Source organism: Klebsiella sp. JN_Kp126, from assembly GCF_033843325.1.
Classification (GTDB): domain Bacteria; phylum Pseudomonadota; class Gammaproteobacteria; order Enterobacterales; family Enterobacteriaceae; genus Klebsiella; species Klebsiella michiganensis.
The window spans coordinates 1-55,788 of sequence record NZ_JAWXQV010000073.1 but is presented as its reverse complement, the minus strand read 5'-3'; the positions used below and the strand labels follow the sequence as shown (position 1 = coordinate 55,788).

The following is a 55,788-nucleotide window of genomic DNA, read 5'->3' as shown; positions in this document are numbered from 1 at the left end:
TATCATTAGCTGTATTGTTTCAGTGATGATTCCGGCATTCTGTAACACCGACTTTTTCCCCGCTGGGTTGAAAATCTCACTCATACGGCCAGTTACAGGGCTGTTTAGCGAATTTTTGCTATTAATCAAACCTGTCGCGCCTCTGTATGAACTTACAACGTGACAGGGATACACTGTGAGTGAACAGGGGAATTATCTTGATGCTTTGAGTTACGAGTGGTGCTAACCGGAAGATTACTCCCTGCTTTTCAGTAAGACGTTACTTTTCTGTGATGTGAATCTAAAGTGTTTTTAACAGATATCCTTTTCCGTAGTCTTTTCAGGATAAACGCATGAAAAATGTACTTGTTTTCTTTAACTCTCAGCCCGCTGAATTAGTAAAAACCCTGAGGGAAGTCAATATCATCAGGCGTGTATACCCGAACGGAGAAGAGGCTCATCTCAAAATCATGCTTTCCGGCATGCACTCGGTTGGACGAAAGAAATGTGAGATTTTCATAGCTGCAGACAGAGATCTGAGGCATGACGAAATTATAACTGCTGCGAATGCTCTGCTGTGAACCTGAACCTTTATTGTATCAGGGGATTTACAGCTACGGATACGATGAACTTTCGACGGGGTTCAGGTATCCGAAAATTCCGGATGTCTCTCACACTGCAAACGTTGAACTCTTATGGCAGCACTTTAAATTGAGTCTCATACAGTATCTGTTTTCTTTCTCTTCATCTCTCATGACCTGCTGCCCACTTACAGACTCCAGGGTAAAGCAAAAAATTCTCCACCGGTGAGCAGAGTATATTGCATATGCCAGTTTATGAGTGTATATATAGCATATGCTAATAAGGAGCCTTCATGCCAAGACCCAGAATTCCCCGTAACATCTGTGGCCGCCCTGCGGATACCTGTTTTAAGCCCAATGCGCGACCGATGAGCCAGCTTGAACATGTTCATTTAAAAGAAGATGAGTTTGAAGCGTTACGGCTGGTCGATTTACTGGGCATGCAACAGCAGGAAGCGGCTGTTGCAATGGGGGTTTCAAGGCAGACACTGGCCAATGTCCTGAAAGCAGCCCGTTTTAAGGTTGTGGACTGTCTCACTCAGGGCAAGGCCTTAATAATGCACTCTGAAAGGGAAGGAGTTACACAAGATGATCACAGCCATTCCAGTGAATGACGACCGGGTAGCAAATCATTTTACCAAAGCGAGTCACCTTGTCCTGGTGGATGAGCGCGGTGTGGAGCTCAGCCGGACAGAAAATCCCGCGCTGGGCGCAGATTGTTCAGGTAAACGGAAGCTGGTTGACCTGCTGGTTCAACAGCAAGTCAGCCGCGTTGTGGTCCGTAACATCGGGGAACGGATGCTGGGTAAATTACTGGGGCATCAGATCGCGGTGTACCAGACTGACTGCGGTCGTCGTTTGTTCACTGAACTGTGTGATCCGGATACCCGTGTTCTGACTGAACTGAATAAGCCGGAGCAGGGACGCCAGTCCTTTCATCATGAGGCGAAAGGGAAAAAATGCTGTCACTCTGACGGGAACACAGCAGAAAATGCGTGCCAGGGTGGGCGTCAGCATCATCACGGAAACGGGCGCTGTTGCCATTCATGAGTTTATTTCATCACGGGCGGTGATTTTTATCAGACCCGTATTGTGTATAAACCAGGAGCCGGAATGTGTGGAGGAGGCAGTAATGATGCCGGGGGAGCCCCTCAGCTGACTGAATTCCGGATGCCTCCCGTCAGTACAACCGGACGCTGAGCAGAAACAGATGAATTGTTATCTTGATGCCAGAAAGGCCCATACCTGTTGTATGGTCTGTAGTTCCCGCGACAACAACCCTGATACGGTGAACTTAATGTTTTCAGAGCACCCGGATGGCTCTGTATGTGCGGACTACACGGCCAATCACAGGCATCAGGGGTATACGGGTCTTTTACATGGCGGAATGACGAGTACCCTGCTGGATGCAGCAATGACTCATTGTTTGTTCATGCAGGGTGTGCAGGCCCTGACGGCTGAACTGACGGTAAGATTCATTTCACCCGTTTGTACCGGAGACAAACTGATGGTATGTGCCAGACTGCTTGGGCAACGCAGGGGGATTTACCTGCTTGAAGCATGGCTGACAAAAGGACAGCAGACAGTGGCACGTGCCACGGCGAAATTCATTGTTCCGTCGCAGGATATTGCTCTGGCGCATCGCTAGTGTGACAGACGACAGGTGTACCTGGTTATTATAAAAATTTGAGGCGTGTTTTGCTCAGACCGGAAAGAATAATCGCATATCGTATATTCCACTGAAACCGTGTAAGAGGTAGTTATGAGTAAACAAATCATTGATATTGGTATTGCTGAATCATCCCGGGTGGAGATTGCAGACGGCCTGTCCCGGCTTCTTGCTGACACCTATACCCTGTATATAAAAACACATTACTATCACTGGAATGTAACTGGCCCCATGTTTAACAGCTTACATTTAATGTTTGAAAATCAATACAATGAGCTGGCCACTGCCGTTGATGATATCGCTGAACGTATACGCTCGCTCGGATGCTTCGCGCCCGGCACATATCATGAATTTTCACGTTTAACAGCGGTTAATGAAGATAAGGATATTCCGGCAGCAAAAAACATGATTGAAAATCTTGTCCAGGGTCAGGAGACCGTGGTTAAAACTGCACGCTCCCTGTTCCCGCTCGTTAATAATGCGAATGATGAAGCCACAGCAGATCTGCTTACACAACGTATCCAGTTACATGAGAAAACTGCCTGGATGTTGCGTAGCCTGCTTGAATAATGTCACCCCGTGGCAGCAGAAAAAACGGTTTGTCAGCCACAGGCTATTACTGACAGTGCAGAATCATCCGTGTTCCTGTGGCTGTTTTTTCTGACCGTCACAGTATTAAACACCATTGAATCAGTGGGTTAATCAGTGAATGCGTGAACGAGAAATACAGTCCGTGACGGGCATCATCGGCTGGTATATCCGGACCACTGTTGTTTTCCCGTTAAGGTATCGCAGGTTCCGGTCTGGCATTTCACAGCCTGAACAGGGTTAATGATGCACGGATAAAACGGTTTACGGGAAAAGCAGGATCATATTATTCGTTGTTATGGCTTCCTTTACCGGTGCCTGCCTGCGGGCAGTAGAGATCATATAAGGTATTTAACAACGTCATGATACGGTTATCCTCAATACGGTAATATACCATTTTACCTGCCCGTCGGGTCTCGACCAGCTTCAGGCGGCGCATTACACCCAGCTGCTGGGACAGGGTCGGCTGAGTGATACCGACCGCCGCTTCCAGCCCGGCCACATTCGCTTCCCCCAGGCTTAACTGACACATCAACAGCAACCGGTCGCTGTTGGCCAGTCCCCGTAAGACATCTGCTGCCCTCAGGGCCGCATTCTTCATATCTGTCTGACGTTTTGTGTCTTCATTCATGAGCATTGCTGATTTCTCATACTATGTGTTTTTATATAATATAATTTAGTATACTGACGGTATCGTAATTTTGCCATCGTGTTCGTCAGGTCTGCAGCGTCCTGCCGGCCCGGGGAAACGATTATATCTGGCAGGCATTTTTGCCCCGGGTGAACAGAGAGGATGTAATGAAAATAGTGATTGTTGGTGGTGTTGCCGGCGGGGCATCCGCTGCAGCCAGAGCTCGTCGGTTATCAGAGGATGTCAGTATTGTTGTGTTTGAACGGGGAAGCGATGTCTCTTTCGCCAACTGTGGATTACCTTATCATATAGGCGGAAAAATTCCTTTAAGGCAGTCACTGATTCTGAAAACCCCGGAGGATTTTAAATCCCGCTTTAACATAGACGTCCGTATCTGTCATGAAGTGACGTCAGTGGATCCGGTTAATAAAACGGTGACGGTTAAAAATCTGACCTCAGGGGAGGTCTATAGCGAAGAATGGGATCGTCTGCTCCTCAGTACCGGCGCCGCTCCGGTTGTCCCTCCTTTGCCCGGGCTACAGGAAGAGGGTGTCTTTACGCTGCGAAATCTTACTGACATGGATGCTATCCTGGGGTGGATTGAGCAACATCACGTAGCTCACACCACGCTTGTCGGGGGGGGATTTATCGGACTTGAAGTGATGGAGGCTCTGAGCGAACGGGGGATCAGTGTGACCCTGCTGGAGATGGGGGAACAGGTTATGGCTCCGGTTGATCCTGAAATGGCATCTGCCCTGCATCAGGAAATCCGGAGTCATGGCGTGGATCTGCGTCTCAGAACGGCGCTCACCGAGGTACTGCGGACAGAGACGGGATTCCGCGTTGCACTGTCTGAGGGTGGGTTTCTGCAGACCGACATGGTTATTCTCGCCATCGGGGTAAAACCTGAGAACAGCCTTGCCACAGGAGCCGGGCTCGCAGTGGGTAAACGGGGAGGCATAAGCGTCAATGCCTGTATGCAGACCAGTATCCCTGACATCTACGCCGTGGGGGATGCCGTTGAAACCCCAGACTTTGTCTTTCAGGAACCCGCTAATTTTCCTCTGGCAGGGCCCGCCAACCGCCAGGGACGCATTGCTGCTGATAACATGCTAGATCGTCACAGCCTTTACCATGGCAGTCAGGGGACATCCATTTGTAAGGTATTTTCGCTGAGTATTGGCAGCGTCGGTGCGAATGAAAAGCAGCTGAAAGTTCATGGCACCCGATACGAGAAGGTTTACGTCCATGCCGCTGATCATGCCGGTTACTACCCGGGGGCAACGATGATCAGTCTGAAACTGCTGTTCAGCCCCGATACCGGTAAAATTCTCGGGGCTCAGGCATCAGGGAAAAAAGGGGTTGATAAACGCATCGATGTCCTGTCTGTCGCACAGCGCGCGGGGCTTACCGTCAACGATCTCGAACATCTTGAGCTGACTTATGCTCCACCTTTTAACAGTGCAAGGGACGTCGTTAACCAGGCTGGTATGGTGGCGACAAATGTAATGAAAGGAGATACGGTCATATGTCATGTCAGCGATGTGTTACAACGGGAACCGGGCAGTTATTGTTTACTTGATATCCGCTCTCCTGCCGAACTGAAACAATTTGGTGAATATCCTGACGCGCTATCCATCCCTCTTGATTCCCTGCGGGAAAACCTTGGAAAATTGCCTAAAGATAAAGAAATTTTTATAGGATGTCAGAGTGGCCTGCGCGGGCATGTGGCATACCGTATTCTGCAGGCTCACGGCTTCCGGACATATAATCTGAGTGGTGGTTTCATAACCTGGCAGACGGTAACGGAGTCAATGAGTAAATAAGAGATGAAGTGCCATACACACATGGCACTTCATTTCTCCAGATTCGTTGAAAACATATTATATGGAATAGAAAATCTACAAAAATTATTAACGCCTTGAATGGCAGCTATAAGCGCACACCCTGAATCACTTTAAAGTGATTCAGGGTGTGAATGACTATTTTTGGATTTGGCACACAGCGTACTTCCAGGCTGCTAGTCATTAACAAGCCCTAACTATGACGCCTATGCAATGATCGCAATAAACACCGTTATTCCAGCCTTTCAGGAAAATTCATTATTTTTATACAGCGCTTGTATCCGACATACCTGCGAAGCACTGTAACCTGTTGCATCTGCGGTTTCACGAATACTCAATTTCTTAACCTGCCGATAATACAGTACTTTCTGGTGACGCTCCCGATCAGCTTGCTTACCTTGGTATTTACCTAGTGTATGAGCCCGTTCAATCCCCTGTTTTTGCCGCTGGCGGCGGCTCAGCCAGTCCTTATGCGACATCGCGGCCATCAGGTCGATTAGCATGTTATTGATGGCGGTTATTACTGCGCGAGTAATCGGGTCCGCCTGCGAAGGATCTTTATCTGACAGCGCCTGCCATGAGGTGGGCACATCAAGACTGACAATCCGCAGCTCATGTTTTTCTATCTGCTTTTTCAGCGTCATCCAGTCGCTGTTGCTCAGACGGGTCAGACGGTCTATCTGTTCGACCAGCAAGATATCATTGTGGTGACTGTCCATCAGTAAGCGCCCCAGCTCAGGGCGATCAAGTTTTGTGCCGCTGATATTCTCCAGGTAGTAGCTGGCGATTTTATGTCCCCGCTGCTGAACGAACTGCTCCAGCATCTCTTTTGCCCGGTCAGCGAACTGATCTTCCGTCGATGCCCTTAAATAAGCTCTGATGAACATTTTTCCGCCATAATATCGCATTTAAGTTATTGCATTTAATCTATCGCATATAGGTTATGGCATAAATCGTGTGATGTCACGTTTTGGTTATACCGTCAGGGTGTACCCTTATGCGATACCATTTTTGTTAAAAATTCCGCATCAAATAATTTATGAGGGAAACTATATGGCAAGGAGGCAGATTCTTTCTCTGTCGGAAAGAGAATCATTACTGGCATTACCGGACGATGAGTTAACGCTGACACGAATGGCGTATTTTAGTGAGCATGATCTGGCGCTTATCAGTGCTCACCGTAAACCCGCCAGTCGTTTTGGTTTTGCCGTCCTTCTTTGCTATCTGAAAAATGTCGGCTTTGCACCGGATAAAAAAATCCCACCCTCTGATGCGCTGCTGAAGCATATCGCCAGCAGGCTAAAACTTACCGGGGATCTCTGGCCTGCTTACCTTTCCGGCAGGGAAACCACGCGACGCGAACATTTAACCGAACTGTACCGCTATCTTGGCGTAAAAGCGTTTACCGGAAAAATACAGCAGGACTGTATTACACACCTGCTGCCGATGGCGACGCGCACCGATAAAGGTATTTTCCTGGCCGAAGAACTGCTGGTCTGGCTCCGGAAGAACAACGTGATAATTCCCGCGATTGATGTCGTGGAGCGTACCTGTGCGGAGGCCATGGCTGGCGGCGATAAAATCGTATTTCAGACCCTGAATGCCCCGTTAACTCCGGCTCACAGGGATGCCCTGGATCGTTTACTTGAGTCCTCAGATAATCAGCCTTCCAGGCTGACATGGCTTCTGCAACCGCCGGGTAAAATCAATGGTAAGAACGTGCTGCAACACCTTGATCGGCTCAGTAGCATTGAATCGCTGGCATTACCTGAAGGTATAGATCGTACCATTCACCAGAACCGGTTGCTGAAACTGGCGCGGGAAGGCCGAAAGATGAGTAGCCGGGATTTGACCCGATTTTCAGCAGCCCGCCGTCATGCGATCCTGGTGTGCGTGCTGGAAGAAGCCAGAGCCACACTGACAGATGAAGTGATTGAGCTGCATGAACGCATGCTGAACAGCCTGTTCAGCAAAGCCAAAAGAACACAGGCTGAGCGCCTTCAACAGACCGGAAAGCTAATCCAGTCAAAACTGAGGCAGTACATAGATGTCGGCCAGGCACTGTCTGAAGCTCGTGATTCCGGTGGCGATCCATGGCTCGCAATAGAAAACATACTCCCATGGCCTGAATTTGTCGCCAGTCTGGAGGAAACACGCCATCTTGCCAGAAAAAATAATTTTGACCCGTTACATATTATTACCGAGAAATACAGCACATTACGGAAATATGCCCCGCGCATGTTGTCCGCTTTACAGTTAATCGCAACACCGGCAGCGCAACCTCTGGCTGATGCGCTGGTTGTGATCAAGGATATGTACCGGAAGCAGTCGCGTAAAGTTCCGGCGACAGCGCCGCTTGAGTTTGTCCCTGAAAGCTGGCGCAAAGTGGTGATTACACCTGCGGGTATTGACCGGCAGTACTATGAATTTTGTGCGCTCAGCGAGCTTAAGGGTGCATTGCGCTCCGGGGACATCTGGGTTAAAGGCTCACGCCGCTACAAAAACTTTGATGATTACCTCATTCCCGAAAAGGACTTTGACAAACTCACACCGGCGCTGCCCCTGCCCGTATCTGCTGATTATCATGAGTACATTACCAGCCGTAAGACTCTGCTTCAGTCCAGACTTGAAGAGGTCAATGCCATGGCTGCCCTTGGTGAGCTGCCCGATGTCGAAATATCTGACAGGGGAGTAAAAGTCTCTCCGCTGGATAACTGCGTCCCGGTACAGGTTTCACCGCTGGCAGAGCTGGTTTACAGCATGCTACCGCGCCCTAAAATCACGGAAATTCTCGATGAGGTAAACAGCTGGACGGCGTTTACCCGACATTTTTCGCATATAAAAAATGACATTACCCGTCCTGATACCCGCCAGCTCCTCACCACCATCCTTGCGGATGGCATCAATCTTGGCCCGACCAAAATGGCGGAAGCCTGCCCCGGAAGCACCAAATCATCACTGGAAGATATCCAGGCATGGTACATCCGCGACGAAACCTATTCAGCCGCCCTCGCAGAGCTGGTAAACGCGCAGGGGAAAAGACCACTGGCGGCATTCTGGGGAGACGGGACAACGTCATCATCAGATGGACAGAATTTCAGAACAGGCAGCTCAGGCCGCTACGCAGGGCAGGTTAACCCGAAATATGGGCAAGAGCCTGGACGTCAGTTTTATACCCATATTTCGGATCAATACAGCCCGTTTTACACCTGCATAATCAGCCGGGTCAGGGATTCAACCCATGTGCTCGATGGCTTGCTGTACCACGAAAGCGACCTGGAAATCAGGGAGCATTACACCGATACCGCTGGTTTCACCGATCATGTCTTTGCCCTGATGCATCTGCTGGGATTTGCGTTCTGTCCGCGGATCAGGGATCTCCACGACAAAAAGCTGTTTATCAAAGGGAAAGTAGACCAATACCCGGCGCTTCAGTCACTGATATCAACGACCAGCCTGAATCTGAAAGAGATCGAAATTCACTGGCGTGAAGTACTTCGTCTGGCCACTTCAATAAAGCAGGGAACCGTGACGGCATCCCTGATGTTGAAAAAGCTTGCCAGCTACCCCAAACAAAACGGACTTGCCAAAGCACTGAGGGAAATTGGTCGTATTGAACGAACTCTGTTTATGCTCGACTGGTTCCGCGATCCGGCACTTCGTCGGCGGGTACAGGCGGGACTGAATAAAGGAGAAGCCCGTAACGCGCTGGCGCGTGCGGTATTCCTACACCGGCTGGGTGAAATCAGGGACAGAAAACCGGAAAATCAGAGCTATCGCGCCAGTGGACTGACGCTGCTGACGGCTGCCATATCCCTGTGGAATACCGTCTATATGGAAAGAGCGGTCGATGCCCTGAAGCGCAAAGGGGTGAAGATCAACGAGCAACTGCTGTCGCATTTGTCCCCGTTAGGCTGGGAACACATCAATCTGACAGGCGATTATATATGGAAAAGCAACCGGATACCGGCTTCCGGTAAGTTTCGTCGGCTGAGACCAGCTAAAGTCGAAAGGTCAAAAAATAGCCTTAACGTACAATAATTTTCGATATCCAAACTGACCCCGAAAAGCACGGCTGGTGATGTAACCCCGGCTGATGTACCAGTCAGAAATCTCATTAGTGAGCCGGGTGATACGCGCCATATCGAGGCATTGATTCTGCAAGGGGGCCAGTAATTTTTGCTGCTGACGGGACGTCATCAGCGTGACACCGTCCAGGACGATGGTATGAATGGTAAAACAGGGGCCTTTCACCGGGGCCGGCTCTCCCGGACGGGAGACATCCGGGAACGGGATGGCGCGCTCCAGCGCGTCACGCTGCTGTTGGTTCTGGCGCAGTAACTGCTGCTGCTGTTGTTCGATGCTGTCGCGATCGGCGGGTGATAAAAAAGCAGCAGGGGCAGACGGGCTCAGCGCCAGTAGCACCAGGGCCGGGTACAGAGATTTCATCCATGCTCTCGTTATAATGAATTTTGTTGTGTAAATGTAAATATTACTGACGTTATTTTTGTGGATTTAAACATGCGAAGAGCAAAATGTGAACATTTTATGACGATGAGTGGTATTTTCAGATTATTCTTGTTCAAAAATAGAGTGGAAGAATATAAGGCGGAGTGGTTTTATCGTGGTTTGTTCTGGGGTTGCTTCGGCGCATCGTGAGGGAGAGCAGGGCGGCAAGCAAACCTTGTGGGTTATACCGCCTCCCCGACCTGGACGTTAACGTGTCGCTATCAGCGCTTCAGGTGATTTCACTCACCGGATATGTCTGCTGATGGCAACAGTGACAGCAAACACCCGTCTTCGTGTTGTTCCCGAATGACGTAACGCAGTTCCCGCACAGACAGGATATCGCCGACAACGCGACTGTCACCAGCCACGATAAAATCCACGGGTGCGGACTGCCGGCCCTGTTCGGTAAAATGGCGCTGCAGTTCAGATTTTCTCACCAGCAGCGCAGATACGTCGGCATATTCGGCGTACAACGACTCGGGTTCCCATTCTTCATCAGAGACCACCGCGTTCACCCAGCCCTGTGCCCTGAGGTATTCAATCGCATGTGTCAACCGGAACAAATCCGATTGCTGTGCCAGCGGCTCCGTACAGGACTGGTGAAGGTATTCCAGCCGCTTTAGTAACCCGGCGGCGGGACCTTGCTGGCGTCCGAGTCGTAGCAGGGTATCGATATCCGGTGCCACAGAGCGCGGGAAGCGCCGCTGTTTTTGCGCATCAGCGAGCCAGCGGACTAAAAACGTGTGAATGGTCAAAGGCGTCAGTGCCTGACCGTCCTGCTGTACCAGACGTAAGCCCACCAGCGCACACCACGAAAAGTGGGCAAGATCGGCGAGGGATCCTTCTGGAGGTAATGCTGAGGAAGTCTTTTTCATGCAGGAAATTATAACGAGGACACTGCTGGCTGAAAAGGTGGGGAGTTATCTCTTCGGGGACTGCAGATGCCGGGCAGCCAGGTCTCCTTCAGTGAGTGGCTTTCCCGACAACGCCACCGGCTCATGCGTTAACGTGTTACACTGGTTCGTGCTATCGTTACGGGTGTTATCATTGCATTAACCCGCGAGGTAAGCTGGTTAAATGGCGTAGTGAAATCGCCCCTGCCAGTGCGGTTGATGATAATCGGCGTGATGTTCGTAACACCACTGCGTTCCATGCAAGTAACCGTCAGCCATGCATCCCTGAGTATCTCGCTTATCGCCAGCCGGGCACTTTCAATAAGTTGTACGTCGCGTATAGTCCCCAGAGTATCAAGATTCAGCAGCAACACCATCCTGCACTGTGGTGGCACTGGTTGAAGCCCATATCCAGCGTAACAGCGTCGGTGGTGAACTCTGATGAGCCTGCTGGCATTGCCACGAATATTCGCCAATACGCTGCCAGACTTCAGTGTGAAAACGCAGAATAAGCGCACGATAATCAGCCATGTTGTCACGGTACGGTAGCACCAGCGTAAAACTGAATGCCGCCAGCCGTGGATAATGGTCAACAGCCTGTTGTAAAAACATACGAATAGTGGCAGGTGTGCTGCTGCTAGCATCAGCAATATCAGAACAAGAATGATTCACGATGAAGGTTCTCTTTTGTTGATTCAGGTTGCGCGGTAACTATCTGATACAGAAGGTGAGCACAGGGTTTATTCCCGGGAGTGTGTTGCCGCAGTAATTCATCCGCCAGTTCGCCTCTTCGATGCTGTAAATACCGGTCAGGCAGTTGGCGCAATACTTCACACCCTGATAATGGCTGCCACACCACGCGCAGTACCAGGCAAGCGATACCACCGGCACCTCCAGCCCACCAATGAGGTGGCGCAGTCTCCGGCGTCGGGCTTCGGCTTTGACCTCCGGGTCCTGGTGAACGCAGTTCATCAGCACATGTTCAGCGACCGTCTGCTTGTCGTGCTCAAACCATGGGGGCTCACCGAACCCCGTCAGCAGGTACAGGACACAGCTACAGGATGCACAGGTCCATACGCCGTCCGGCGCTCTTGCGGCATTATCCGCCGTGACGAAGCGACCAGAAGCATCATTTGCCAGGTAGCATTTCAGTATGTGCATGTCACCACCTCCCGGTGTGCTGCCAGTCAGGTCAGCATATTGCTGGCTGTATTCGCCGGTTCTGCAGGTCAGGCAATAACGTTCACCGTGGTAATCGCTGTCGCAGCCAGTACAGTGCCAGTTGCTCCGGTAAACCAGCGGACATGCCTCTGGTACATACCATTGCAGTTGCCGGATACGCCGGGTCTCTTTCGCTTCCGGTTTGACGTACGGGCAGTGCTCCGTCAGCAAATCTCGCCGGTGTTCAAACCACGGGCGTTCAGTCTGGTATTCCGGGTGGTACTGCAGGGCGCTGCCGCAGAGATGACAGTGATAGCGGTCGTACGGTGCGGTCTGCGCGGTTCTGGAACCGGTCTGGCGACCATTACCGTCGAGGGCGATAGTCGAGGGCGATAAAAGATTTTGTATACATCATTCAGGTCCTTACCGCCAGACGACACGCAGGTGTCAGCCGTCCCGTTACGGGCAGTGTGGTCAGAGTGCGAATGGCGGGTCAGTTAAGTATTAACAGGTTGTATTGATGGGGGATTCGTCGGTAAAGTTCTCAGTTTTTCAGTCTGTTATGGCGTTTCTGGGTGCTGGCGTGCAAAGGGGGCGGTAACAGTAAGTACAGGGTTTCTCGCCACAGTACTGTCGATGGCAGTCCGGGCATGCCCAGCGAACGGGGATATCCACCGGCTTTTTACGGCTTCGTTGCGTCATGCTGCTTTCCCGCCCCAGCTTCAGGTTCCGCGTGAGGCCGCAATACGCTGCTGCATCCAGGTTTCCACATCGCTTTTGTACCAGCGGGAACTACGCCCTAATTTAATCGGTTTTGGGAATTTTCCGTCGCTAATCAGCTGGTAGAACCACTTGTCGGTCATGCCGGTGTACGTCGTGATGAAAGCCATATCGATAAGCGGGTCTTCTGCCGATAGCAGTACAGTGGTGCTGGAATGAGTGTTATTCGTCGTCGATGTCATCATGGTATTTATCTCCCTGGTATCCTCGTCAAAATTGTCGGGAGGCGTCCGGTCATGGCGTTATGTGGTGAACCGGTACTTCCTCAGAGGATAAGGTGCTGCTGTTAAAAATTACCAGGCCGTATCGCCGGACCTGCTGAATGGACGCTCAGCCCCGGCTGCAGCCGAAGTTACGCTCACCGTCACTGGTCACCTTGGTTTCGCGTTTGACAAGATAGGCGGCCTGCGCCAGTGCCTGTTGCAGCTGCGCGTTGTTTCCACGCTCCAGCCAGGATGCCGGGCTTTTCGGAAAGCGGGCTAGGACCGCGTGAGCCTCAGCATCTACCTGCAGGGCGCTGCACCAGGCCTGTTTAATCATCCCGGCAAACGTTTCCGGGTCGTTGTAGTCACCCGGGCCGCACCATGTATCACGGTTCACCAGCAGCACTACGTGGTAATGTTTTTTCCCTTTGATTTCACCGAACTCCCGCGCCCAGATAAAACGCAGCGTGGTCGGCCAGATACGTTTTTCTTCACGACGCTGGCGGTGAAAATACGTGTTAATACGGGCTTTCAGGGAATCGGTAAAACGGGATATCACGGCGGCGTCAGTGGCGGCTGGTGCATCCGGCAGCCGGAGGTCAACGCGCAGGGCCAGTACGCGGGTATAGGCGTTCAGTGCACAATTGAAGGTATCGGCGATACGTTGTTGCCAGTAAGGGTCGTAGGTATAACTCATTGAAATGGACTCCGGTTGATGAGTGTTCATAACCATTACCGGCGTCGTTAAAAATGACTTTTCGGGAACCTGACATCGCAGTGCTGGACCAGATTGCCGTGTACCACATGAAAATATCATCACCCTTCACGGTGCTGTTCGCTTAAATCAGGCGATAAATCAAACTACCGTCAACAAAAATGTTCGCCTGCCCGGTAAAATACCAGGCAGCTCAACCGGGCTGTTTCATCAAAAGGGAAAAGACATGCGACTGAAAAGTGTGGCAGTTAAAAATTTTCGCTGTTATGCACAAGAAGTAAGCGTTGAGTTTGATGACCTGACAACCTTTGTTGGACGCAACGACATTGGCAAATCTACTATCCTTGAAGCGCTGGAAATCTTCTTCAACAACAGCGTGGTATCGATCGAAAAAGGCGATGCCTGTATCCACAGCGGTCAGGACAATGTGGAGATCACCTGTGAGTTTATCGATCTTCCCCCTTCCCTGACGCTCGATTCTGGCGCAGAAACAACGCTCCAGGAAGAATTCCTGCTGACGGTGAACGGCTCACTGAAAATCCGGAAAATCTTTAACTGCAGCAACAAAAAACCGACCGCCGAGATTTTTGTCATTGCAAACCATCCTGCTGCTGCCGGTTTTGACAATCTCCTGGAACTGAAGGAAAAAGAACTTCAGGCCAGGGTGAAAGCGCTGGAACTCGAGGTTTCGCTTAAAGGGAATCCCGGGATGCGAAAAGCGATATGGGCAGCTTCAACAGATCTGCAACTGACGGAAAGGTTACTGAACGTCAGCAAAGCCAAAGAAGACACAAAACGCATCTGGGAACAGATCGAAAGCTGGCTGCCCATGTTTGCACTTTTCCAGAGCGACAGAAGCAGCCGGGACTCCGACGATGAAGTCCAAAGTCCGATGAAAGCCGCCATTACCGCTGCACTGGCTGAAGTCCAGGACGACATTGCCAGGATCCAGTTGAGAGTCCAGCAAAAGGCAGAAGAGATTGCCCGCAACACACATGAAGCGCTGAAGACCATTGAACCCGGCCTGGCGAGAGAGCTTACCCCCGAATTTACGCCTCCCACGCAGGCAAAATGGCAGGGTCTGTTCTCCGTCGGTCTCAACACTGACGGCGGGATCCCGCTGAATAAACGTGGCAGTGGCGTTCGTCGTCTGGTGCTGGTGAGCTTTTTTAAGGCCGAAGCGGAACGACGCCTGAAATCCAGCAATCGTCGCAGTATTATCTACGCTATTGAAGAGCCCGAAACCTCACAGCATCCCAATTACCAGCGGATCCTGATTGAGTCGTTTAAATCACTGTCTCTGGAAGCCGGCTGTCAGGTTATCCTCACCACGCACAGTCCTGGTTTTGCTGCAGAGCTCCCGGGTGACAGCATTCGCTTTGTTTCCCGTGATGCTGGTACCGGACAACCTGTCATCCAGGCCGGCGCAGATATTTTCGGCATCGTTACCGATACGCTGGGCGTCACACCAGACAACCGGGTCAGGCTGCTGTTCTGCGTGGAAGGACCGACCGATGTCGCCGCCTTTAAGGCTCTCAGTAAAGCACTGCATGCAGAAGACAATACGCTTCCTGACCTGGGGAGTGATGAACGTGTGGCGTTTATCGTTCTGGGTGGCGGAACGCTCAAGCACTGGGTCAATGAAAATTATCTACGCGCCCTGAACCGCAGGGAAATTCATCTCTACGATCGTGATGTTCCTGCCTATGCAGAAGCGGTGAATGCCGTCAACGCACGTGGCAACGGATGCTGGGCGGCTCAGACACTAAAACATGAAGTCGAAAGTTATCTTCATCCCGATGCCATTTATGAAGCCTTTGGAGTGACAATCGCGGTTACCGACCATCCCGTCGGAGGTAAGGCAACACCAAAAGTGTTTGCAGAAGCCTATTCGCTGGCTCAGCGCTTTGACGGTGTGATGAAAGATAACGCCGCCAAGGCCCGACTGGCGGAAAGGGCTTTCCCGCTGATGACTGCGGCCCTGATCCATGAGCGCGATCCTGAGGGTGAAGTCCTCGGCTGGATGCGCAGGATACGTGACATGATCCAGTGACGAAGAGCAGCCAAGCTCCCCCCTAAATGTCTCTTCGAAGGTTCGCGGGTGGCGATAACCCTGACACCCGCTCTCCTCTGGATCAACGGTGTGCCACCAGAAACGATGGATAATGACCCGGTCACTGTTTTGTGGTATTCGTCATCCATCGTTATTTTCACCCCCGTGCATTACTGGATTTCGGTACAGACTCCCCTGCCCGGATGCAGCACGTGTCCACAACTCCTCATCGGTAAGCGTGGTTTCAATCAGTTCAACCGGCACACCACAGTCATCAATCACCGCCACCCGGTAATCGTCGATGGGTTCATAAGGCCCCAGGATAACCGTCTCACCTGCTATCGCCTCAGCCAGACTGCTGACCTTAAAGGCCACATGTGGAACGGTTTTCAGTAACGGGTGGAGTGGCGAATCTGCGGTAAAACGATGCCACTGAACACGAAAATTGTAAGCGTACAGCGAGGGCCGTATCGACGGGGATGTGTTATTCAGTTGGCAGTGTGATGCGCCAGGGTAGCAGTTCGCTGACGCGGTTAACCGGCCAGTCGGCAATGACGTCAAGCACATAGCGGAGGTAACCTTCTGGCTCCACGCTGTTCAGTTTGCACGTTCCGATCAGGCTGTACAGCAGCGCGCCTCGCTCACCACCATGGTCAGAGCCGAAGAACAGGAAGTTTTTACGACCCAGACTGACCGTCCGCAGGGCATTTTCAGCGATGTTGTTGTCTGCTTCGGCCCAGCCATCGTCCGCATAGTACGTCTGTGCCGGCCACTGGTTAAGTGCGTACGCGAACGCCTTCGCCGTATCTGAGTGTCGCGACAGGGTCTTCATCTTTTCACGCAACCAGCTGTCCATGGATCTCAACAGCGGTTTCGTTTTTCGCTGACGTTCAGCAAGCCGATGCTCCGCCGGCATTCCCCTTATATCCGCCTCTATGGCGTACAACTGACCGATCTGCCTCAGGGCTTCTTCCGTCAGGGCTGACGGGGTGCGGACGTGCACATCGTGGATCTTTCGGCGGGCATGAGCCCAGCAGGCGGCTTCCGTTATCCGGCCATTGCGGTAAAGCTCGTTGAACCCGGCGTACGCATCCGCCTGCAGCACACCGCTGAAGCCTGCAAGATGGGTCTGCGGATGGATGCCTTTTCTGTCCGGGCTGTAAGCGAACCACACGGCAGGTGCCAGCTCTGACCCGGCATTGCGGTCATCACGAACATACGTCCACAACCGCCCGGTCTTCGTCTTCTTATTTCCTGGCAACAGCACCGGGACGGGCGTGTCATCGGCGTGAAGCTTGCCATCAGTCAGCACATAGTTCCGAAGCGCCTCTTCCAGCGGTGACAGTAGCCGGCAACATGCATCCACCCAGCCTGACAGCAGTGAGCGACTCAGCTCCACACCCTGCCGGCCGTATATTTCAGACTGCCGATACAGCGGGGTGTGCTCTGCATACTTAGAGGTCAGTACGCGGGCCAACAGACCCGGTCCTGCTATACCCCGCTCGATGGGCCGCGAAGGCGCGGGGGCCTGCACGATGGCATCACACTGACTACAGGCGTGTTTTTCGCGTACGGTCCGGATAACCTGGAAGGCACTGCGCATCAGCTCCAGCTGTTCGGCGGCATCCTCACCCAGATAACTCAGCAAGCCACCACACTCCGGGCAGCAGGGTTCTGCGGGTAATAACCGTTTTTCATCGCGGGGAAGTGATTCGGGGAACGGTCTGCGGGTGCGGGTCAGACGCAGCGGGCGCTGCACGGCCGGATCATCCACCCGACCCGTCAGCGTATCGCTTTCTTTCTGAAGCGCCTTCAGGTCAGCTTCCATCTGTGCGATACGGCGGGATACCTTTTCGGAACGACTGCCGAAGTTCATTCGGCGGAGTTTATCCAGCTGCGCCTGCAGATGGTCTATTTCACGCTCCCGGTTGCTCAGCTTTTCCTGCAGGGCGTGGATCAACGCTTCCTGTTCGGCCAGGCGCTGTTTTAGCAGAAGGATATCGTCAGAAGAGGTGGCATTCATAGGCCCATATTTTACCAGGCTTATTCTGCGACGACCAGGATAAAGAGGCCTATAGCATGGTCAGGGATGTCAGCAGCCGCTTTGGCTGTCTCCAGTCTATACCTTCCATCAGCATCGCCAGCTGCGCCGGTGTCAGGAACACTTTGCCATCGCGAGCTGACGGCCAGGCGAAGCGGCCGCGCTCCAGCCGTTTGGTCAGCAGGCACAGCCCGTCACCGGTAGACCACAGCAGTTTGACCTGACTGCCGCTGCGGCCCCGGAAGATGAAGACGTGGCCGGACATCGGATCGTCTTTCAGCGTCGTCTGCACCTTTGCGGCGAGACCATTGAAGCCGTTGCGCATGTCGGTGATACCGGCAACCAGCCAGATTTTGGTGCCTGTTGGTAACGGGATCACCGTTTGAGCTCCTGTATCAGCAGGGTCAGGAGCTTTTCGCTGACAGTGCCATTGAGACGGAGCGTTCCGTGCCGGAACGTTACCTCACAGCTGATACTGAGGGTTTCCGGATCCTCTGCGAGTGGCTCTGACTGTACGGCAGTTGCATCGAGAGTTACAGGAAGTAGCTGAGGGCTCTCTGAAGAAGGTAATAGCAGCTTTCCCTCGCGCCATTGTTGACGCCATTTGAACAACAGATTGGCGTTAATGCCATTTTCAAGCGCCAGCTTTGAGATGGATATCCCGGGTTCGCAGGAGGCAGCAACGAGCTGCTGTTTAAACTCAGGAGAATAATTAGGGCAGCCTTTACGCCTGCCGGGAGTCATATTTTTCTGCATATCTGACACTTTGGTTCCCACTACTTATTTGGTGGACACCACTTTGTCGGATGCTTCAGATTATGACCAGACGGTTTAGGCTGTACGCTTACCGAAAATTCCCCGGATTATCGGTAGTATACATTCCTGCACTGGCGCTGAACTTGCCTGAAGTCTCCCCGTCCTGCACCGGTATACCGAAATGATGAAATTCGTACTGTATGTTGGTTTTCATAGATTCTCGTTGTCTGCGCATGATTGAATTCCGGCTACTCTACTCCGGTAATTCGAAACACTGTAACAACCAGTATTCATTTAAACGCGCTGTAACGCATTGTATTTGACCCTATATTTCCAGACACCTGTTATCACTTAACCCATTACTGGTACGCCGCCGCAGATATTCCCGTGGCGAGCGATAACCCAGCGCACTATGCGGATGCCATTCGTTATAATGCTCGAACGCTTCCGCAAGGTTCTTTACTGCCGTTAACCCGTCTGGTTTGGGCATGATACTGATGTAGTCACGCTTCATCGTTTTGACGAAGCTCTCTGCTATTCCGTTACTCTCCGGGCTCCGCACAGCCGTGTTTTTCGGTACAAGACCCACGACCCGGGCGAACTGCCGTGTTTCATACGCCCGGTAGCACGAACCGTTATCCGTCAGCCACTCCACCGGCGACGCCGGAAGGCCGCTGCCGAAGCGACGCTCCACCGCTCCCAGCATGACGTCCTGTACAGTTTCACTGTCGAAGCCGCCCGTGCTGGCCGCCCAGTGCAGTGCTTCACGATCGCAGCAGTCCAGCGCGAACGTGACACGCAGTTTTTCACCGTTATCACAGCGGAACTCGAACCCGTCAGAGCACCACCGCTGGTTGCTTTCCTTCACGGCCACTCTGCCGGTATGTGCCCGTTTCGATGGGGGTACGGCGGGTTTACGCTCAAGCAGCAGTGCATTCTGGCGCATGATCCGGTAAACACGTTTGGCGTTGATCACTGCCGCACCATCAAGTTCGGTCTGTCTGCGGAGCAGAGCCCACACCCGGCGATAACCATACGTGGGCAGCTCTCCGATAACATGGTGTATACGGGCAAGCGCATCCGTATCATCAGTGCCACGGCTGCGGCGCCCATCCTTCCAGTCATCGGTTCGTCTGAGAATGACGTGCAACTGCGCACGCGACACCCGGAGGCAACGGCTGACGAAGCTTACTCCCCATCCCCGGGCAATAAGGGCGCGTGCGCTATCCACTTTTTTGCACGTCCATATTCGACGGCTTCTTTAAGGAGTTCGTTCTCCATCGTTTTCTTGCCGAGCAGGCGCTGGAGTTCTTTAATCTGCTTCATGGCGGCAGCAAGTTCAGAGGCCGGAACAACCTGTTCGCCAGAGGCAACGGCGGTCAGGCTGCCTTCCTGATACTGCTTGCGCCAGAGGAACAACTGGCTTGCCGCAACACCATGCTGGCGGGCAACCATTGATACACTCATTCCGGGTTCAAAGCTTTGCTGAACAATGGCGATTTTTTCTTGTGGTGTACGTCTTCTGCGGCGCTCAGGCCCTAAAACATCGATCATCCGAACTCCAACAACCAGTCTGAAAACCAGTATTAAGACTATCTCTTAATAAGTGACACGATGTGTCTGGAGATTCAAGGGGCCAGTCTACGCATCATGAGCAACGTTTTTAATTCAAACACAGATTCTCTTCCCGTTGTATTTAATACGCTTATACGGGCTTACAGGACGCCATGAAGATATAAAGCACTACACCGTCCAATGAGTTACCGAATAATTTACGATTATTACCCATTCTCATTCATTATAAAACGGCTATTCTGTTCATCGTAGAATTATGACTATTACCACCAGCAAGGATAATGACCCGCTTACAGGCATTATCCATGCTCAGGTACCCGTATATCCAAAACTTTCATGGATAACGGGTTACCGTAGTATCTGCAACTGACAGGTATCGTAAACGTCAGTAGCAGGCAGACAGAACAAGGCTAATAAACTCACTGCTGGTGAGTTAGCTGAATGAACGTTGTTTAACACTCATTCATCCGTATCGTAACCATACTGTAATTCAGTTAGCTCACATTCCTGCAGTTAAGACCCGGGATACCCGAGCAGTAATAACCCATTGATAATCAGCTATCACTTATCAGACAAGACTATTCACCTTAAACGTTACTGTTAACCAGTAACAACTTTGTCGTTATGATAATTAGATTGCAGATTTCAGTCGTCTGAACTTTCATACAGGTGAATATTACCCAATTGCTATTCATGTAAATACCCATCTTTTAATGTAAATCCCTCAATGAACACTGTGCATTCAGAGTAACTACATTGATTGAATGTGACTTACCTGATATTCAATGGATACCATCCAGTAGTACTACCCCCCCCTTGATTAATATCTTCAGGTGACAAGCCTCTCTCAGGCATAAGTTATCTACTGATGACATACTCCTGATTAATATCATCAATGACACCCTCTTCTTTAATATATTAATACCAATCCAACGCATTAATCATGATGAAAGGAATAAAGACATCCACACCAGACAGTGCTTATCTACAATAAACCCCGATGGAACTTACTCTGGAATTACCTCCCCAGACTAAATGGAAATAAACAATACATTACCTCAAGTGACTCAAACATAATTTACACTCGTATCAGCATACACCGAAGTAGGCTGCATGCCTGATCCTGAGCAGCGAACATAGGTAAAACTGTCTTATGTCAAAAATACTTCCTGATACGACCCGGGAGCACTGGCAGGACGGGGAGCGTGGTGTGCATAAGAACGAGTGAAAGGTTAAAATGAGCCGATGAAGATGGGATTTATAAGGGTGAAAGCCGGATAGAGTGGGGTTTTGACGGAATAAAATAAAAAAACAACAACCATAAAACCATGATAAAACATTGTAAAAACCATCATATGACAATAATCTTACCTCAAGATAACTACCAGAGTTATTTTTAAGTGACGAAATAACCATGATCATGCTACTGTGTGGCTACGATAATCACTACGGCGTAGTTTTTATAAAGGGTATTTGACAATGGCTCTTCACGAAAAACAGGACAGAAATGGACTCATCAGGAGTAGGGATCTGAGGGTTTGTACTTTTTATGCCAAGTGGCTGAATGTTAATAGCGAAATCAACACCAGGAACGTTCCCCGTCAGGATGTTGAAAGTTGCAGGAGAGAATTAAACCTGCTGATTAACAGAGCCATTCCGGATAAAGCGAAACAGACGAGATTGTTGTCTGATATGGAGATTGGCCGGGAGGAAAACATTCTCCTGCAGGAGAGTTTTGACTGGGTTAGAATGGATGAGCGTGCTGCATTCTGGCTGTGGGCATATCTTTGTGAAACACGAGACTCGTTATTGGAAATTGATTCTCCATCAACTCCGGAATTAACTAACTGGTATCAGCGCCTGAATCTGAGTGTGTCTCCGGTGAGTCACCCTGAGAGGGTAAATCTCATTGTTACGTTTTTTGACAGTATTATTATTCCCGCACCACCTGTGAAATATGTTAAGAAAAAGGTGATGGAAAAACTCAAAGACCAGTGGAGAGTAATTTACAATAAGCCTCTTCCATTAAAATGGTTACCGGATGAAGAAGATGCTGTCCTGTGGGCCTGGAATAATCTTCAAAAAGTACAGAGGGATAATCCGTTGGGTATCAGTCGTTCCTTCATGAGACGGAATGCATCAGGATTAACAATCTGGTTTACACCATTCAATCATGCTGAACGTAACCTCGCGTTACGTGCTGCACTGGATTTATGGGATGGAACACAGGATACAAAGCGTTTATTTCTCCTTAATCTTAACAAGGCCTGGAATCAGCAGAAATTACGTCAATCTCGCACCGATAAAAAAGCGCTCAATACGTACCTGAAGAACGAAACAAAAAACCGACTGGACCTGATGGCTGAACGTAGCGGGGTTCGCATCAGCGATATGCTCGAAAAACTGATTAATGAGCATTACCGTAAAATGATCGGCGGTGAATGAGAGTCCATCAGTGATGCTGGTATCAGCACTGATAGAATAAAAACACGATTCAAAAAAAATTCAGATCTATATTACCACTGTGATAACGGTAGCAGAAATGCTGCCGTTTTTTATTTCACTCACGGAGGTCTATGTGTCTGATAAGAACAATCGGGGTTCAGATACCCTGACGTTTACACTATTCCCTCTCCCCGGTGAGTCCTCCTGCAGAATACCCGTATGCATGCTTCACCCGCTACGATGTGGCCATATTTCCTGTTCTGGTATCAGGATCATATTCATACACGGCCCGCCTGTTCATTCAGGCAACTACTTATTGCCAGTAATCAGGAAAGAAAAATGTATTGTCCGAATTTTGGAACGCCCGAAATCCGGCTTCACCATGTGGGTAAAAAAGACAGGCGAGGTGATTGGCGCAACTACCGGGGACTGGCTGGTCCTGAAGGGGCCCCTGCCGGTGTACTGATTGGCTCTGCCATCCCCATGGTTTGTACACTGGCCGGAGGGCTCATTGGTTTTCTGTCCGGTGCCTGTACTGGCGTCGTGGCAGGATCTGTTGCAGGAGAGAAGCTGGACGGGACGATATTTGATGAATATGGTTGCACGTACTGTGAGCATACCTAAATGTGCCTTAACACTCAGCGGTATCAACCGTAACCACCACCGGGCGCTGTGGCCCGGTGTTTTCTGAATCAGCACGGCATCCTTTATCCTTCCGTCGTACCCGGCAAAGATGACAGGATGTGTCGTGAAAACATCGTCTTCCCTGTCTTAATATCCTCATATTCCTTTTCTTACAGCAACTTAACAAAAACGTGTTGCTGTCATGATTTTTATCCTACCCACCAGAAAGCGACGACATAACGTGGCGAACCGGTACGGCATAATTTTCCACAACATACAGGAGCATACGGAGAGCCTGAGGCTGATTTCACCATGAAAGAACAACACGATCGTTATGACCGGCTGGCCGTCAGGCTGTCGGTCATCATCAGTCGGCTACTGGCAGGCCATGCCCTGATACTGAAAACACTGGCTGATGAATTTGGTGTCTCAGAGCGTACACTGCAGCGAGATTTTCAGCAGCGCCTGATTCATCTGGGTATTGAGTATTCCGCCGGGGCTTACCGCCTGGCCCGACGTCCACTCCGGCCACATTCGTCGGATACGTTCACCTTCATCAACAATACGGGTATTTCAGGGATCATCCCCACCCAGAACAGAAAACTCATTCGGCTGCTCACCAGCACATCAGGAATATCCCCCTGTCTTATCGGGCATGGTGGCTTACCTTCGACGATCACGCAGTCAGCGTCATTTCTGCTGCTGGCGGAAGCCATTCGTGATCACCGTACCGTCACGCTGCAGGTTAACGGACGCAGCCATGAAACCGTGGCACCACACCGTCTGATCTTCCAGAGCAAAAGCTGGTTTCTGGTCACCACACGATCCAGAACACTCCAGGTTTTCAGGATGGAAGAGATCAATGCCGTCACGGTCCTGGAAACCTCTTTTCGCAACAAGCCTGAGCTTGATGCCCTGACGGCCAGCGAAGAGTTTATCTCCGCGCTGCCGCATTTTCGCTTCATCAGCAACGTTATTCATTCCTTCCGGAGCTCTCTCCTCCCGAAGCCACCCCCGGACTAAACGGAGTCAACTCATGAAACACATCACCGCCCTGCGCGACGCCCATTATCAGCACTGTGGAAAGCCCGTCTTTTATGCGCAGACCCTGAACCACACAAGGGAGGTCGAAATCTGCATCGTCACCCCGTCGGTGGCGTATTCGTTCGGTAAGACCGGTGCTGAGCATAAGGCGATGGATATTACCGTTCCGGTTCAGATGACGGGCTACGCGTACCAGAGCAACCAGATTATCAGCCTGCAGGGGTTTACCGTCCGTAATGGTGATACCACTTACCTGGCCTCTGCCGGTTCGGATGATGAAAGCAAACCCTTTGCCGCGCTCGATGTGTACCGGGGGACTCCCGATACCGGAAAGCATCTGGCGACCCTTACGCTTGACCCAAACACCGTGGTTAACGACATCAGCCACGGGCTACAGAACGAAGGTCTTTCCGAACAGGATGGCCTTTAATCTTAACACTCTGTTTATTCAAGGACGTTCTCATGAACATACCCCTCTCTGGTGGTTCGCGCAGCCCGGTACGCGTTTTGTCTGTACTCTGCCTGCTTCTTTCTGCTACAGCACTCAGCGGCTGTGGTGACGAAAAGTCAAAAGCCGAAAGCCAATTTATCCGGGACTGTAAATCCGGTGGTGGCACCACAGCCATTTGTGGCTGTGTTTACGACATCCTGCAGACGAAATATCCGCATGGCGAGCTGCTTAAGATGAACCAACAGTACGGCTATGCCCCTCCGGGCTTTATGAACAACATGCTCAGTGCGGCACAACAGTGCCGTAAGCAATAAATTCGGATGTACACAACGATACCCGTCTGATTATTCAACAACAAAAGGAACCTGCTAATGGCACTCGTCATTAAGTATTTCACTATTGCTTTCAGTATCGCGCTGGTCGTGGTGCTGTTTAACGTTATCAGTGCCACCGGCGAAATCCGCAGTTTTGGTCAGGGGATGGGGTATCTGTTCTGGATGACGCTGGGTCCCGGTGCCGGTATGACCATCGGTGCCGCGCTGCGACTGTGGCTGATGCCGGATGCGGTATACACCAGCGAAGGGATGACCGGTCTGCTCAAAGCCCGTCTGTTCTGGCTTGTGGGACCGCAGTGCATTGGCTGGCTGGCGGGACTGATTATCGTGAGCAAACAGCTTGTATAGCACATGGCGGACCCGGCAATCGTTACCCCTGATAATTAAAGGAGCAGCACCATGCGATTTATTCACACCATCCTGCCCGCAGGATTAATGGCCTTTACCATAACCGCACAGGCAGTCCCCAATATGTGGAGTAGCGGTTTTGGTATGGGCGTCACCGAATACATCATCACCAGTCCGGAAAAGGTGATGCTGAATCTGAGCTGTACCGGCAACCCTGACGACCAGAATATCCTGCAGCACCACGTCATGCTCACCCTGCCGGACGGTACAGAAGCTGATTCACAGGATGAAAAAACCGTCATGACCGTTGTGACGAGTGACCAGCAGTATCCGTTGCCGTCATCCCTGGGCTGGCGTAACGGTGACAACGACTGGCTGTCGTTTATTGAGGCCATCAGCAAAGCAACCTCATTTGATATTTACGTCAACGATAACAAGGTCGGGCACTTTGCCCCTTCAACCGGCAACGTCCACAAAGTCCTTGCCGATATGTCCGGCTGTACAACGCTCACCGCCGGGTAATCCGTTCCTTTCATCTTAACCCGGTGTGGGGTATACGCCGATACCCCACACCGGGTTCCCTGAGACTGACTCAATGACATTACTCAAAATACTGCTCGCTACGCTGGAGCGGGCACTGACGTGGTGTGCCAGCAGCAAAGCACAACAACTTGTGGAAGACCATTTTCGCGAAAAAGGCTACGACGAGGACAGTATTTATATCGCCAGACAGACGGCAGCCCTGCTCGCAGGTGCCTTAATCGCAGCGCTGATAGAGCAGATACTGCAACGCATCGCCACATACGTCACCCATTGATGCCCCGCACACTGAGCGGGGCATTTTGTTTTATGACGCTTATCAGGAGATGACGATGCACAACACCGACAGTCCGTTACTGCCCGAAGGCGCGTTTCCCCACAGGCAGGCTGAGGTCATCGTGGCGGCGTACCAGAACGTCGCGATTGAAGATGACCAGGGGACACACTTTCGACTGGCCATTCGCGACAGCGATAATCAGTTGATCTGGGGAGCGTGGAATGTTGAAGCCAACGCCGTGGTTTAACCGCTATCAGGTCAACCACGGCGTCAGAAACCGATAAAAAAATGCCGGTACGGAGGTTAGCGACGGCTATATGACACATCTGTTTTTCCCGATCTGAGGCCGGGTGCCCCAATATTAAGTATCCCCCTGAACCGCGCGACACAAATCAGCAATAGCGCATGAAATAAATGACAGCGCCCGGGCTCACCGCCTGTGGCGCTTTTTTATGCTCCTAAACTACCCCAATGAGGAATAGATAAATGACCGACAAAACACAGCCACTGTTTACCCCTGAAGCAACCGTTCCTGTTGCAGCTCTGCAGCAGATTGTCGCCACACCGGTCACCGATGAGAACCGCATCAGCTTCTGGCCGCAGTACTTCGGCAGCATACCGCAGTGGATAATCCTTGAGCCGACCATCTTCGCGTGGATGGACCGCTTATGCGCAGACTACTGCGGGGGTATCTGGCAGTTTTATACGCTGAGCAATGGCGGCGCATTTATGGCACCGGACGCGGAGAGTGATGAACTCTGGTCGCTATTTAACACTATGAACGGAAATGACGCGGAGATGAGCGCAGAGGCTGCCGGGATTGCGGTCTGCCTCATTGCCTACAGCCATCACGCCAGCCGCACTGAATGCGACGCCATGACAGAGCACTATTACCGTCTGCGGGACTACGCGCTCAACCACGCGGAATGCAACGCCATCATGCACATCATCGACTGAGGTCAGCCGCTATGGAACTACAGTTACCGTTGTTTGCCCGTGAATTAGCCCCTGCCGACCAGCAGAAGGTTCGGGAAGCCTTAACCCTGCTGGCGTGCCAGCTACGTGAGCCAGGCGCGCCATTTACCTCCAGTCATGCCGTCCGCGACTGGCTACGTCTGCAGCTTGCGTCACTGGAGCGGGAAGAATTTACCGTCCTCTTTCTTGATAACCAGCATCGCCTGATAGCCCACGAAACCCTCTTCACCGGCACCATCAACCATACGCAGGTCCATCCCCGCGAAGTGGTGAAATCCGGTCTCAGGTATAACGCAGCAGCTGCCGTGCTGACACATAACCATCCCTCCGGGGAGGCGGAGCCCAGTCAGGCCGATCGTCAGGTCACTATGCGTATTCAGCGGGCGCTGGAACTGGTGGATATCCGTCTGCTGGATCACCTGGTGGTGGGTGGTATGGAAATCACCTCGTTTGCAGAGCGTGGCTGGCTATAGCACAACAGGAAAATAACCCGATGAAAATTATCAGTAAACGTCAGGCGATGGCGATATACCGCCAGTATCCGCAGTCCCGGCTGTTTCGCTTCTGTACAGGCAAATACAAATGGTCCGGCAGCGTCTGCCACTATACCGGGCGGGAAGTCCAGGATATCAGCGGTGTACTCGCCGTCTTTGCAGAGCGCCGTCAGGACCGCAGCGGCCCGTATGTCGTCCTGCGCAGTGTCACGCTCAATTAACGTTAATTTAAGGAAAGCTAAATTGTCGAATGAGATACCGGCAGTAAACCACGATATCGCTGAACCCTGGTGGGGCCTTAAGCCCACCGTCACACCGTGCTTTGGCGCACGACTGGTGCAGGAGGGCAACCAGGTGCACTATCTCGCCGACCGCGCCAGCATCACCGGTCAGTTCAGCGAGGCGGATTTACGCCATCTTGACCAGGCCTTTCCGGTACTACTCAAACAGCTGGAATTGATGCTGGTTTCCGGTGAACTCAATCCTCACCATCAGCACGGCGTTACGCTCTACGCAAAAGGGTTGACCTGCGAAGCCGATTCACTCGGCTCGCATGGCTACATTTATATTGCGATTTATCCAACGCCTGCAGCAACCGCGTAAACCTTCGCACGACTTTCCCTTGTTTTAACCCATCAACAAAGAGATCCCACTATGCAAACCCAACCGCTATCCTCCACGCAGGAGGCTTCGCCACGCCCGTCACAGGTGGATATCTGGCAGCAGCTTCTGAGTCACCTGCTGGATCGTCACTACGGTCTGACGCTTAACGACACGCCATTTGGTCACGATGGCGTGATTCAGGAGCATATCGACGCGGGTATCTCACTGTGCGATGCCGTGAATGTTATCGTGGAAAAGTACGATCTGGTGCGCACCGATCGTCCCGGTTTCAGCGCAGAAACACAGTCGCCGCTTATCAGCAGTATCGATATTCTCCGCGCCCGCAAAGCCACCGGGCTGATGACCCGCAATGACTACAGAACGGTGACCGACATCACCACCGGTAAATACCGTGAGGTGCAGCCATGAAGCTGTCCCTCACCGTGGAGGCCGATACCCTCAACGTACTGGCCCTCAACATGGGCCGGATCGCCGTCGATATCGACGGTATCGAACTGGCTGCGCTGATTGATGTGGTCTGTGACAACGGTTATTCACTTCGCGTTGCTGACGAGCCCGGGAAGCTGGTTGTTGAAGATCCACTGCCGCCTGTCACGCGCATTAACGGCATCCAGTGCAGTACCGCGCATATTACCCGTCAGGATAACACTATTCTGGACCAGACCTCTCTTCAGCGACATGACGGCAGCAACAGCGACTGGATATTGTACACCGGCTACGGCTATCTGCTCAGGCTGAACGCCCGCTTATACCCGGTCCTGGAGCTGAAGCGAATGGGGTTATCAAAGGCCTGTCGCCGGTTAGTGGTGACGCTTATGCGTCGCTATTCCGCTGACATCATCCACTTTGATGCTTCAGGTGAAGTGCTGCCCGGCTTTACCACCTTTGACTGGTGATGCATCCCCGGTAATCACAAGGTATTTTCATGCCACCATTAACCACTGAAACCGCCCTTAATATTCTGATCGACTGGCTGCAGGACAACATCATCTTCGATAACAATGAAAACAACACAGATTCAGCGGCGCTGTTGCCATGGATTGAACAGGCGCTCAGGGATGTTCGCGATCTTCGTCATCTTCAGCTTCTGCAACAGGCCGGTACAGATTAGCCTTCGCACCCTACTCATCACGCACATACAAGCGCCAGCCCTCATCGGCTGGCGCTTTGCTTTATATAAAGGAAATAAACAATGTCAGAACTTACTCTCACCGCACCCGAAGTATTAACCGGTCACACCGACGTGATTTGTTCCACCAGCATTGAGCGCATCGTCACCGGACGTAATGCCGCGCTGGCGCAGATTGAAACGTTGATACAGCAGCTTGACGATATTTCAACGCTGACCCACAGTATCGGCGGAAAAACCGCGCTGGACTGGGCGATGAAGCAGAACTTCCGTTGCGGCTGCTGGTTGATGGAAAAACCAGAAGTGGCGATGAAAGCCATTACCCGCAATCTCGATCGCGGTATATGGCGAGACCTCATGAAGAAGTCAGGGATGCTCAGTCTGATGGATGCTGCAGCCCGTGAGCAGTGGTACAACAGCCTGGAAAAGGACGACATTCCGGCTGTCAGCGAAGAGAATATTATGAGCACCTTTGAGCAACTGCATCTGAACAAGGGGGCGGTGTTTGAGCGCGGAGTGATCAATGTGTTCAAAGGCTTAAGCTGGGACTATAGGACGAACAGCCCCTGTAAGTTTGGCGCGAAAATCATTGTGACGGGACTGGTCAAATTCGACCGTTGGGGATTTGGGCTTAACTGGGGCTGGCAACGTGACCGGTTAGCGGATCTTGAACGTATGCTGATGCTTCTGGACGGGAAACCAGTTCCCGACAACCGTGCCGACGTCACTCGTCGACTCGGCGATCATATCCATGAGAACAGGCACAGCAATCGTTACGAGGACGAGATGTTTGCCATCAAATACTTTCAGAAGGGAACGGCACATATCACTTTTAAGCGACCGGAACTGGTCGATAAGCTGAATGACATCATCGCCCAACACTATCCGGGGATGCTGGCTGCTAAGTAAGTGTAAAAGGTCTTCTCTTTTGGGTGATGGCCTTTTAAATCTTCCACACTTATGACAAATTCCTATCTGAAAACACGTTTATGTGTATTTACGCGTTTTTGTGTTTTAATGTCAGCCATCAACCTCATGAGAAGAGTGATGCCATGTTACAGAACAACATCAAACAGCTTCGTACTCAACTGTCGATTACGCAGCGCGAGCTGGCGTATATGGTCGGCACCAGCCAACAGCAAATCCAACGCATCGAAACCGGAAAGGTCGCAGCAAAGCTGGGCACTGCACAGGCAATATGCAATGCTTTGGATAAGCCTTTAAACATCGTATTCCCGGAAAGCGATCGGTTGATTAACGACTTTCACAAGAAGCGCCGTAAAACCGATGATGATCTTGAGGAGATAGCTACAAGCGGTATTGAAATGGATAGCGGTCTCTGGATCGTAAAACTCTGGCTACATGGGCAGCAGGATTATTTATTGTTGCCCATTTCTGCTGCTGATAAGCGGAGGTTTTATTATTATTTTCAGGAAACAGCTAGCCCGAATGTAGAGCGGTTCTTTGTCTTTGACTCGGATCAGTATCGTTATGCGTTAAATATGCGTGAAGTGGTATTTCACCAGTTCTTGTCTGATGGTCTACCGCCAATCGTTGCTGAAGAAGATGATGATTACGAAGACGATTATTTTAATGTCCATATCACCTTGGTGAACGGTGGCCCTGTGATTCCGCTGAGTGTTGAGCCTGATGCGCCGCAAAACGAAGAGGCGGATGATATCTGTCAGTTGAATGCGTTCTTTGACAAACTGGACTGCGAGCCTGAAACCACAGATCGTTATATGTTAACCGACGAAGATGGAGAAGATGCTTTTATCCGTATTGGTTCTATTGCCATGGTACGAGTCGTACTTGACGCGCTGGAGCCTGTGGAAGAAGATGAAGAGTAGTTTTTAGCTAGATGTATTCTCAGGGAATCGCGTTGAGTATACATGTGAGTATACAATGTGGTTTCTTGTTTTTATAAACCAATTAATTTCAATTGGTTATGGCGTAAATTGCGGTGCGGCCTTCGGCACCAATCAAGAAAAACCCATTATAAACAAAAAGTTAGTGAAATAACTCTGCCTTTCTTGCCTGTGTTTTTTGCTTGAATAATATCACTAACGATTGCCGCTGTGTTTGGTAGTGGCTTTTGGGATGTTATCACGCAGCGGCAGGTAGTTTCCTGGCTCAACTCTGTACAAAACGTGAACGGTCAGCACTGACGACTTAATTTTATGTCGCTGGTCTATTCGTTGCGCTTTTCCTTTGAAGCCGGAAGACGCCGCCAGCGTCTCTAATCCTTATCCCATAACCCTTGTCAATGTGGCTCGCGCTTCGTGCGGCGCTCCAAGATGCAACATGTCGAGATGACGTTGCAGCGAATAAACAGGCGTAATGTTGGGAAGACTAACCGGATCGGGAAAGAATCCGGCTCTGCCACGGTTTCAGCCACCGGATCACAACGGCTACCTGATAAGAAGCCATGACAAGGCGTCATCATCTCTGTGAAGGGATTGTATCTACTGCGGAAGTCGCTGTGCTCCGCCTTTCTTTATGTGCCCAACACGGCACGTAATGGTCACCTATTGCCTTCGGCACCATTTGGTAGGGTATTTTGGCATCTGGATTTGTCACTGCGATTTTCTGTAGCCTGCCTTTATGGCCCAGCGGCGGCCGAACTGGAGGCAATCATGGCGAAAAATGCAGCGGCAACCAAACGCAACAACCGTAAAATTCACACTCGTAAGTTTCTGGCGACACCAGAGGGCAAAGCATGGCTTGAACGGAAGAAGGCCGAAGAGGCGGAGTTGAAGATGGTGGCGGAAGCCAGGAAATTCATCTAACCGTAGATGACTAAAAGGGAGTTGCTAATGCCCTACCAAGGTTTTTGGTCTCGTAAAGGTGCCTCCGGCACAAATCTTTACGTACCAATTGTGGTTCAATCTATTTTCACGGTTGACAAAATTATGGTTTTTTGTAAATATGGTTGACAACATTTCACCAGGATAAGCCGTTATGAGCAATTATCGAACAGTATTAATGAACGCTTTTGATGTAAATCACCGTAGTTCCATGACTCGTTCTATATCTCAGGCTTACCTGATGTCTGCCGAGCGCAGCCGCGAATTTGGTGTGTTTTCTCGTGAGGCACAACCGTATCTTCGCTGGTTCTATTGTGAAGCATTACTGGAAAAAACAGCGATCAATCTTGGGTTGGATTTTCACGCCGCACCAAATGCAGCCCGTAACTGCCGACACTTATCGATTAAGTCTAACAACTGGACTCTCACGGCTCACCATATTAACGGACCGGGACAATTACCGCGTAAGGCTCGCTACCGAGCTGCATATGCACAAAGCATGAATTACGATCTTTTTGAAGGATTCGAAGACAACGATAATGTGCTTCCAAGTGTAGGTGGTCACGTTTATCTATTACATGATGGGGTTGGTGCTTCCCTGGAGGCGATAAGTTTGACCATTCCTACTCCAGATTTGCGTGCTGTACTGTATGCTGAACCATTAGAGTTGGTTTCTTCTTATGAAGTTGAGGAAGAAACTATTGAAGATGAACTTGATGAAAAAATCGCCCTTAGGGTCGATGAATTGCTAAGAAAACAAAAATGAATGTAAGCCCGCTTATTTCGCAGAATCGTGACAAATTAATCAATCCTGAACGTCTTACCGAGGCAAGGGAGGCTAAAGGGTTAACTATGGCTGACCTTGCGCGTTTGCTTGAGATCTCTCGGCAAGCGATTTCTGCGTTTGAGAAAGGGCTGAAAAACCCATCCCATGAGACATTAAATCAGATTTCAAGGGTATTGAGTTTCCCTGAGGCTTTCTTTTTAGCTGCCGAATCTTCACCCAGTATCAAAGGTGCTGTCCATTTTCGTAGTCGCGCTTCTGCAAGTAAAAAGGAACGCTTGATGGGCACAACGAAGGGAAGATGGGTGTCAGGTATACTCTCTAATCTGCTTCAATATGCAATTTTGCCTGAATTGAAGCTACCGCCTATTGATATTGATGATTTTGAAATGCTTACGCCAAGCGATCTTGAGCATATCGCAACGCAAACCCGTCGATATTGGGGATTGGGTGATGGTCCGATTAAAAACCTTACTCAACTTCTTGAAAATAACGGTGTTGTTGTCTCAAATATTCATGCCGGAGATAGGGTGGATGCCTTTTCATTTTGGGCTAACTCCGGGCCAGTCATCGTTGCTGATAAAAATAGTACGGCAGTTCGGTTGAGATTTACTATTGCTCATGAATTGGGACATCTGATATTGCACCGTTCGGTTCAGGACGATTATCTTGACGATAAAGAGCTTTTTAAGAAAGTGGAGAAACAAGCGGATTATTTTGCTTCTTGCTTCTTGCTTCCTGCTTCCACTTTTGGCAATGAGTTTTTCTCACCAAGTTTGCAGGGATTAATAAAGTTAAAAGAACGTTGGGGAGTTTCGATTGGAGCAATCACTATGCGAGCATCGAGCTTGCATCTGATAAATGACAATCAAAAAGAGTATGTTTTCAGACAACTGGCACCTTACCGTAAAAAAGAGCCTTTGGATGACATTATCAAGCATGAAGAGCCTAAGTTAATTAATAGACTTGCTCATCTTCTTGATGAGAATAATATAATTTCTAAAGGTGAACTTTACGAGATGTCAGGGTTGCCTGATGCTGATTTTGTCACTATAACAAAAATTTCGAAATCTGAGATTTTTTCTGACAAAGAAAATGTCGTCTCTATAAAGCTAAAATAATAGTAAGAGTGTTTTTTTATCAGGGAAAAACACTCAGGAGTTTATCAAGCACTCTGAGTATTTTATTTCGATTGATACTACACACGGAGTTTAAGATGGCTATTAGAAGAATTGCATACGCATATTATGATCCAGAGTGGGTGAAACTGTCGCACTCACTCGCAGCCCTAAAAAGAAACACCGTTGAACCTCTGGCTTATTTGTCTCATATGAAAGGATTCCTTTTTTGTCCTTCTTGTTATGAGCATCTTACACGAGTACCAGCAGATCCTGAAAAGGAAATGACATCTAACGAAGTTCCTGCATATTATAAACATCTTAAAGATGACGATGCACCACCATGTAGTTTACGATGCGGTCCAATACAATATAAAAAATACGCTACACAAGAAGATGCAAAAAAGGCCGTTGAAGATGAAGAATTAATAGTTATCAGCGGCTTTCTCCAGACCCGTCCAGAAAATAATCCAAGGGTCGATTTTGGAGGGGATGAAGTACCTATCGACTCTCATTTTGAGAGGGAAGATGGAAAAGAAGTTTCTCTTCCAATAGCTCGCCATAATGGTGAATCTTTCCGCGTCCCAAGTCAGATAACCAGTATCCAGTCTTTGTGTGCAAACTTTATTCACAATTATTATCGTGAAATATATCTTTTAGACGAAGATGGAAGAGCTAAAAGATATAGGTTTTGTGACTCTCTAAAAAATATAAATGAACTGAGGGAAGAATGTGATGAACCTCGGTTTTTATTTGGTGCGGTTTTCAGGGTTGAGAAATTTAAAGGGCATTCTAATATTTGGCTAAGGATTGACAATAGCACGCCATATCGTGATTTTCGTATAAGAATAACAAACGACACAGCTGAGGGACGAGGTTTTTTGAACGATAGAAATCTTGGTCGCATCGCAATGTTTTACAGTAAAGTTAATGGGGCTGGATTAGGTTTCATTACACCTGAGTTAGGTTGGGGTGAGGTTGCTTTACTGCCAGACAAGTATGATGATTTTTTAAATCGCGTCTATCATGAAGACGATACAGATAATTAAAAAATATCATTATCATTGCGTAATGATTAGCATAGTATTAACTGGCTTCGAAAGGATGCGTTGCCAGTTTATCTGTGAAAATTATTTTTTCTGCCTATAAATGGTTCTCCCAGCAGGGCCAGAAATTTCATAAGTGCCACTATGCGTTCTTTCATCATTACCATTCCCCACCGAGAGAAAACTCCTCCGATAATGTATCCGCAGTCTCTTGCGTGAACCCGATATAAAACAGGGTGGATGCCGGGTTGGCCTGGCCCAACAACTTTGTAATGTGCTCAAGTGGTGCGCCGTTCTCAAACAATATACGGCCTTTGCTCTTGCGTGGTGTGTGGCTCCCCACATCCTAGAAACCTGCACGGCGTCAGCATTTCCCGTATTCAGTCAAAACCGCATTGTGTGAAACTGGCTGGCCTTTCGACCTCAGGTCGGACAGGCTGAATATGTAGTCACCGAATTTTGGGCGGTCTGCTGCTTCTTCCCGCCGAGCTTGGACGATAGAGCGCATAGCCGGGGTAATAGCGACTTTGTAAAGTTTCCCCGTCTTCTCTTGTTTGATGGTCAGATGCGTTTTGCCCTCAGCGAATTGATCCCACGTCAATTTGACGGTATCCCCGAAGCGGAGAGTGCTTTCAAATTGCATCGCCCAGAGGCAGCGAAACAGGTTCGTCTTTTTGTTCTTTGCTAACTCCGCGTTGACTGCCTTCACTTCGTCTGCTGTCTCTAATGCCATTGTAAGTCAACCTGATTCAATCTACATCAACTTACTGATATGGGTAGAGGAGAGCGATTTATCTTGGATGTGGGCAGGTAGCTTTCGATCCTTGCACTTGGTTCTCTGTATTAGCTACTAGCTTTAATGGTGTGCGAATTTTATCTAAAGTTTAGAGAGTTCTGTCACATATACTTTTCATTTGAATGGTTATTGTTGAGTTGCAATAAGCGTTTATTTAACAAGGATATTAAATGGAAAAGTATCAAAATCGTGGTGGCGATTCAGGTGTTATAGGGTTTGAGATAGGGGATGACTCAATCACTGTACAATTTCGTGATAACTCTCGGTACCTATACAACTCTATCCGCCCAGGCCAGGTTATGGTTGACCACATGAAAATGCTTGCCAGGGCTGGTCAGGGGCTTAACAGTTACATCAGCCGCACTGTGCGCAAGAATTTTTATCAAAAACTACGATAATTTCTCCCATCGTATGTCCAGAGTCATGCTGCTCTGGACAGTTCAATTTTTTCGTCTAGCCAGTTCTTTACCTCACTTCCTTCTAAGCACCTTCGCGATTGGTGAGATTGAGCAACCGCAAGAGAGAAAATGCGTCTGGATATATAGGGTCAAATCCAGCTGGATTTGACCCTATATATCCTTTCTTATTGAGGCCTCTGTTCTTCTGGCTCCGATGCGGCTAGCACAGCACGCTCCCCACTTTCCACCCGCGCTTCCTCCTCACACCACCTTTCAAACAGCCTGGCGAATCTGGCGCTTTGCCAGGTTTCTCCAACCTGGCTCAAGATAAAGCCAGTGACCACAATAGCGGAAATAAAGTAAAACAGTGAAAATGCGATAACCGAATTTACGCCCCCGCTGGCCAGTAACGATTGTATTGTTGTCCACCAGGCGCAGGCAAAAATGACGATTGAAATTAGCCAGAAACCTCCACTAACGATGTGAAATTTTTTTATTTTTTCAGCATCGACAGAAAAATGATTTTCTTCACAACGATATAAGGATGGGTTTTTAAGGAAACTCATTAATCGTACATCATATGAGCCGATATTTTTATCAGCGATAAACGCGATCAGCTGATGGGCGTGCCAGACAGGAAGAGTAATCCCGATCTGCTCATATAAAAATTTCATTTGTACCGTCTGATGCGTCCTCGAGAGTTTAGTGTCGGGTATTTCAGCGTTCGCTATCTCAGCGATTTTATTCAGCACCTCTATTTTCGTTTCAATAGGTACCTTTTCGAAGCGGATTTTTCGCTTTGCTGGCGGGCTGGACATCACTTTTCCCGCCCAGTCGATGATCTTTTTAGCCACATATAAAATCGCGGGTAGCAAAACCAGCTTTGCAATATCTATCTCGTTAATGGCTCCCATCGTTATTCCTTTATAAAATGAATACGCAATGAATTTACAACACTGAATTTATTTTATGTAGCCCTCATTATTATGAGGGCTTCGATATGGCTAATTCATGGGCTGGCTCCTGGTCTGACTTAATGCCAACCGCCCAATACGACCCCTGCCCGGAGGCCGTTATACTTAAAGACTGAAGCCAATCTCCACCGATGCCGCACTGCGTTCCCCCTCGCCATGGTAAACCGCTTCGATATTGTTACCATCGGGATCGCGTACAAAGGCCGCGTAGTACCCCGGGTGATAAGTTCGCTCACCGGGTGCGCCGTTATCACTGCCGCCGTGTGCCAGCGCCGCCTGGTAAAAAGCATCCACCGTCTCACGATCCCTGGCCTGGAAAGCCAGGTGATGCCGTCCTGTCGGCTTACCTGCGGAACCGGGGCTATTAATGGATGAAACAACAAGCTCATCAGCCCAAAAATAATCGTCGTAGGTATTCACGACAGGGATCTCAAGGACCGCCAGCACGGCTGTATAAAACGCTTTGCTGGCCTCGAAATCATTTACCACAAGCTGGATATGGTCGATAAGCCTGCCGCGATGTAATCGGTAAGTCTCCATGATGGTTTCCTCATTCAGTCGTATTAACAGGTATTTATCCGTTATCTAAAAGGAGCGTTGTACGGATTTGATGGATGAGTACAGGTCCGGAGTGGCGATATAGAGCATGGCATTAAAATCCTGTCTGTCACCGCAATCCTGACTCCTCAACCCCGTCCCCCAATCACCCCGATAAACTCTCTGACCTGCTTCTGCTTCCTGGCCGACAGCTTCTCCACCCTGCGCATCGCGGCTTCCAGCTCCGGTTCCGGCTCAACCGCCGTCAGCACAATGCAGCCATCCATCACCCGCACCTCCACCCGGGTGCCGGTCGAAAACCCTGCCGCCGCCAGCCACTGGCCCTTCATGATCAGCGCCGGAACAAGACGACGATCTGGCAAACGTCTCACATAACTCACCGTCAACTGACGCTTATTTTTCGGCGACACTTCTGGATCAAACGAATCTACAATACAATCAGCATTAGTCATGGTTGCTATTCCCTGTAAATAGTAATTGTGATCAGCGGTGCGGGTGTGTTGGCGCACATTCGCACCGCGCTAAATAACACCTGTAAACCTAACCAGTAATAAAAATAAAGTCCAGACTTTAATCGGACATAATAAACGCCTTTAACCGCAAATTAAGAATTAACAGAATGCATGATGCTATTAATTAGCGCCTGTGGAAAATGACTTTCCTGATATTGCTGAAATAACCGCAAAGCAGATTCAAAAAATAAAAGCGAGATAATGCGCGCAACAGGATGCCCATGCCCAATTACGGGCACCCCATCTCTTTAGCCAGCGTACCCTTCCGGGACTTCAGGCGGCGGGCGATACCTGCCGGCAGGGCGGGCCAGAACGAGAGCGCCGGATGAGTCCGCCGCTCAATCTCCTCCACCGTCACTTGATAATCACAAAAACTGGCGCTTTTTGGCGTCGCCTGATCCAGCAAAAACGCCGCGTATTCGCCTTTATCCGGACTGGAGCCGATAAAAATAATCTTCCAGTAGCCGCTGGGAAGCTCCACCTCGGGCGCGGCGGGCAGGGTAGCGATATGCCGTTCGAACAGCGGCCCGGTAACGGACCACACCGCCGCCACGTCGCGGCGCTCGGCGAGGGCGCGCTCCTTATCCTCCAGCCGCGCCCACGCCCCCTGATTCAGGTCGGAGGCCTGCGGGGTGATATTGGAAAGATAGTTTAACGCCTGCCAGTCTGCGCTGGCGCCGAGCCCGGCGAGAGGCGCCTGATGCCCGCGATCGACCGCCAATGCTGCGCTGGCCCCTTTATATGCCGCGGGGGCAAGGGTATCCGTAGCGGGTAAATCCGGATCGCGCTTCCAGCTGCGCGAACGCCCGCTGGCCAGACTGGCTTTGGTGATTTTATACGCCACCCAATTGGCGAATTTGCGCTGGCTGTTGTTATTGAGCGTATAGGCTTCGCGAACCAGCGTCTGCCCGCTTCCGCCGGTCGGGCAGCCCACTTCACAATGATCCACGCCGGATGATGCGGCAGCGCACGCGACGGCAAAAAATAGCGACGGCAGTACGCTGAATATTCGGGATAGCTTCATATTATTGATGACGTCAAAGAAAAGATGAATCGATGCATAAAAGAACCCCCTGAATAGCCAGAGCGGAATTCAGCTATGAATCGCAAAGATGAAGTGAGAGCGTAAAAAGAGTTAGCCGGTCGCAGCCGCGCGGAATATCACAAGATGATTTAACATCACGGCGGATGTTATTTTGTGAACCCAGAAATGATGTTGAATGAGGTGACCAGACTCTCAAACCCGCTATTTTCAGCCGGGCTGAACGGGCGGGAATATGCCCGACGACGCGTAAAGCGGTGCGGCATCCATGTCGTTGTCTGAAAAAATGTCGCGACAGGGGAAAACGCTTCTCTCTGCGAGGAGGATTACTCAGACTACGCGGATGACCGATTAAGGAGAGAAGGTATGAAAAAGGAACTCTGGAGAGGCGTGCTGGCACTGGCCGTACTTAGTCTCCCCGCGCTGGCGAAAACAGGCGTTTCATTCAGTCACAAAGACTGGGAAGTGGTGTGTGATAACACGCTGACCTGCCGGGCGGCGGGATACAGCGCTGAAGAAGGAAGCGGAGGTTCGGTGCTGCTGACCCGCCAGGCCGGAGCGGGCACCGCCGTCTCGGGAGAGCTGATGCTGGCGGAGGTGACCGACAGCGACGTTCTGCCGGGCAAACTGACGCTGTGGATCAACGGCCAGCCGGCAGGCGATGTGAAGCCAGCAAAAGAGAGCTGGCCGCTGTCGGAGAAACAGGCCCGGGCGATCGTTAACGCCATCAAAGGCAGCGGGAAGGTTGAATTTACAGGCGGGGAGGCGCCGTTTGAGCTTTCCGGCGAAGGTGCTTACGCGGTACTGCTGAAAATGGACGATGTTCAGGGGCGAATCGGCACGCCGGGCGCGTTGACCAAAAAAGGCGACAGGCCGGAAAGCAGCGTCCGGGCGGCGATTCCCGCCCCGGTCATTCACCGGGTCATGCCGGAGAAGGCGCAGGAGAGAGCGTTAACCGCGCCTGAGCTGGCGGTGCTCAAGCCGAAGCTTCTGGCCACGCTAAATAACGATGATTGGTGCGATCGCCTCCAGCCTGAGGAGGGGGAGGAGGCTGAAACCATCAGCCTGACGCCGCTGGATAACGCGCATTCCCTGATTTCGGCCTTGTGCTGGCGGGCGGCCTATAACGAGGGATACGGCTATTGGGTTGTGGATAGCAAACTTGAGGGTAATCCAACGCTTATTACGGTTTCCGGTTCTGAATATGGCGACGGCGAGATTTTTATGAGCCAGAAAGGGCGAGGGCTCGGCAATTGCTGGGGGACGGCGAGCTGGCTCTGGGATGGCACAACGTTCCGCAAAAGCCGTGAAGCGACCACCGGGATGTGCCGCTATCTTCGCCTCGGCGGGACATGGGATCTCCCCACCTGGGTGATCGAGGTTAAACCGGCAAAATGAAATAGCGCGGCCAGAATCTCTCCCGGCACACACGGCGACAGAGAGGACAGGGAAGGATCTTAACGATCGTCCGCGTCGCGGGATCGCGATCGACAGCGCCAGTGGCGTCAGAAAACTGACGCCTTGTTCAAAATAACAGCGCGGCTAATGTATTGCTAACTCGAATTAGTTTATGATTAAGCCGTTCTGTTCGTTATGGAAAATGAGTTTATGGCCAAAACCGTTGAGCAAGTCGCCAGGGCGCTGGAAATCTCGATTACCACCGTGCGCCTGGTGCTGGGTGGCAAAGCTGAGCAGTATCGCATCAGCGCCAAAACGCAGCAGCGTATTAATGATTACATCGCCGAGAACGGGCTGGTCGTTAACCATATCGCCCGCAGCCTGAAGCTCAATAAAACCGAGACCTTAGGGCTGGTGATCCCGCGTTTATCCAACCTGTTTTTCTCCACCCTGGCGGAAAAGCTCGAAGCCTGCTGCCGTCAGGCGGGGTATCAGCTAATGATTGCCTGCACCTACAGCGACAGCGAGCATGAAAACAGTCTGGTTGAAGGACTGCTGGCGCGCAACGTTGACGGGCTCTTCGTGGTGCCCTCTACCCGGGAAACGCAGCTGCATCACCAGAAGGTAGCGCGCAAGCGGCCGCTAGTGCTGCTCGACCGCGATTTTGGCGAGAGCGACGTGTCGCTGGTGGTAAGCGATAACTACAACGGCAGCAAAAAGCTGGTGCAGGCGATGACCCAGGCGGTGGACGTCTCGCCGATTTTTTTTATCGCCGGGGATACCCAGCAGCCGTCGATCCAGCGTCGTCTGCAGGGCTACCTGAGCGAGCTGCCCGCCGGCAAGGAGTGGATATTGTCCGCCAGCCATAACCGTCAGGAAGAGGGCAAACAGCTGATGCTCGATTTTCTGCGTCAGCACCGCGAGCCGCCGAAGGCGTTTATCGCCTCCTCTCTGCCCATTCTGGAAGGGACGCTGAGCGCGCTGCGGGAAACCTACGGCTTTATTCCGTCGGATATTCCCATCGGCACCTTCGATGAACATCAGATGCTGGGATTTCTGCCGAACGCGGTGTGGTCGATGCGCCAGGATGAGGACGCCTGGGCGCAGCACGCGTTTCATCTGATGCAGCAGAAGCTGCAGGGGGAAAATGCCGATGTGAAGATCACCGTGCCGATGACCCTGATTCACCGCCCGCTGTCGGTGGAGAAGCAGCGGAGCCAGTAAATGACACGGCTTGTGTGAACATGTCAATCCCCGGCTGCGCTATGCTGGCCGGGGCTACAGATACCGCATCCTGCGCGCGCTGGCAGCCCGGATAAGGCGCGGGCGCCGCAATCCGGGAACCCTTAACGATCCCTCATCAAGTCAATCGCTGAACAAACTGCGCCGCCAGCCCGGCGTCCAGCTCCGGTGGCAGGCCGCTGATCCCGACGCCGCCAATGGCCAGCCCGTCGACGATCACCGGCTCGCCGCCCGGCATCGCCAGCAGCTGCGGGTCGTTAAATACCGCCAGCTGCAGGGCGCCGGCGCTGACCTCTTGCGCCAGCGTTGCCGTCGGACGGCGAAAGCGCAGGGCGCTCCAGGCCTTGCGCTGTGCCAGCTGGCGCGGTAGCGGTGGGCAGCGAGCGTGCGCGCCAAAGGCGATGAGCTCGCCCTCCGGCCCGACAACCGCCACCGCCAGCCCCCGGGTTCGCGCATCGCTTTCCGTCTCCTGTAAAAACCGCGCGACCTGCTGGCACACGACGCTATCGTTCAGACGGATCTGGGGACAGAGCGCGTCATTGTCCGGCATCGGCGATATACCCCCTTAAGCGCAGATAGAGGTCATCCAGCTCGCCTTTCTGCGCCGCCGTCAGCGCCACAAACGGCTCGCGGGTGGGGCCGGTATCGACGCTCTCTTTCGCGGCAAGATACTTCGCCGACTGGAACACGCCGCGCGCGACCAGCTGCTCCACCACCTCGTTGATCTGCTGCTGCAGGCGCTGCGCCCGGGCGATGTCGCCCTGCTGAAAAGCGCTGCGCAGGGCGAGAAACAACTCCGGCTGTAGGTTAACCGTGGTGCCAACCGTGGCCGTCGCGCCCGCCGCGAGGCTGGAAAGGAAGATCTCATCGAAACCGTTAAAAAAGACTTTCTCCGGGTAGCGGGCGATCATGCGTTCCAGCGAATAGAGGTTATGCGAAGTATGCTTCACCCCCAGAACCTGCTCATCGCCGAGCAGCGCGTCGGCGCTCTGGGCGTCCAGCTCGACGCCGGTAAACTGCGGAATATTATACAAAATCACCGGAATCGAAATGGCGTCCAGCACTCGACGGTAGTAGGCGATAATCTCCTCGCGGCTATATTTGTAGTAGTAGGGCGGCACCAGCGACACCGCGCTGGCGCCGTCCTGCTCGGCGTGCTTCGCCAGCTCGACGGCATCCCGGGTGCGCGGCGTCCCGACGTGGGCGATCACCGGCACGCGACCGCCCGCCGACTGCACCAGCGTTGCCAGTACCTGCCGGCGCTCATCGAAACGCAGCAACGGCCCCTCCCCGGAGGAGCCGCAGCAGTAAAAGCCCTCAACCCCGCGCGCCAGTTGGGCCCGGGCGAGCGCGTCCAGCGCCGCGTAGTTCACCGACTCATCGGCGTGCATCGGCGTCACCACGGCGGAGATAATGCCGCGAAAAACCTGCCATTTATCGCTTACCATGCGGTCCAGCCTCCATCCACCACCACGTTGGAACCGGTCATATAGACCGAGGCGTCGGAGAGCAAAAACACCACCGCGCCGTTGTACTCGTGGGCTTTCGCCATCCGCCCGATGGGGATACGGTTGGTGTAGTTTTTCTGAAAGCGCGGGTCCTGATCGCTGCGCTCGACGCCGGAGAGGGTCAGAGTATTGACGCGAATGCCGTCGCGCCCCCAGTAGGTGGCGCAGTAGCGGGTAAAGTTATACAGCCCGGACTTTGCCGCCGAATAGGCCACCGGTTTGACGAACGGAATGCCGGTGTCCTCTTTTTTGTAGCTATAGATATCCTGCACAGGGGAGACCACGCCGTAGATCGAACCGACGTTGATGATCGAGCCGCCTTTGCCGGCCTGTTTCATGCGCTTGCCGACCTGCTGGGTCATCAGGAAGGTGCCGACCAGGTTCACTTCCACCACCTCGCGGAACACCTCTTCCGGAAACTCTTCAAACGGGCCGGAGACTTCCGGCGGCGCGCTGGGCTGGGTGTCGACGCCCGCGTTGTTGACCAGGCCATCCGGGACGCCCCACTTCGCTTCAATGCTATCCAGCACCCGGTTAATGCTGGCTTTATCGGTAATATTCACTTCCGCGCACAGCAGGCGGTCGGAGTCCTTGATCGCCCCCAGCACGCGGTCGACGCGCGCGGCATCGACGCGGGTGGCCAGCGCCGCCACCTTCGCGCCGCGGTCGTGTAACGTCTTCACGTACTGCGCCCCCAGCTGTCCCAGGCCGCCGGTCACGATGATGACCTTGTCTTTAACCGAGAATAACGTGTCTTCCATTGTCCTTTCCCCTCACTGCGTGGTTAGATTTTGTGGGTTGCGAGGTAATCACGATCGAGAATAATGCCGTGGCCCGGCCTTTCGCTCGGCACGTAGTAGCCGTCCACCTCTTCGCCCGCTTCGGCGATGATGCGCAGATCTTTCCAGCGCCCGCCGTCGGTCATCTCGGCGTATGAGATATTCGGCACCGTTGCCAGCAGGCTGGCGCTGAGCTCCATGACAAAATGCGGCGTCATTGGCAGGTTGTGCGCGCGGGCGACGGCGGCGATATCCAGATAGCCGGTGATCCCGCCGACGCGGCCGAGATCCGCCTGGATGTAATCCGCGCTGCCGCTCTCGATGTACTGCGTAAACTGGTTTAAGTTATAGACGTTTTCTCCCAGCGCGATAGGCGTGGCGCTGCGTTCGCGCAGCCGCAGGTGGCCGGTGATATCGTCGGAGGGCAGCGGCTCCTCAATCCACAGCAGATTGAGCGGTTCGAACAGTTTGAACGCGCGCAGCGCCTGCGGGAAGCTCCAGCCCTGGTTGGCGTCCACCGCCAGCGGGAAGCCCGGCACCGCCTCCTGAATCTTACGCAGCCGCTCCACGTCCTCCTCCAGCGTCGGTTTGCCCACTTTCACTTTCGCCGCCAGGTAGCCGGTGCTTTTCCAGCGTTTGACCTGGTCAATCACTTCCTCAATGGACAGATGCAGGTTGATGCCGCTGCCGTACAGCGGAACGCGATCGCGTACGCGGCCAAGAATGTCGATAATCGGCGCATTGAGGGTTTTACCTAACAGATCCCAGTAGGCAATATCCAGCGCCGCCAGGGCATGGGTGGTGACGCCCGCGCCGCCGACGTCGTGTACGTGTTTATACGAGCGATGCCACAGGCCGCGCGGGGAGAGCGGCTGGCCAATAACGTCCGGGATAATCTCGGCAATCAGCGCGGAGATGGTTTTCCCGCACCAGCCGGAAGTGTGGCTAAAGCCGGTGCCGACGTGGCCGTTAGAACCGTAGACGTCAACAATCGCCACTTCGATATCGGTGACGTGGTGAATCTGATCCCCCCACGGGCCTTCCGGCAGCGGAACGCGGGCGGTCATCAGTTCGATATTTTCAATCACGGGCATTTTTGTGCTGTTCATCTGATTCCTTCCTTTATGGGTTCAGCGGGGGCCGCCCCTGCGGCCCGGGCGGTTAATGTTTGGAGGCCGGGGATTCATGCCCCTCCAGGGCGATTGCCGGGCTGGCGTCATGCTCTCGATCGTTCTCGTCGCCCACCGCATGGCCGAAGACTTCCGGCAGCAGGAAGATGGAGGCGAGGAAGGCGCAGAACGGCGCGATAGCGATAATCATCGAGGCGACCGGTACGCCGACCGCTTCAAACAGGGCCGGGAAGACCAGGGTGGTAACGAAGGCGGTGACCTTGACGATGGTGTAGCCGATGCCGGAGGCCACCCCGCGATAGCGCGGTTTTGCCACCAGCGAGATCACCGTCATGCCGCTTTCGGAATCCCAGTAGTGGCCCCACAGCATTAGCGCCGCGCCGAAGATGATAAATGCGAAGCTGCTGCTGTAGACGCCCCACGCCGATATCGAAATACCGATGGTGACCAGCAGGAAGCCGTATTTGCTCAGCCCCTTATGCCCGAGCTTCGGCAACAGCAGCGGGCCGACAAATGCCGAGAGCGCGGCGATACAGTTCACCGCCAGCAGGGCGAGGTTATTCTGGATCTGCCCGGAAATCCCGATGGTCACGAGGATCAGCGGCAGGAAGAAGGAGAAGGCGTAGTTTTCAAACGACTGCACGGCGCAGGAGAACCAGCCGAACAGGGTGGTGCGGCGGGTAAACGGACGGCGGAACAGATCGTGCAGCGTCTCTTTGAGCGTCGGGTCGGCGATAGTGACGTTTTCATTGGGCAGAATGTCGTCCAGCAGACGGCCATCCTGTTCGCCGTAATATTCGCGGGAGGCTTTTTTCGCTTCGATAAAGCGGCCGCGTTCGACGAACCACGCTGGCGTCTCCGGCAGCTCCCGACGCATAAACAGCAGCAGGCAGGCCGGGATCGCCGGGACCGCCAGCACGATGCGCCAGATCATATCCGGGTGAACATCAAGCGCCACCAGCGTGGTGACCAGCAGAATGGCGGCGATAATCCCTAGCGCGAACATAAACTGCCAGCGGTTAGCCATCACTTCGCGCTTGCCCTTCGGCATCACCTCCATGATGTAGGTAAAGCCGTTAGCCACGTCCGCGCCCACCGGGATCCCGGCGAGGCAGCGAATAATCGCCAGCCAGTACATATTGGGCGCCAGGCCCTGAAGAACGGCGAAGATCGCGAACAGGATCATCGACCAGAGGAAAATTTTACGCCGTCCGAGCTTATCGGTCAGCCAGCCGCCGAGCAGCGCGCCGACCACCGCGCCAAGCTGGGTGCCGGCGGCGGTAAAACCAAGCAGCCAGCTGCTGGGCTCATAAATATCTTTCAGGGCGAATAAAATAAACGCCATGGAATAAATATCCCATGACTCAATTAATAATGCGGTGATCATTAGCCATCCCGCTTTGGTGCAGCCAGGGGCCTCCTGCAGATCGAGCCGTTTCTTTGCCTTCTGGATAATAAATTCAATATGTTGCTGCTGATACATATAATCCTCTCTTATCCGGGCAGGCGGAGAGCCCGCCCGGACAGATACGCGTTGATCCGCTCTTTATGGGCGATAAAGAGACGAATGAAGCGGATGTTTGCCAGGATCGCTAACAACGTAAAAATTACATAAGCGAATCAGTTGTTATTTCATTAATAAATGCGCATCGCCTGCGATAAAGACTTTCATATTTTGCGTCAGCGCCTGGGCAATAAAGGCGTTCAGCACTTCGGATAATACCTCCTCCTCTACATAAGCCAGACTGAGATGGTTGCTCTGGTGGCCCGCCATCAAATCGTCGCGCGAAACCCCGTCGAGAACGGCGTTGAGTAATGGCCACTCGTAGTTGGTCGCCCGGCGGCGGCGTTCGAATTCGTCATGCGGCAGTTCGACGGCGGTGCCGGTGCCGATATGCAGGATCACCTGAGTGCCTTCGTAGTGCGCGCGCGCCCAGATAAAGCGTCCGGCTTTGCCCTGACCGGCGATGGTCGAGCCGCCATAGGGGAAGAACATCGCCGGCTGGCGATAGCCGGTGGCCCCGGCGATCCCGCCCTTCAGATGGGCGAACGGCACCGCGCCGGAGATCTCCAGATCCCAGTAGAACGTGCCGTTGTATTCGCTACCCCAGCGGATATCGTGAAGGGTGGTTTCGCTCGCCATGCCCAGCGCGCCGAGCAGCTTCGCCAGCATCACCTGCGGGATGGCGCTGCCCATATCCACCTCGTTGATGCAGGGGATCGGCGCGTCCGGACAGACGATCTCGCCATTCTCATCCGGGATCGGGAAACGTTCCGCGTTGCCGATGGCGCCTTCGGCAAAATCTGAGGCGGCGCAGCTGTCTTTGAGCCCCTGCTGATACTGCACGCCCACCGCCGTCAGCCCGAAGCGTTTCACGAAGCGCGCCATGGCGATCATCATCGCGCACTGTTCCAGCACCTGCTCCCGGGTCAGATCCTTCGCCCCGTCGGTGCCGAACCGGAAGCGCATGCCGCGGGTCTCATACCAGTCGAGACAGGCTTCGCGCAGGTCGGTCGGCACCTTGTTCATTTCAACCAGCAGCGCCGATTGCGACAGCGACTCCACCGGCATCCCTACGTCGATCATCGCTTTTTGCGGGAACACGCCGTTGATCATCCCCATACAGAAGGTATCGAACAGCCCGACAATGGCCTTGTGTTTGAGGATCGACTGCCCAACCTTCACGCCAATCTGTCCGGCTTCGCTGGCCAGCAGCGGCGCGCTGGGCGCGACCGGATGCAGATAGCCGAGCTTATGGCTGAGATGGCCGTCGCGCAGCCAGGTGTCTAAGCCGCGAATAAACGCCTCGTCGGCGAAGGTTTCCGACCACAGCCGCGAGTAGTTGCGCTCCAGGCTGGTGAGGCAGCCTGCCATACAGAGCATGCCGACGAGGCCCGGCCAGGTACCGTCAAAATTGGCGAGCAGCAAAATAGGGCCGCGATGATGTACCAGCGAAGGCGCAAGGTGATGGGAGTATTGCCAGGCGGTAAGCAGGACAATAATCGGCGCATCCGGATCGATCCCGGCGAACAGCTCGCTACCCTCTTTCTGGCTACTGATAAACCCGTGGCCGCGCTGCTCGTTGACCGGATGGGCGCGGCGCAGGCGATAGCCTAATGTTTCCAGCGCCGTTTCCAGACGCTGTTCAAACAGCTTCTGCGTGGGCCAGCAGGTGACGTTAGCCGGTTCGCGGAGATCCGCATTGGTCACCATCAACACTTCGCCTGGCTGCGGGGTAATAAGCCCGGCTTCCGCGGGTAACGTTAAATTCAGCATGTGAATTTCTCCTGTAGGGGATAGGTCGCTTGGTTATCGTTGAGCGTGCTGCGCCGGGGTAAGCGCGGCATCAATCGTTCTGTTGCTGGCTAATTTCTTAGGCTAACTCGAATTAGCAAATTAGGATAAAAAAAAGACAGGAACAAACTCTTTACCGGGGATTTGTGATGGCTATCAATTTGCAATTATTAACTTATTAATATTTAACTCTTTATTTTAAACGGTGGGTCGAGGTGACAGGGAACGCTTGCTGAGGCGGCATAAAGGCGGGCAGAAAAGCGGACGGGAAGCGCAGCGGGGACGGTAAATCAGCGTTTAATATTTAATTGATTGAATTTAATAAATTATTTACGCCTTATTTTGAGCGATTTGCCTCGCGGCGCTGGTGACGGTGTCAAAATATAACCGATCCTGGTCACACTCTTTTAGCATTTACGTTGTGAATCTCCGTATCTTGTTATAATTAGCTAATTCGAGTTAGCTTGCCGGCGATTTTCCCTCGCCACCGCTGTTAACCAGGCGCTGCCCGACTTAACAATAATGATTCAGGACAGAGGATTTAATGATGACTATGCTTACCTCGCCCGCCATGACCCCTGCAAAAGACGAACAAACATCGCAACAAACCCATGAAAGAAGAAAGCTGCTCACCGTGCTGGGCTCCGGTCTCTCCGGCACAACGATTGAGTTCTATGACTTTTTTATCTACGGCACCGCCGCCGCGCTGGTGTTTCCGTCGCTGTTTTTTCCTAACCTCTCGCCGCTGATGGCGCTGCTGGTGTCCTTCCTGACGCTGTCGATTACCTTCGTCAGCCGGCCCATCGGGGCCATCGTATTTGGCCACTATGGCGATAAGATCGGCCGCAAAAAATCGCTGGTCCTGTCGCTGATGATTATGGGCATTTCGACTTTTTTCATAGGCTTAATCCCCAGCTACGACACCATAGGCAACGCCGCGCCGCTGATACTTATCTTTTTGCGCCTCTGCCAGGGCTTTGCCATCGGCGGCGAATGGGGTGGGGCGACGACGCTGATCACCGAGTATGCGCCGCGCCATCGCCGGGGCTTTTTCGGCACTTTTGTTCAGTTGGGCAACGTGCTTGGCCTGTTTATCGCCACAGGCGTTTTTGCGCTGGTGGTGATGCTGCCGGAGGATGACCTGATGTCCTGGGGCTGGCGCGTGCCTTTCCTGTTAAGCATCGCGCTGCTGTTTGTCGGGATGTTTATCCGCTCAAGGATCGAAGAGACGCCGGTGTTCCAGGAGAATCAGAAACAGCAGCAGAACGCGCCGAAAGCGGCGGAGCAGAAGTTTCCCATTCTCACCGTACTCAAGCATCACCGTAAAGCGGTGTTCCTGGCGATGGGCATGCGCATGGGGGAGATTGTTCTGGGCTGGCTGACGGTGGCGTTCTTTATGTCCTATGTGACAAGGGAACTCAACTTCACTCGCGAAACGGCGCTGAACGGGCTGCTGCTGGCCAGCTTTGTCGGCATTTTTACCTTTCCGTTCTTCGGCTGGCTTTCCGATAAAATTGGCCGCCGACCGGTCTATCTGGCCGGCGCCGCTATCACGCTGATCTTTGCCTTCCCGCTATTCTGGATGATCGACTCCGGCTCGGTGAAGATGTTTATGTTCGCCACCACCTTCTGCTATTCCGTGGGGCTGGGCATGATGTTCAGCGTTCAGCCGGCCTTCTTTTCGGAGCTTTTTGACACCAGCGTGCGCTATACCGGCGTCTCGCTCGGCTTCCAGCTGGCGAACATCGTCGGCGGCCTAACGCCGATGATTGGTACCTTGCTGCTGGTGTGGTCCGGCGGCGCATCGTGGCCCATCTCGCTGTTTCTCGCCTGCATGGCGCTGATTACCATCCTGTGCGTCTGCGTGACGCGGGAAAGCTATAACGATGAGCTTAATGAGGTGAAGAAGTAGCCGGGGAGGGTTGCCCCGCCATGACCGGCGGGGCGGGCGTATCAGAACAGATTAAATTTATATTCGATAATCACTTCCGAAGAGAGCGAGTTGGCCCGGCTGTAATGGCCGTCGGTAAGCACCGGCGTTTTGCCATTCATCTTATAGGACCAGCCCGGCCCGAACATCGCCCAGACGGTGAGATTTTTCAGTCTTGGGTGCGTCGGCACCCAGCGGCTGAAGGCGTTAATTTCCCCGGTACGGACGTGGTTGCCGCGGTAGTTAAACTGGGCGATGTTGCCGGCGAGACCGATCGCCAGCTCCGGCGTCAGGTTATAGTCCGACATATTAGAGAGAACCAGCTCACCGTCGCGCATATAGTCGTTGCCGGCATAGGCCATTGAGATAAAGGTCCCGCGCGAGTTTTTACTCATATGGCGCGGGTAGAAGCCCACTTCATTGGCCTTGTTCGCATCGGTATAGCCCAGACCCCACTTGGTGCTCCAGTTGTCCGCCTGCCACTTCACATCCATGGCGATGTGCCAGGCGTCGTCGTCAAAGTCACGCTTATTCGCTGGCATCGCTTTATACTCGTCCAGCGCGTGAGTGGCGTAGACCTGAGTACCGATGTTCAGCGCTTTTATCGGCTTAATATTGGTAAACAGAATATGGCGGCGCAGATAGTTATCGCTTTCACCATAGCCGTACTGCATGTTCAGGTGCTCGCTTTGCCACAGAATATCGCCGCTGGCGATATGGTTAATGTACTGTCCGCTGTTGGTCTGGAAGCGTTTCTTATCCGGCGAGTTACGATCCATCGCGCTTTCGATGTACGCGCCGCGCAGCGTGAAGGGGCCGTAGTTCACCGCGCCGGTCCAGCCCAAATAGGTGGTCGGGGAGAGGCGGGTGGAGTTGGAGATGACGCCAAAGTTTTTCATCGTCTGCCAGCCCCAGCGGGCGTTCAGATGAGTGTCCGCCAGGCGATACTGTAGCTTGATGTTGCGTTGACCAAATTTAGAAAAGCCTTCAGCGTTGCTCTTTTTATTCCCGCTGCCGTTGTTATACAGCACGCCGCGGGAGTTAAAGTAATCGCTGGCGCCGAGCTTGACCGCTCCGTAGTAAGTGGCATCAAAGCCAATAATATCGGCAAAATAGCCGGACTGATAATCGACGGCGACGCCCTGACCCCAGGCATTATGGACTTTCTTTGGCTCGGTCTCTTCTTCCTTAAGATATTTCCAGTAGTTTTTAAACGATAAATTCATATGGGACTGGCTGAATAACGGATCGTCGAGCACGGTATCGATATAATCGTGCTCCTTCAGGCTGTTAGTGGTCGAAACTGACCAGGCGCTGGCGGGAATAGCCAGCAGCATAATGGCGACTGTTGTAGTATTGATTTTCATAATAAACCCCAGAGTAGGGACGCAGCGATCCAGGCGAGGTGTTTTCGCCTGAAGTCTGCCGTAATAAATAATTAAGCGTGGGTATTATTTTTTATCGAGAGCCTGTTTTCCGGCTTCAACATATTTCATGGTGCCAATTTCTGGAACGGTATATTTGCCGTCTTTATAAACAATTTTAACCACCGCGGCATTGGCAAGCGGCTTGTTTTTCGCGTTATCGTCGGTTAAATCGGAAATCATAATCTGCATGGCGGTACCGGATGAAATTGCCAGCACGTTTTTATCGCCCCGGGCCTGCGCGTTTTCAACGATAGTATGCAGCGCTGCCTGGGTACGGGTTTTTACCTGCTGATAGTTTTCCGCCATACCCTTTGGGTCGGCCGCTGCCAGCGCGTTCTGGTTGGTATCGACGGCCAGGGTGCCCGCTTTCATTTGGCTGAACAGCGCAGCGCCGTCTTTAAGCCCCAGCTGTCTGGCGCCGGCGTCGGCCATATCTTTGTTATAGCCGCCTTCGAAACCGCCGAAGAAGGCTTCCCGCAGGCCGCTGAGCTCAGTAAGTTTGTAATCACTTACTCCGGCTTGCTTAAGGATCACCTGCATGGTTTCACGCTGACGTCCGGCATCGCTGGAATAGAAGCTATCAAACGGAATACCTTTAAGCCCCTCGCCGAGATAACGAGCGACGCGAATGCCGTCTTCGGTAAGCGGTGAGTCCGCCCAACCCTGCACGCGGTCAAACGTATTTAGCAGCGTTTTGCCATGGCGGGCGAAATAGATATTCACGCCGTCATCGTTTTTAACTTCTGCCGCAGAGCAGGTTGCCGCACCTGCCGCCATCATTAATGCTATTAGCCACTTCTTCATATAACGCTCCACCTGAATGGTCTTTTTATAAGCAAAAAAAAACCTACGTCAGATATTCGACGCGAAGCATAAATAAGATTATGTTCGCTCGAACGTCTATAACGTAGGTTTCGCCTGTTCTAAACAGTAACAATCCAACAAGGGCGACGTTAGCACTAATTATGAGAAAAGACATCCTCTATTTATTATGAATGTCAATAAATGTGATCGTCTTCATGGAGGTAATTTTGTCGATTGAGTTGTATCTTAAGTTTAATTTTCAGATTAATTGGCAGTTTTCGGCTTAAATAATTTTAGAGGATTGATCTCCGTCACAGAATAATGATGTCCGGGCTGGACTCTTTTACGCTCTGGCGTTATTTTCGCAGCACTCTGGGATTGTTACTGACCACAGGCAAAACCTAAGACCCCTGTCCGCCAATTTGGCGTGCGGCAGGAGTCTTAGGTTTTTTTTTGCGCCTAAGAAATACCTCTGCTACCCAACAAGGAGTGATGATGAGAACGAAAATCCTGACTGCCGCCATTCTGGCGTTATCTGCCGCTGGCGTACAGGCTGCTGAAAAACCGCTGAAAATACTGCTGGTTAACGATGATGGCTGCCAGTCTGTGGGGACCACTTCGCTGCAGGAAAAACTGGCGGCCAAAGGGTATGACGTCTGGATGGTGGCGCCGGCAACGAATCAGAGCGGTATCGGGTCGGCAATTACCTTTAAGACGGGTAAAGTTTTTGATGTCAAAAAAGCCGCTGACAAACGCTACTGCTTCCCTGGAACTCCTGCCGATGCGCTGGATTTTGGCCTGTGGGGCGTGCTAAAAGACGCGCCGCCGGATCTGGTGATTTCGGGCGTCAACGATGGTCCCAATACCGGTATGGCGCAGGTTAACTCCGGCACCGTAAGCGCCGCGGCCCGCGCCGTACGCTACGGTTTCCCGGCGATTGCCGCCAGCATTGGCTACCGCTTCACGGAAGAAGAGATGAAGAACAAATGGCCGAGCACGCATAAGTACTGGCCTGATTCGGTGGATTATGTCGTCTCGCTGGTGGATAAACTTAACGCCGCGCATAAACCGGGAAGCCCGATTATGCCGCAGGGGGCCGGGTTGAGCATTAACTATCCGCCGCTGCCGTCGGCTGAAATTAAGGGCGTTCATTATATTGAGAATGAACAATTCCCTGTGCCGCAGATTGGTTATGAACTTCTGGCGGACGGTACCGCCAAACAGACGATGAATCCGGAGGCGATGAAACCGGCGGAAGGGGATAATGACTCGGGCTGGCTCAACAAAGGATATATTACTTACACCCTGTTTGATGGTTCATGGAACGCGCCGCACTACCAGGCGCAGTTTGAGGCGCTGCTCGGTAAATGATGCTGTAGCGATAGTAAAGAAGAAGGCGCGGGCTCCGCGCCTTCTTTATATGAACCGATGATGAAGCGCTATTCGTCGAAGAACCAGTAGCCCTGGTTAATCAGGCGGGTCAGATCGGCGATAAAAGCCGGATTGCGCAGCGCGGCCTCGCCTAGCTCCTCTTTACCCAGCAGGGTATAGCGGCACAGTGCGTCCAGAGCCGCGGGATCGGTTGGCTCCAGCTGTTCGCTATTCACAAAGAAGCTGTCGCCGATGTGCAGTACACGCAGGCCGCTCAGGCGAGTCAGCATTTCACCGCCCGCCAGCGCGTCGACAATCTCCTCTTCTTCAAAAGGCGGTTCAGCGGGCGCAATATCCAGCTCGTGGCGCGGCGTCGTGGCAAAACGCCCAAACCAGCGGCGGAAATCTTCCGGCTGGCTAATCATCTCGATCATCATGCCGCGCAGGCGTTCCAGTTCATACTCTTCTACCCGTCCCGGATGTTCGCGGCAGGTCAAATCCGGATCGCTGTAGTGCTCGCCGCCGAGATCGTTTTCCAGCGCGTAATCGGCAAAGCTGCTGATCAAATCGCGGCCGTTTGGCCCACGGAAGCCGACGGAGTAGTTCAGCGCCGTTTCGTGAGTGATTCCGTCGTGCGGGAATCCGGGCGGAATGTACAGAATATCGCCAGGTTGCAGATCCTCATCAATGATCGGCGGGAACGGGTCAACGTGCAGCAGCGCCGGATGCGGGCAGAACTGACGCATCGGTAGCTTATCGCCCACGCGCCAGCGGCGGCTGCCCATGCCCTGAATAATAAAGACGTCGTACTGGTCGATATGCGGGCCTACGCCGCCGCCCGGTACGGAAAAGGAGATCATCAGATCGTCTAAACGCCAGTCCGGCAGCACGCGGAAGGGGCGCACCAGTTCAGCGGCGGGCATATGCCAGTGGTTTACCGCCTGAGCCAGGAGCGACCAGCCGGTTTCGCCCAGGCCATCAAAATGTTCAAACGGCCCGTTGCTGGCCTGCCATTGACCGTTCTTGAGGCTCACCAGTCGACTATCGACTTCCGGTTCCATGGCCAGCCCGGCCAGCTCATCCGGCGTAATCGGATCGACGAAATTCGCGAAAGCCTTCTTTAATACGACCGGCTGCTTTTGCCAGTACTTTTCTAAAAACTCGGGCCAGTTAATGTTGAGTTGATAAGCCATAGGTTCATACCAATAAGAAGAAACGGGCCTGATTATAGAAATATGCACCCTCAAGCCGCTTTGTCATGGGTCAAGGCTGGTGCTTAATTCATCATCTGAAGTCACGACGCGGTAAGAGAGGGGGAAACGTAAAGCGGATAACGTTGATTTTCGCAAAATGTCGCTTTTGCCTGAATTCGCTGCAGCCCGCGTGGCGTCTGGCTTTCCCCCATTTTTTCTGGCGTGGAGGGAGCGTGAGAAGTTTAAATTATGAGCGTTTGATAAGTTTTTTGTATTTTAAGGGTTGCTATATCCCGGCAGCTCCCTATAATGCGCTCCCACTGACACGGCAGATGTGAATCACTTCACAAACAACCCGGTCGGTTGAAGAGAAAAAATCCTGAAATAACGGGTTGACTCTGAAAGAGGAAAG

Annotated in this window: 61 protein-coding genes and 2 pseudogenes; 36 read left to right on the top strand and 27 right to left on the bottom strand. The window is 52.2% G+C overall.

The window, feature by feature from the left end:
• Window positions 1-332: 332 nt before the first annotated feature.
• The 5 genes from SIK97_RS17250 (at window position 333) to SIK97_RS17230 (ending at window position 2,799) form a co-directional block, all read left to right on the top strand.
• A complete protein-coding gene (locus tag SIK97_RS17250; protein WP_110277523.1) occupies window positions 333-560 on the top strand; it encodes a hypothetical protein in 228 nt (75 codons plus the stop codon).
• 293 nt (window positions 561-853) lie between these two features.
• Window positions 854-1,174: a DUF134 domain-containing protein gene (locus tag SIK97_RS17245; protein ID WP_001137910.1), complete on the top strand. Its 321-nt coding sequence runs from the start codon at window positions 854-856 to the stop codon at window positions 1,172-1,174.
• Complete coding sequence (locus SIK97_RS17240; protein WP_000626969.1) at window positions 1,149-1,610, top strand: NifB/NifX family molybdenum-iron cluster-binding protein; 462 nt, start codon at window positions 1,149-1,151, stop codon at window positions 1,608-1,610. Before SIK97_RS17245 ends, SIK97_RS17240 begins: the two co-directional genes overlap by 26 nt.
• A gap of 160 nt (window positions 1,611-1,770) precedes the next feature.
• Window positions 1,771-2,208: a PaaI family thioesterase gene (locus tag SIK97_RS17235; RefSeq protein ID WP_016241611.1), complete on the top strand. Its 438-nt coding sequence runs from the start codon at window positions 1,771-1,773 to the stop codon at window positions 2,206-2,208.
• Window positions 2,209-2,322: 114 nt separating this feature from the next.
• Window positions 2,323-2,799 carry a Dps family protein gene (locus tag SIK97_RS17230; RefSeq protein ID WP_000043177.1) on the top strand — a complete coding sequence of 159 codons (477 nt, stop codon included), beginning with the start codon at window positions 2,323-2,325 and terminating at the stop codon, window positions 2,797-2,799.
• Window positions 2,800-3,103: 304 nt separating this feature from the next.
• On the opposite strand, the gene SIK97_RS17225 is transcribed toward SIK97_RS17230, so the two are convergent.
• Complete coding sequence (locus tag SIK97_RS17225; RefSeq protein WP_000928911.1) at window positions 3,104-3,454, bottom strand: ArsR/SmtB family transcription factor; 351 nt, start codon at window positions 3,452-3,454, stop codon at window positions 3,104-3,106.
• Window positions 3,455-3,615: 161 nt separating this feature from the next.
• Here SIK97_RS17225 and SIK97_RS17220 point away from each other — a divergent pair, with 161 nt between their 5' ends.
• Window positions 3,616-5,274, top strand: coding sequence for an FAD-dependent oxidoreductase (locus tag SIK97_RS17220; protein WP_025760366.1), 1,659 nt, complete (start codon window positions 3,616-3,618; stop codon window positions 5,272-5,274).
• A 263-nt stretch (window positions 5,275-5,537) separates the two neighbouring features.
• Here SIK97_RS17220 and SIK97_RS17215 read toward each other — a convergent pair whose 3' ends face one another.
• Window positions 5,538-6,179, bottom strand: coding sequence for a recombinase family protein (locus SIK97_RS17215; RefSeq protein ID WP_016241614.1), 642 nt, complete (start codon window positions 6,177-6,179; stop codon window positions 5,538-5,540).
• 166 nt (window positions 6,180-6,345) lie between these two features.
• Between SIK97_RS17215 and SIK97_RS17210 the strand changes: the two genes are divergently transcribed.
• Entirely contained in the window at window positions 6,346-9,333 is a 2,988-nt protein-coding gene (locus SIK97_RS17210) for a Tn3 family transposase (protein ID WP_319610948.1), read from the top strand.
• On the opposite strand, the gene SIK97_RS17205 is transcribed toward SIK97_RS17210, so the two are convergent.
• The 7 genes and pseudogenes from SIK97_RS17205 to SIK97_RS17175 all read right to left on the bottom strand — a co-directional run bounded on the left by SIK97_RS17205 (window position 9,307) and on the right by SIK97_RS17175 (window position 13,535).
• A complete protein-coding gene (locus SIK97_RS17205; protein ID WP_406946444.1) occupies window positions 9,307-9,741 on the bottom strand; it encodes a POTRA domain-containing protein in 435 nt (144 codons plus the stop codon). The two genes, SIK97_RS17210 and SIK97_RS17205, sit on opposite strands and share 27 nt — an antisense overlap.
• A 299-nt stretch (window positions 9,742-10,040) precedes the next feature.
• The gene (locus SIK97_RS17200; RefSeq protein WP_134897170.1) at window positions 10,041-10,676 is read right to left on the bottom strand and encodes a DUF2913 family protein; all 636 of its coding nucleotides are present in this window, start codon (window positions 10,674-10,676) and stop codon (window positions 10,041-10,043) included.
• A 372-nt stretch (window positions 10,677-11,048) separates the two neighbouring features.
• Entirely contained in the window at window positions 11,049-11,366 is a 318-nt protein-coding gene (locus SIK97_RS17195) for a hypothetical protein (protein WP_224331359.1), read from the bottom strand.
• A gap of 39 nt (window positions 11,367-11,405) precedes the next feature.
• Window positions 11,406-11,855, bottom strand: coding sequence for a putative zinc ribbon protein (locus SIK97_RS17190; protein ID WP_134897229.1), 450 nt, complete (start codon window positions 11,853-11,855; stop codon window positions 11,406-11,408).
• A gap of 39 nt (window positions 11,856-11,894) precedes the next feature.
• A pseudogene (locus SIK97_RS17185) lies at window positions 11,895-12,263 on the bottom strand (putative zinc ribbon protein); the annotation flags it as partial.
• 314 nt (window positions 12,264-12,577) lie between these two features.
• A complete protein-coding gene (locus tag SIK97_RS17180; RefSeq protein WP_371057126.1) occupies window positions 12,578-12,817 on the bottom strand; it encodes a helix-turn-helix transcriptional regulator in 240 nt (79 codons plus the stop codon).
• Window positions 12,818-12,965: 148 nt separating this feature from the next.
• Window positions 12,966-13,535 carry an inovirus Gp2 family protein gene (locus tag SIK97_RS17175; RefSeq protein ID WP_196547013.1) on the bottom strand — a complete coding sequence of 190 codons (570 nt, stop codon included), beginning with the start codon at window positions 13,533-13,535 and terminating at the stop codon, window positions 12,966-12,968.
• 244 nt (window positions 13,536-13,779) lie between these two features.
• On the opposite strand from SIK97_RS17175, the gene SIK97_RS17170 reads away from it, so the two are divergent.
• Both SIK97_RS17170 and SIK97_RS17165 read left to right on the top strand, forming a co-directional pair.
• The gene (locus SIK97_RS17170) at window positions 13,780-15,606 is read left to right on the top strand and encodes an ATP-binding protein (RefSeq protein WP_181251275.1); all 1,827 of its coding nucleotides are present in this window, start codon (window positions 13,780-13,782) and stop codon (window positions 15,604-15,606) included.
• A gap of 48 nt (window positions 15,607-15,654) precedes the next feature.
• Entirely contained in the window at window positions 15,655-16,002 is a 348-nt protein-coding gene (locus tag SIK97_RS17165) for a hypothetical protein (RefSeq protein WP_181251274.1), read from the top strand.
• A gap of 88 nt (window positions 16,003-16,090) precedes the next feature.
• Here SIK97_RS17165 and tnpC read toward each other — a convergent pair whose 3' ends face one another.
• The 4 genes from tnpC to SIK97_RS17145 form a co-directional block, all read right to left on the bottom strand.
• Window positions 16,091-17,629: an IS66 family transposase gene (gene tnpC, locus SIK97_RS17160; RefSeq protein ID WP_134897167.1), complete on the bottom strand. Its 1,539-nt coding sequence runs from the start codon at window positions 17,627-17,629 to the stop codon at window positions 16,091-16,093.
• A gap of 49 nt (window positions 17,630-17,678) precedes the next feature.
• Window positions 17,679-18,026, bottom strand: coding sequence for an IS66 family insertion sequence element accessory protein TnpB (gene tnpB, locus SIK97_RS17155; RefSeq protein ID WP_040018977.1), 348 nt, complete (start codon window positions 18,024-18,026; stop codon window positions 17,679-17,681).
• Window positions 18,023-18,403: an IS66-like element accessory protein TnpA gene (tnpA, locus tag SIK97_RS17150; RefSeq protein WP_134897166.1), complete on the bottom strand. Its 381-nt coding sequence runs from the start codon at window positions 18,401-18,403 to the stop codon at window positions 18,023-18,025. The genes tnpB and tnpA overlap by 4 nt, the downstream gene beginning before the upstream one ends.
• Window positions 18,404-18,728: 325 nt before the next feature.
• A protein-coding gene (locus SIK97_RS17145) for an IS3 family transposase (RefSeq protein WP_110277582.1) occupies window positions 18,729-19,957 on the bottom strand; the annotation gives its coding sequence in 2 pieces (ribosomal slippage) (window positions 18,729-19,642 and window positions 19,642-19,957; 1,230 coding nt in all).
• Window positions 19,958-21,457: 1,500 nt separating this feature from the next.
• Between SIK97_RS17145 and SIK97_RS17140 the strand changes: the two genes are divergently transcribed.
• The 22 genes and pseudogenes from SIK97_RS17140 to SIK97_RS17035 all read left to right on the top strand — a co-directional run bounded on the left by SIK97_RS17140 (window position 21,458) and on the right by SIK97_RS17035 (window position 35,022).
• A complete protein-coding gene (locus SIK97_RS17140; protein ID WP_134897164.1) occupies window positions 21,458-22,423 on the top strand; it encodes a hypothetical protein in 966 nt (321 codons plus the stop codon).
• Between the two features lie 219 nt (window positions 22,424-22,642).
• Entirely contained in the window at window positions 22,643-23,047 is a 405-nt protein-coding gene (locus SIK97_RS17135; RefSeq protein WP_224331358.1) for a hypothetical protein, read from the top strand.
• Window positions 23,048-23,359: 312 nt separating this feature from the next.
• Window positions 23,360-24,070: a helix-turn-helix transcriptional regulator gene (locus tag SIK97_RS17130; protein WP_047684001.1), complete on the top strand. Its 711-nt coding sequence runs from the start codon at window positions 23,360-23,362 to the stop codon at window positions 24,068-24,070.
• Between the two features lie 13 nt (window positions 24,071-24,083).
• Window positions 24,084-24,521: a hypothetical protein gene (locus SIK97_RS17125; RefSeq protein ID WP_134897162.1), complete on the top strand. Its 438-nt coding sequence runs from the start codon at window positions 24,084-24,086 to the stop codon at window positions 24,519-24,521.
• A 32-nt stretch (window positions 24,522-24,553) separates the two neighbouring features.
• Window positions 24,554-24,856 (top strand): hypothetical protein, encoded by a 303-nt coding sequence (locus SIK97_RS17120; protein ID WP_134897161.1) that lies wholly within the window; start codon window positions 24,554-24,556, stop codon window positions 24,854-24,856.
• A gap of 57 nt (window positions 24,857-24,913) precedes the next feature.
• A complete protein-coding gene (locus SIK97_RS17115) occupies window positions 24,914-25,225 on the top strand; it encodes a hypothetical protein (RefSeq protein ID WP_134897160.1) in 312 nt (103 codons plus the stop codon).
• Between the two features lie 51 nt (window positions 25,226-25,276).
• Window positions 25,277-25,747 (top strand): hypothetical protein, encoded by a 471-nt coding sequence (locus SIK97_RS17110; protein WP_094963531.1) that lies wholly within the window; start codon window positions 25,277-25,279, stop codon window positions 25,745-25,747.
• A gap of 73 nt (window positions 25,748-25,820) precedes the next feature.
• Window positions 25,821-26,042 carry a hypothetical protein gene (locus SIK97_RS17105; protein ID WP_047684010.1) on the top strand — a complete coding sequence of 74 codons (222 nt, stop codon included), beginning with the start codon at window positions 25,821-25,823 and terminating at the stop codon, window positions 26,040-26,042.
• Window positions 26,043-26,097: 55 nt separating this feature from the next.
• A pseudogene (locus tag SIK97_RS17100) lies at window positions 26,098-26,326 on the top strand (DUF905 family protein).
• Window positions 26,327-26,528: 202 nt separating this feature from the next.
• A complete protein-coding gene (locus SIK97_RS17095; protein ID WP_134897158.1) occupies window positions 26,529-26,999 on the top strand; it encodes an antirestriction protein in 471 nt (156 codons plus the stop codon).
• 11 nt (window positions 27,000-27,010) lie between these two features.
• Complete coding sequence (gene radC, locus SIK97_RS17090; RefSeq protein ID WP_224331356.1) at window positions 27,011-27,490, top strand: RadC family protein; 480 nt, start codon at window positions 27,011-27,013, stop codon at window positions 27,488-27,490.
• A 20-nt stretch (window positions 27,491-27,510) separates the two neighbouring features.
• The gene (locus SIK97_RS17085) at window positions 27,511-27,732 is read left to right on the top strand and encodes a DUF987 domain-containing protein (RefSeq protein WP_040246532.1); all 222 of its coding nucleotides are present in this window, start codon (window positions 27,511-27,513) and stop codon (window positions 27,730-27,732) included.
• 22 nt (window positions 27,733-27,754) lie between these two features.
• Window positions 27,755-28,114: a type IV toxin-antitoxin system YeeU family antitoxin gene (locus SIK97_RS17080; RefSeq protein WP_040246534.1), complete on the top strand. Its 360-nt coding sequence runs from the start codon at window positions 27,755-27,757 to the stop codon at window positions 28,112-28,114.
• A 51-nt stretch (window positions 28,115-28,165) separates the two neighbouring features.
• Window positions 28,166-28,543: a TA system toxin CbtA family protein gene (locus SIK97_RS17075; RefSeq protein WP_040246536.1), complete on the top strand. Its 378-nt coding sequence runs from the start codon at window positions 28,166-28,168 to the stop codon at window positions 28,541-28,543.
• Entirely contained in the window at window positions 28,540-29,031 is a 492-nt protein-coding gene (locus SIK97_RS17070; RefSeq protein WP_047684020.1) for a DUF5983 family protein, read from the top strand. Before SIK97_RS17075 ends, SIK97_RS17070 begins: the two co-directional genes overlap by 4 nt.
• 29 nt (window positions 29,032-29,060) lie before the next feature.
• Window positions 29,061-29,246, top strand: coding sequence for a DUF957 domain-containing protein (locus SIK97_RS17065; RefSeq protein WP_047684023.1), 186 nt, complete (start codon window positions 29,061-29,063; stop codon window positions 29,244-29,246).
• An 81-nt stretch (window positions 29,247-29,327) separates the two neighbouring features.
• Window positions 29,328-30,173 (top strand): DUF4942 domain-containing protein, encoded by an 846-nt coding sequence (locus SIK97_RS17060; protein ID WP_047684026.1) that lies wholly within the window; start codon window positions 29,328-29,330, stop codon window positions 30,171-30,173.
• Between the two features lie 143 nt (window positions 30,174-30,316).
• Window positions 30,317-31,114, top strand: coding sequence for a helix-turn-helix transcriptional regulator (locus SIK97_RS17055; RefSeq protein ID WP_047684029.1), 798 nt, complete (start codon window positions 30,317-30,319; stop codon window positions 31,112-31,114).
• Between the two features lie 786 nt (window positions 31,115-31,900).
• Window positions 31,901-32,053 carry a hypothetical protein gene (locus SIK97_RS17050; RefSeq protein ID WP_192845385.1) on the top strand — a complete coding sequence of 51 codons (153 nt, stop codon included), beginning with the start codon at window positions 31,901-31,903 and terminating at the stop codon, window positions 32,051-32,053.
• Between the two features lie 172 nt (window positions 32,054-32,225).
• On the top strand, window positions 32,226-32,837 hold the full coding sequence (locus SIK97_RS17045) for a hypothetical protein (protein WP_065366249.1): 612 nt from the start codon (window positions 32,226-32,228) through the stop codon (window positions 32,835-32,837).
• Window positions 32,834-33,976: a helix-turn-helix domain-containing protein gene (locus SIK97_RS17040; RefSeq protein ID WP_057173406.1), complete on the top strand. Its 1,143-nt coding sequence runs from the start codon at window positions 32,834-32,836 to the stop codon at window positions 33,974-33,976. The genes SIK97_RS17045 and SIK97_RS17040 overlap by 4 nt, the downstream gene beginning before the upstream one ends.
• 95 nt (window positions 33,977-34,071) lie before the next feature.
• Complete coding sequence (locus SIK97_RS17035; RefSeq protein WP_071957373.1) at window positions 34,072-35,022, top strand: hypothetical protein; 951 nt, start codon at window positions 34,072-34,074, stop codon at window positions 35,020-35,022.
• Window positions 35,023-35,383: 361 nt separating this feature from the next.
• Here the strand turns inward: SIK97_RS17035 and SIK97_RS17030 are convergent, their stop codons facing one another.
• Complete coding sequence (locus SIK97_RS17030) at window positions 35,384-35,752, bottom strand: tyrosine-type recombinase/integrase (RefSeq protein WP_239692900.1); 369 nt, start codon at window positions 35,750-35,752, stop codon at window positions 35,384-35,386.
• A 233-nt stretch (window positions 35,753-35,985) separates the two neighbouring features.
• Between SIK97_RS17030 and SIK97_RS17025 the strand changes: the two genes are divergently transcribed.
• Window positions 35,986-36,213, top strand: a complete 228-nt coding sequence (locus SIK97_RS17025) for a hypothetical protein (protein WP_057173405.1) — start codon at window positions 35,986-35,988, stop codon at window positions 36,211-36,213.
• A 185-nt stretch (window positions 36,214-36,398) separates the two neighbouring features.
• Here SIK97_RS17025 and SIK97_RS17020 read toward each other — a convergent pair whose 3' ends face one another.
• The 4 genes from SIK97_RS17020 to SIK97_RS17005 all read right to left on the bottom strand — a co-directional run bounded on the left by SIK97_RS17020 (window position 36,399) and on the right by SIK97_RS17005 (window position 39,191).
• Entirely contained in the window at window positions 36,399-37,127 is a 729-nt protein-coding gene (locus SIK97_RS17020) for a hypothetical protein (RefSeq protein WP_057173404.1), read from the bottom strand.
• Between the two features lie 165 nt (window positions 37,128-37,292).
• The gene (locus tag SIK97_RS17015; RefSeq protein WP_004117617.1) at window positions 37,293-37,727 is read right to left on the bottom strand and encodes a VOC family protein; all 435 of its coding nucleotides are present in this window, start codon (window positions 37,725-37,727) and stop codon (window positions 37,293-37,295) included.
• Between the two features lie 146 nt (window positions 37,728-37,873).
• Window positions 37,874-38,197, bottom strand: a complete 324-nt coding sequence (symE, locus tag SIK97_RS17010) for an endoribonuclease SymE (protein WP_023320260.1) — start codon at window positions 38,195-38,197, stop codon at window positions 37,874-37,876.
• Window positions 38,198-38,486: 289 nt separating this feature from the next.
• The gene (locus SIK97_RS17005; protein ID WP_077270592.1) at window positions 38,487-39,191 is read right to left on the bottom strand and encodes a DNA/RNA non-specific endonuclease; all 705 of its coding nucleotides are present in this window, start codon (window positions 39,189-39,191) and stop codon (window positions 38,487-38,489) included.
• A gap of 474 nt (window positions 39,192-39,665) precedes the next feature.
• On the opposite strand from SIK97_RS17005, the gene SIK97_RS17000 reads away from it, so the two are divergent.
• Together SIK97_RS17000 and SIK97_RS16995 are read left to right on the top strand one after the other, a co-directional pair.
• The gene (locus tag SIK97_RS17000; RefSeq protein ID WP_057173402.1) at window positions 39,666-40,697 is read left to right on the top strand and encodes a DUF1176 domain-containing protein; all 1,032 of its coding nucleotides are present in this window, start codon (window positions 39,666-39,668) and stop codon (window positions 40,695-40,697) included.
• A 210-nt stretch (window positions 40,698-40,907) separates the two neighbouring features.
• A complete protein-coding gene (locus tag SIK97_RS16995) occupies window positions 40,908-41,921 on the top strand; it encodes a LacI family DNA-binding transcriptional regulator (protein WP_004117622.1) in 1,014 nt (337 codons plus the stop codon).
• A 136-nt stretch (window positions 41,922-42,057) separates the two neighbouring features.
• On the opposite strand, the gene SIK97_RS16990 is transcribed toward SIK97_RS16995, so the two are convergent.
• The 6 genes from SIK97_RS16990 to SIK97_RS16965 all read right to left on the bottom strand — a co-directional run bounded on the left by SIK97_RS16990 (window position 42,058) and on the right by SIK97_RS16965 (window position 48,633).
• Window positions 42,058-42,489, bottom strand: coding sequence for a GlcG/HbpS family heme-binding protein (locus tag SIK97_RS16990; protein ID WP_057173401.1), 432 nt, complete (start codon window positions 42,487-42,489; stop codon window positions 42,058-42,060).
• Window positions 42,476-43,387, bottom strand: a complete 912-nt coding sequence (locus tag SIK97_RS16985) for a dihydrodipicolinate synthase family protein (protein ID WP_049078888.1) — start codon at window positions 43,385-43,387, stop codon at window positions 42,476-42,478. The genes SIK97_RS16990 and SIK97_RS16985 overlap by 14 nt, the downstream gene beginning before the upstream one ends.
• Window positions 43,381-44,208 carry an SDR family oxidoreductase gene (locus SIK97_RS16980; RefSeq protein WP_016809991.1) on the bottom strand — a complete coding sequence of 276 codons (828 nt, stop codon included), beginning with the start codon at window positions 44,206-44,208 and terminating at the stop codon, window positions 43,381-43,383. Before SIK97_RS16980 ends, SIK97_RS16985 begins: the two co-directional genes overlap by 7 nt.
• Window positions 44,209-44,231: 23 nt before the next feature.
• Window positions 44,232-45,335 (bottom strand): mandelate racemase/muconate lactonizing enzyme family protein, encoded by a 1,104-nt coding sequence (locus SIK97_RS16975; protein ID WP_057173400.1) that lies wholly within the window; start codon window positions 45,333-45,335, stop codon window positions 44,232-44,234.
• A 52-nt stretch (window positions 45,336-45,387) separates the two neighbouring features.
• Window positions 45,388-46,839 carry an MFS transporter gene (locus SIK97_RS16970; protein ID WP_014227730.1) on the bottom strand — a complete coding sequence of 484 codons (1,452 nt, stop codon included), beginning with the start codon at window positions 46,837-46,839 and terminating at the stop codon, window positions 45,388-45,390.
• 144 nt (window positions 46,840-46,983) lie between these two features.
• On the bottom strand, window positions 46,984-48,633 hold the full coding sequence (locus SIK97_RS16965) for a hypothetical protein (RefSeq protein ID WP_057173399.1): 1,650 nt from the start codon (window positions 48,631-48,633) through the stop codon (window positions 46,984-46,986).
• Window positions 48,634-49,198: 565 nt separating this feature from the next.
• Between SIK97_RS16965 and SIK97_RS16960 the strand changes: the two genes are divergently transcribed.
• Window positions 49,199-50,563, top strand: a complete 1,365-nt coding sequence (locus tag SIK97_RS16960) for an MFS transporter (RefSeq protein WP_049078891.1) — start codon at window positions 49,199-49,201, stop codon at window positions 50,561-50,563.
• A 41-nt stretch (window positions 50,564-50,604) separates the two neighbouring features.
• Here SIK97_RS16960 and SIK97_RS16955 read toward each other — a convergent pair whose 3' ends face one another.
• Together SIK97_RS16955 and SIK97_RS16950 are read right to left on the bottom strand one after the other, a co-directional pair.
• The gene (locus tag SIK97_RS16955; RefSeq protein ID WP_057173397.1) at window positions 50,605-51,948 is read right to left on the bottom strand and encodes an OprD family outer membrane porin; all 1,344 of its coding nucleotides are present in this window, start codon (window positions 51,946-51,948) and stop codon (window positions 50,605-50,607) included.
• Between the two features lie 84 nt (window positions 51,949-52,032).
• Window positions 52,033-52,812, bottom strand: coding sequence for a histidine phosphatase family protein (locus tag SIK97_RS16950; protein ID WP_038422856.1), 780 nt, complete (start codon window positions 52,810-52,812; stop codon window positions 52,033-52,035).
• A gap of 495 nt (window positions 52,813-53,307) precedes the next feature.
• On the opposite strand from SIK97_RS16950, the gene surE reads away from it, so the two are divergent.
• Window positions 53,308-54,183 carry a 5'/3'-nucleotidase SurE gene (gene surE / locus SIK97_RS16945; RefSeq protein WP_014837294.1) on the top strand — a complete coding sequence of 292 codons (876 nt, stop codon included), beginning with the start codon at window positions 53,308-53,310 and terminating at the stop codon, window positions 54,181-54,183.
• A gap of 68 nt (window positions 54,184-54,251) precedes the next feature.
• Here the strand turns inward: surE and SIK97_RS16940 are convergent, their stop codons facing one another.
• Window positions 54,252-55,376 (bottom strand): cupin domain-containing protein, encoded by a 1,125-nt coding sequence (locus SIK97_RS16940; protein WP_014227737.1) that lies wholly within the window; start codon window positions 55,374-55,376, stop codon window positions 54,252-54,254.
• Window positions 55,377-55,788 lie beyond the last annotated feature (412 nt).

Excerpts from the sequence above, each read along its gene's own strand:
- SIK97_RS17250 (WP_110277523.1), top strand. The coding sequence starts at position 333 with ATGAAAAATGTACTTGTTTTCTTTAACTCTCAGCCCGCTGAATTAGTA.
- SIK97_RS17245 (WP_001137910.1), top strand. The coding sequence starts at position 854 with ATGCCAAGACCCAGAATTCCCCGTAACATCTGTGGCCGCCCTGCGGAT.
- SIK97_RS17240 (WP_000626969.1), top strand. The coding sequence starts at position 1,149 with ATGATCACAGCCATTCCAGTGAATGACGACCGGGTAGCAAATCATTTT.
- SIK97_RS17235 (WP_016241611.1), top strand. The coding sequence starts at position 1,771 with ATGAATTGTTATCTTGATGCCAGAAAGGCCCATACCTGTTGTATGGTC.
- SIK97_RS17230 (WP_000043177.1), top strand. The coding sequence starts at position 2,323 with ATGAGTAAACAAATCATTGATATTGGTATTGCTGAATCATCCCGGGTG.
- SIK97_RS17225 (WP_000928911.1), bottom strand. The coding sequence starts at position 3,454 with ATGCTCATGAATGAAGACACAAAACGTCAGACAGATATGAAGAATGCG.
- SIK97_RS17220 (WP_025760366.1), top strand. The coding sequence starts at position 3,616 with ATGAAAATAGTGATTGTTGGTGGTGTTGCCGGCGGGGCATCCGCTGCA.
- SIK97_RS17215 (WP_016241614.1), bottom strand. The coding sequence starts at position 6,179 with ATGTTCATCAGAGCTTATTTAAGGGCATCGACGGAAGATCAGTTCGCT.
- SIK97_RS17210 (WP_319610948.1), top strand. The coding sequence starts at position 6,346 with ATGGCAAGGAGGCAGATTCTTTCTCTGTCGGAAAGAGAATCATTACTG.
- SIK97_RS17205 (WP_406946444.1), bottom strand. The coding sequence starts at position 9,741 with ATGAAATCTCTGTACCCGGCCCTGGTGCTACTGGCGCTGAGCCCGTCT.
- SIK97_RS17200 (WP_134897170.1), bottom strand. The coding sequence starts at position 10,676 with ATGAAAAAGACTTCCTCAGCATTACCTCCAGAAGGATCCCTCGCCGAT.
- SIK97_RS17190 (WP_134897229.1), bottom strand. The coding sequence starts at position 11,855 with ATGCACATACTGAAATGCTACCTGGCAAATGATGCTTCTGGTCGCTTC.
- SIK97_RS17180 (WP_371057126.1), bottom strand. The coding sequence starts at position 12,817 with ATGACATCGACGACGAATAACACTCATTCCAGCACCACTGTACTGCTA.
- SIK97_RS17175 (WP_196547013.1), bottom strand. The coding sequence starts at position 13,535 with ATGAGTTATACCTACGACCCTTACTGGCAACAACGTATCGCCGATACC.
- SIK97_RS17170 (WP_181251275.1), top strand. The coding sequence starts at position 13,780 with ATGCGACTGAAAAGTGTGGCAGTTAAAAATTTTCGCTGTTATGCACAA.
- tnpC (WP_134897167.1), bottom strand. The coding sequence starts at position 17,629 with ATGAATGCCACCTCTTCTGACGATATCCTTCTGCTAAAACAGCGCCTG.
- tnpA (WP_134897166.1), bottom strand. The coding sequence starts at position 18,403 with ATGCAGAAAAATATGACTCCCGGCAGGCGTAAAGGCTGCCCTAATTAT.
- SIK97_RS17140 (WP_134897164.1), top strand. The coding sequence starts at position 21,458 with ATGGCTCTTCACGAAAAACAGGACAGAAATGGACTCATCAGGAGTAGG.
- SIK97_RS17135 (WP_224331358.1), top strand. The coding sequence starts at position 22,643 with ATGCATGCTTCACCCGCTACGATGTGGCCATATTTCCTGTTCTGGTAT.
- SIK97_RS17130 (WP_047684001.1), top strand. The coding sequence starts at position 23,360 with ATGAAAGAACAACACGATCGTTATGACCGGCTGGCCGTCAGGCTGTCG.
- SIK97_RS17125 (WP_134897162.1), top strand. The coding sequence starts at position 24,084 with ATGAAACACATCACCGCCCTGCGCGACGCCCATTATCAGCACTGTGGA.
- SIK97_RS17120 (WP_134897161.1), top strand. The coding sequence starts at position 24,554 with ATGAACATACCCCTCTCTGGTGGTTCGCGCAGCCCGGTACGCGTTTTG.
- SIK97_RS17115 (WP_134897160.1), top strand. The coding sequence starts at position 24,914 with ATGGCACTCGTCATTAAGTATTTCACTATTGCTTTCAGTATCGCGCTG.
- SIK97_RS17110 (WP_094963531.1), top strand. The coding sequence starts at position 25,277 with ATGCGATTTATTCACACCATCCTGCCCGCAGGATTAATGGCCTTTACC.
- SIK97_RS17105 (WP_047684010.1), top strand. The coding sequence starts at position 25,821 with ATGACATTACTCAAAATACTGCTCGCTACGCTGGAGCGGGCACTGACG.
- SIK97_RS17095 (WP_134897158.1), top strand. The coding sequence starts at position 26,529 with ATGACCGACAAAACACAGCCACTGTTTACCCCTGAAGCAACCGTTCCT.
- radC (WP_224331356.1), top strand. The coding sequence starts at position 27,011 with ATGGAACTACAGTTACCGTTGTTTGCCCGTGAATTAGCCCCTGCCGAC.
- SIK97_RS17085 (WP_040246532.1), top strand. The coding sequence starts at position 27,511 with ATGAAAATTATCAGTAAACGTCAGGCGATGGCGATATACCGCCAGTAT.
- SIK97_RS17075 (WP_040246536.1), top strand. The coding sequence starts at position 28,166 with ATGCAAACCCAACCGCTATCCTCCACGCAGGAGGCTTCGCCACGCCCG.
- SIK97_RS17070 (WP_047684020.1), top strand. The coding sequence starts at position 28,540 with ATGAAGCTGTCCCTCACCGTGGAGGCCGATACCCTCAACGTACTGGCC.
- SIK97_RS17065 (WP_047684023.1), top strand. The coding sequence starts at position 29,061 with ATGCCACCATTAACCACTGAAACCGCCCTTAATATTCTGATCGACTGG.
- SIK97_RS17060 (WP_047684026.1), top strand. The coding sequence starts at position 29,328 with ATGTCAGAACTTACTCTCACCGCACCCGAAGTATTAACCGGTCACACC.
- SIK97_RS17055 (WP_047684029.1), top strand. The coding sequence starts at position 30,317 with ATGTTACAGAACAACATCAAACAGCTTCGTACTCAACTGTCGATTACG.
- SIK97_RS17050 (WP_192845385.1), top strand. The coding sequence starts at position 31,901 with ATGGCGAAAAATGCAGCGGCAACCAAACGCAACAACCGTAAAATTCAC.
- SIK97_RS17045 (WP_065366249.1), top strand. The coding sequence starts at position 32,226 with ATGAGCAATTATCGAACAGTATTAATGAACGCTTTTGATGTAAATCAC.
- SIK97_RS17040 (WP_057173406.1), top strand. The coding sequence starts at position 32,834 with ATGAATGTAAGCCCGCTTATTTCGCAGAATCGTGACAAATTAATCAAT.
- SIK97_RS17035 (WP_071957373.1), top strand. The coding sequence starts at position 34,072 with ATGGCTATTAGAAGAATTGCATACGCATATTATGATCCAGAGTGGGTG.
- SIK97_RS17030 (WP_239692900.1), bottom strand. The coding sequence starts at position 35,752 with ATGGCATTAGAGACAGCAGACGAAGTGAAGGCAGTCAACGCGGAGTTA.
- SIK97_RS17025 (WP_057173405.1), top strand. The coding sequence starts at position 35,986 with ATGGAAAAGTATCAAAATCGTGGTGGCGATTCAGGTGTTATAGGGTTT.
- SIK97_RS17020 (WP_057173404.1), bottom strand. The coding sequence starts at position 37,127 with ATGGGAGCCATTAACGAGATAGATATTGCAAAGCTGGTTTTGCTACCC.
- SIK97_RS17015 (WP_004117617.1), bottom strand. The coding sequence starts at position 37,727 with ATGGAGACTTACCGATTACATCGCGGCAGGCTTATCGACCATATCCAG.
- symE (WP_023320260.1), bottom strand. The coding sequence starts at position 38,197 with ATGACTAATGCTGATTGTATTGTAGATTCGTTTGATCCAGAAGTGTCG.
- SIK97_RS17000 (WP_057173402.1), top strand. The coding sequence starts at position 39,666 with ATGAAAAAGGAACTCTGGAGAGGCGTGCTGGCACTGGCCGTACTTAGT.
- SIK97_RS16995 (WP_004117622.1), top strand. The coding sequence starts at position 40,908 with ATGGCCAAAACCGTTGAGCAAGTCGCCAGGGCGCTGGAAATCTCGATT.
- SIK97_RS16990 (WP_057173401.1), bottom strand. The coding sequence starts at position 42,489 with ATGCCGGACAATGACGCGCTCTGTCCCCAGATCCGTCTGAACGATAGC.
- SIK97_RS16985 (WP_049078888.1), bottom strand. The coding sequence starts at position 43,387 with ATGGTAAGCGATAAATGGCAGGTTTTTCGCGGCATTATCTCCGCCGTG.
- SIK97_RS16980 (WP_016809991.1), bottom strand. The coding sequence starts at position 44,208 with ATGGAAGACACGTTATTCTCGGTTAAAGACAAGGTCATCATCGTGACC.
- SIK97_RS16975 (WP_057173400.1), bottom strand. The coding sequence starts at position 45,335 with ATGAACAGCACAAAAATGCCCGTGATTGAAAATATCGAACTGATGACC.
- SIK97_RS16970 (WP_014227730.1), bottom strand. The coding sequence starts at position 46,839 with ATGTATCAGCAGCAACATATTGAATTTATTATCCAGAAGGCAAAGAAA.
- SIK97_RS16965 (WP_057173399.1), bottom strand. The coding sequence starts at position 48,633 with ATGCTGAATTTAACGTTACCCGCGGAAGCCGGGCTTATTACCCCGCAG.
- SIK97_RS16960 (WP_049078891.1), top strand. The coding sequence starts at position 49,199 with ATGACTATGCTTACCTCGCCCGCCATGACCCCTGCAAAAGACGAACAA.
- SIK97_RS16955 (WP_057173397.1), bottom strand. The coding sequence starts at position 51,948 with ATGAAAATCAATACTACAACAGTCGCCATTATGCTGCTGGCTATTCCC.
- SIK97_RS16950 (WP_038422856.1), bottom strand. The coding sequence starts at position 52,812 with ATGAAGAAGTGGCTAATAGCATTAATGATGGCGGCAGGTGCGGCAACC.
- surE (WP_014837294.1), top strand. The coding sequence starts at position 53,308 with ATGAGAACGAAAATCCTGACTGCCGCCATTCTGGCGTTATCTGCCGCT.
- SIK97_RS16940 (WP_014227737.1), bottom strand. The coding sequence starts at position 55,376 with ATGGCTTATCAACTCAACATTAACTGGCCCGAGTTTTTAGAAAAGTAC.